The organism is Reichenbachiella sp., assembly GCF_039941815.1.
Lineage (GTDB): Bacteria > Bacteroidota > Bacteroidia > Cytophagales > Cyclobacteriaceae > Reichenbachiella.
Genome location: NZ_JBDVDW010000026.1, coordinates 230,686 through 276,741, shown reverse-complemented (window position 1 = coordinate 276,741; position 46,056 = coordinate 230,686). Strand labels below are relative to the sequence as shown.

At 40.4% G+C, this 46,056-nt stretch carries 34 protein-coding genes and 1 tRNA gene (1 of these 35 only partly in view); 21 read left to right on the top strand and 14 right to left on the bottom strand.

Annotated elements, in window-relative coordinates; translation table 11 throughout:
• Positions 1-181: 181 nt before the first annotated feature.
• Both ABJF11_RS05845 and ABJF11_RS05840 read right to left on the bottom strand, forming a co-directional pair.
• The gene (locus ABJF11_RS05845; RefSeq protein ID WP_348118729.1) at positions 182-874 is read right to left on the bottom strand and encodes a DUF2461 domain-containing protein; all 693 of its coding nucleotides are present in this window, start codon (positions 872-874) and stop codon (positions 182-184) included.
• A 75-nt stretch (positions 875-949) separates the two neighbouring features.
• The gene (locus ABJF11_RS05840) at positions 950-1,420 is read right to left on the bottom strand and encodes a YHS domain-containing (seleno)protein (protein WP_348118728.1); all 471 of its coding nucleotides are present in this window, start codon (positions 1,418-1,420) and stop codon (positions 950-952) included.
• Between the two features lie 508 nt (positions 1,421-1,928).
• Between ABJF11_RS05840 and ABJF11_RS05835 the strand changes: the two genes are divergently transcribed.
• The 7 genes from ABJF11_RS05835 to ABJF11_RS05805 all read left to right on the top strand — a co-directional run bounded on the left by ABJF11_RS05835 (position 1,929) and on the right by ABJF11_RS05805 (position 9,831).
• Positions 1,929-2,633, top strand: coding sequence for a LytTR family DNA-binding domain-containing protein (locus tag ABJF11_RS05835; RefSeq protein ID WP_348118726.1), 705 nt, complete (start codon positions 1,929-1,931; stop codon positions 2,631-2,633).
• A gap of 248 nt (positions 2,634-2,881) precedes the next feature.
• Positions 2,882-3,304, top strand: a complete 423-nt coding sequence (locus tag ABJF11_RS05830) for a SiaC family regulatory phosphoprotein (RefSeq protein WP_348118724.1) — start codon at positions 2,882-2,884, stop codon at positions 3,302-3,304.
• Between the two features lie 27 nt (positions 3,305-3,331).
• Entirely contained in the window at positions 3,332-4,471 is a 1,140-nt protein-coding gene (locus ABJF11_RS05825; RefSeq protein WP_348118722.1) for a hypothetical protein, read from the top strand.
• Positions 4,472-4,481: 10 nt separating this feature from the next.
• Positions 4,482-4,979 carry a YfiR family protein gene (locus ABJF11_RS05820; protein WP_348118721.1) on the top strand — a complete coding sequence of 166 codons (498 nt, stop codon included), beginning with the start codon at positions 4,482-4,484 and terminating at the stop codon, positions 4,977-4,979.
• A gap of 20 nt (positions 4,980-4,999) precedes the next feature.
• Positions 5,000-7,210, top strand: coding sequence for a methyl-accepting chemotaxis protein (locus tag ABJF11_RS05815; protein WP_348118719.1), 2,211 nt, complete (start codon positions 5,000-5,002; stop codon positions 7,208-7,210).
• Between the two features lie 346 nt (positions 7,211-7,556).
• On the top strand, positions 7,557-7,913 hold the full coding sequence (locus tag ABJF11_RS05810) for a hypothetical protein (protein WP_348118718.1): 357 nt from the start codon (positions 7,557-7,559) through the stop codon (positions 7,911-7,913).
• Positions 7,867-9,831, top strand: coding sequence for a tetratricopeptide repeat-containing sensor histidine kinase (locus tag ABJF11_RS05805; protein ID WP_348118717.1), 1,965 nt, complete (start codon positions 7,867-7,869; stop codon positions 9,829-9,831). Before ABJF11_RS05810 ends, ABJF11_RS05805 begins: the two co-directional genes overlap by 47 nt.
• A gap of 29 nt (positions 9,832-9,860) precedes the next feature.
• Here the strand turns inward: ABJF11_RS05805 and ABJF11_RS05800 are convergent.
• From ABJF11_RS05800 to ABJF11_RS05770, 7 genes are all read right to left on the bottom strand, one after another.
• Positions 9,861-9,934, bottom strand: a tRNA-Ala gene (locus tag ABJF11_RS05800).
• A 62-nt stretch (positions 9,935-9,996) separates the two neighbouring features.
• Positions 9,997-11,517 (bottom strand): 2,3-bisphosphoglycerate-independent phosphoglycerate mutase, encoded by a 1,521-nt coding sequence (gene gpmI / locus ABJF11_RS05795; RefSeq protein WP_348118716.1) that lies wholly within the window; start codon positions 11,515-11,517, stop codon positions 9,997-9,999.
• 148 nt (positions 11,518-11,665) lie between these two features.
• Positions 11,666-12,874 (bottom strand): peptidoglycan DD-metalloendopeptidase family protein, encoded by a 1,209-nt coding sequence (locus tag ABJF11_RS05790; protein ID WP_348118715.1) that lies wholly within the window; start codon positions 12,872-12,874, stop codon positions 11,666-11,668.
• A complete protein-coding gene (locus ABJF11_RS05785) occupies positions 12,861-13,610 on the bottom strand; it encodes a DUF4292 domain-containing protein (RefSeq protein WP_348118714.1) in 750 nt (249 codons plus the stop codon). The genes ABJF11_RS05790 and ABJF11_RS05785 overlap by 14 nt, the downstream gene beginning before the upstream one ends.
• Entirely contained in the window at positions 13,603-15,336 is a 1,734-nt protein-coding gene (locus ABJF11_RS05780) for a tetratricopeptide repeat protein (RefSeq protein WP_348118713.1), read from the bottom strand. Before ABJF11_RS05780 ends, ABJF11_RS05785 begins: the two co-directional genes overlap by 8 nt.
• A gap of 188 nt (positions 15,337-15,524) precedes the next feature.
• Positions 15,525-17,045 carry an oligosaccharide flippase family protein gene (locus ABJF11_RS05775; protein ID WP_348118711.1) on the bottom strand — a complete coding sequence of 507 codons (1,521 nt, stop codon included), beginning with the start codon at positions 17,043-17,045 and terminating at the stop codon, positions 15,525-15,527.
• A 39-nt stretch (positions 17,046-17,084) separates the two neighbouring features.
• Positions 17,085-17,870: an enoyl-CoA hydratase-related protein gene (locus ABJF11_RS05770; RefSeq protein ID WP_348118709.1), complete on the bottom strand. Its 786-nt coding sequence runs from the start codon at positions 17,868-17,870 to the stop codon at positions 17,085-17,087.
• 427 nt (positions 17,871-18,297) lie between these two features.
• On the opposite strand from ABJF11_RS05770, the gene kbl reads away from it, so the two are divergent.
• From kbl to ABJF11_RS05750, 4 genes are all read left to right on the top strand, one after another.
• Positions 18,298-19,485, top strand: a complete 1,188-nt coding sequence (kbl, locus tag ABJF11_RS05765; RefSeq protein WP_348118707.1) for a glycine C-acetyltransferase — start codon at positions 18,298-18,300, stop codon at positions 19,483-19,485.
• 7 nt (positions 19,486-19,492) lie between these two features.
• Positions 19,493-20,236, top strand: a complete 744-nt coding sequence (gene truA / locus ABJF11_RS05760; RefSeq protein WP_348118706.1) for a tRNA pseudouridine(38-40) synthase TruA — start codon at positions 19,493-19,495, stop codon at positions 20,234-20,236.
• A 100-nt stretch (positions 20,237-20,336) separates the two neighbouring features.
• Entirely contained in the window at positions 20,337-22,031 is a 1,695-nt protein-coding gene (locus tag ABJF11_RS05755; protein WP_348118705.1) for an ABC transporter ATP-binding protein, read from the top strand.
• Positions 22,028-22,543: a shikimate kinase gene (locus ABJF11_RS05750; RefSeq protein WP_348118703.1), complete on the top strand. Its 516-nt coding sequence runs from the start codon at positions 22,028-22,030 to the stop codon at positions 22,541-22,543. Before ABJF11_RS05755 ends, ABJF11_RS05750 begins: the two co-directional genes overlap by 4 nt.
• Here the strand turns inward: ABJF11_RS05750 and ABJF11_RS05745 are convergent.
• Both ABJF11_RS05745 and ABJF11_RS05740 read right to left on the bottom strand, forming a co-directional pair.
• Positions 22,533-24,071, bottom strand: coding sequence for a hypothetical protein (locus ABJF11_RS05745; protein WP_348118701.1), 1,539 nt, complete (start codon positions 24,069-24,071; stop codon positions 22,533-22,535). The two genes, ABJF11_RS05750 and ABJF11_RS05745, sit on opposite strands and share 11 nt — an antisense overlap.
• Positions 24,072-24,100: 29 nt before the next feature.
• Positions 24,101-25,591, bottom strand: a complete 1,491-nt coding sequence (locus ABJF11_RS05740) for a hypothetical protein (protein ID WP_348118700.1) — start codon at positions 25,589-25,591, stop codon at positions 24,101-24,103.
• Between the two features lie 122 nt (positions 25,592-25,713).
• On the opposite strand from ABJF11_RS05740, the gene proS reads away from it, so the two are divergent.
• The 4 genes from proS to ABJF11_RS05720 all read left to right on the top strand — a co-directional run bounded on the left by proS (position 25,714) and on the right by ABJF11_RS05720 (position 29,586).
• Positions 25,714-27,198, top strand: a complete 1,485-nt coding sequence (gene proS, locus ABJF11_RS05735; RefSeq protein ID WP_348118699.1) for a proline--tRNA ligase — start codon at positions 25,714-25,716, stop codon at positions 27,196-27,198.
• A gap of 12 nt (positions 27,199-27,210) precedes the next feature.
• Entirely contained in the window at positions 27,211-27,741 is a 531-nt protein-coding gene (locus ABJF11_RS05730; protein WP_348118698.1) for an NfeD family protein, read from the top strand.
• 5 nt (positions 27,742-27,746) lie between these two features.
• Positions 27,747-28,724, top strand: a complete 978-nt coding sequence (gene floA, locus ABJF11_RS05725; RefSeq protein WP_348118697.1) for a flotillin-like protein FloA — start codon at positions 27,747-27,749, stop codon at positions 28,722-28,724.
• Positions 28,725-28,788: 64 nt separating this feature from the next.
• On the top strand, positions 28,789-29,586 hold the full coding sequence (locus ABJF11_RS05720; RefSeq protein ID WP_348118696.1) for a carboxypeptidase-like regulatory domain-containing protein: 798 nt from the start codon (positions 28,789-28,791) through the stop codon (positions 29,584-29,586).
• Between the two features lie 341 nt (positions 29,587-29,927).
• Here the strand turns inward: ABJF11_RS05720 and ABJF11_RS05715 are convergent, their stop codons facing one another.
• Together ABJF11_RS05715 and ABJF11_RS05710 are read right to left on the bottom strand one after the other, a co-directional pair.
• Positions 29,928-35,258, bottom strand: a complete 5,331-nt coding sequence (locus tag ABJF11_RS05715) for a lamin tail domain-containing protein (protein WP_348118694.1) — start codon at positions 35,256-35,258, stop codon at positions 29,928-29,930.
• 81 nt (positions 35,259-35,339) lie between these two features.
• A complete protein-coding gene (locus ABJF11_RS05710; RefSeq protein ID WP_348118692.1) occupies positions 35,340-35,711 on the bottom strand; it encodes a DUF1801 domain-containing protein in 372 nt (123 codons plus the stop codon).
• A gap of 73 nt (positions 35,712-35,784) precedes the next feature.
• On the opposite strand from ABJF11_RS05710, the gene ABJF11_RS05705 reads away from it, so the two are divergent.
• The 3 genes from ABJF11_RS05705 (at position 35,785) to ABJF11_RS05695 (ending at position 40,674) form a co-directional block, all read left to right on the top strand.
• Positions 35,785-38,187: an ABC transporter permease gene (locus tag ABJF11_RS05705; protein WP_348118690.1), complete on the top strand. Its 2,403-nt coding sequence runs from the start codon at positions 35,785-35,787 to the stop codon at positions 38,185-38,187.
• 211 nt (positions 38,188-38,398) lie between these two features.
• Positions 38,399-39,391, top strand: coding sequence for an aspartate-semialdehyde dehydrogenase (locus ABJF11_RS05700; protein WP_348118688.1), 993 nt, complete (start codon positions 38,399-38,401; stop codon positions 39,389-39,391).
• 89 nt (positions 39,392-39,480) lie between these two features.
• A complete protein-coding gene (locus ABJF11_RS05695) occupies positions 39,481-40,674 on the top strand; it encodes a class I SAM-dependent methyltransferase (RefSeq protein WP_348118687.1) in 1,194 nt (397 codons plus the stop codon).
• Between the two features lie 12 nt (positions 40,675-40,686).
• Here the strand turns inward: ABJF11_RS05695 and ABJF11_RS05690 are convergent, their stop codons facing one another.
• A complete protein-coding gene (locus ABJF11_RS05690; protein ID WP_348118686.1) occupies positions 40,687-42,843 on the bottom strand; it encodes a winged helix-turn-helix domain-containing protein in 2,157 nt (718 codons plus the stop codon).
• A 201-nt stretch (positions 42,844-43,044) separates the two neighbouring features.
• Between ABJF11_RS05690 and ABJF11_RS05685 the strand changes: the two genes are divergently transcribed.
• The 3 genes in view from ABJF11_RS05685 to ABJF11_RS05675 are tightly spaced (at most 16 nt apart) and all read left to right on the top strand, a layout consistent with a single transcriptional unit that may run on beyond the window.
• A complete protein-coding gene (locus tag ABJF11_RS05685; RefSeq protein ID WP_348118684.1) occupies positions 43,045-44,466 on the top strand; it encodes a serine hydrolase in 1,422 nt (473 codons plus the stop codon).
• Positions 44,467-44,482: 16 nt separating this feature from the next.
• Positions 44,483-45,751, top strand: a complete 1,269-nt coding sequence (locus tag ABJF11_RS05680) for a hypothetical protein (protein ID WP_348118683.1) — start codon at positions 44,483-44,485, stop codon at positions 45,749-45,751.
• Between the two features lie 9 nt (positions 45,752-45,760).
• On the top strand, positions 45,761-46,056 hold the 5' end (the start) of the coding sequence (locus ABJF11_RS05675) for a hypothetical protein (RefSeq protein ID WP_348118681.1). The gene runs 1,018 nt beyond the window's last position; 296 of the gene's 1,314 nt are visible here — the first part of the coding sequence; it begins with the start codon at positions 45,761-45,763; its stop codon lies beyond the right edge, outside the window.

Genomic DNA, 46,056 nt, shown 5'->3' with positions numbered 1-46,056 from the left:
TTGAATCCTTGACCAGAGTTTAACCTGGATTATGCATTAGGAATCGTGATGAAAGCATAAAGAAAGAGGCACTTATATTGAAGAGGCATAGCACCGCTATGGTGATTCAATAAATATATGTTAAGTGTCTATTTCAAAGTGCTTTATGATTGGAATAGATTATCTAATGCATATTTCAGGTTTAACCTAAAACAGATTCTCCATTCAAATCAATTGTAAGGATTTCACTCATATAATCGAAAAATGGCCTCATGTTTTGAAACTGCCTTGTCAGTATTTTGTGAAAATCTGGCTTGAAAATATCGGTCTCATCAAACTCGTGCCTTATCCAATATTGCTTATATCGCAATAGATCAATGGCAGGGTCGTCCACTTCGAATCCTTTCGGCGCTCGCTTTAATTGTTCTCCATGTAGTACTCCAAAATTTTTCTTGAAGGCATTGCTGGATATTATTTCTCTTAACCTGTCTGGTTCTTGTTGAAAATGCTTTCTAATATGCATCATATCCTGGGAGTTGGGACCCCAAAATCCACCACCAACATAAGTATTGCCAGGTTCAAGGTGAAAATAATAGCCACCGCGTCTTTCTGCCGTCGCTCGGCGAAAACCACCACCAAAATATGTACTGTAAGGAGTTTTATCTTTTGAGAATCTTACATCGCGATAGATTCTGTATAGACTTTTTTTACCATTTGGTGTTTCGATGATGTCAGTTTTGTTAAGCTCTGTCAGCAACAATTCTGCAAATTCGATAATATCACTGTGAGCCTCAAGGTATTGATCCTTGTGTTTATTGAACCACTCTCGGTTGTTGTTTTTGCGAAGTAGTGAGAGAAAAGTAAAAGGTCGGATGAGTAGCGAAGATTGAGACATGAACTGTGCAAAATTTGATAGAAACACCCATCCTTACGAAAAACAAATTGGTGAGTCTAAAATAATCATGTTTTTCTATTTATTTCTCCATTTTAGGCTCGCTATTTCCCAAAACTGTTCGCCACTTTTTTCTACCTCTGCAAGAACCTCTGGCCCATTAAATAGATAGAGCTTCTCGTCTTTTATTTTGTAAGATGTGGGATCGGCACCCGCACTGAATCCGGTGCTCACGGCAAAACTGCAATAGCCTCCAAATTGCGGGGCATATTTTGATGGGTTGGCCGCAAAACTGTTTTTGTTGTCCTCAGAAGCAAACTGCCAAATAGCATCTTTCCATTGATACTGGTATGCCTCACTTCCTTTGGCTGGCTTATCTGACACAAAATAGCTGACAGCATCATACCCTTTGAGAGCTATACCTGAGTAGGTGTCATATGATTCGGAATCAACCATACTCAATGGTGCAACATGATTGATCTTAGCAAAGATTACTATTGCTGCTACTAGAATTCCTATAATAACTCCGCTTATTTTTAATGCTTTCATGGTAAGAATAATTTTCGTGTTTAGGGTAAGACGAATTTACCTTATCAATCAGGACATATAGGGTAGATATTAAAAAAACTCAGTGTTAGTTGAAAGCGCTTTCAATTTATCCACTGAGTTTTAGGAAATAAGGATTTTGGATTTTTTTAATAAGACCTTGTAGAGCAAGAAAGGTTGCATCTAGCGTATTAGAAATTGCTCCAATCAACTTATCTCAGACAATTCAAGAGCTTAATTTATATTCATTTCGTCTGCAGAATAAATATTTATTTTTTAATAAAAAAATAACATTGGTAGTAAAAGCTAAGGCAAAAAGGACACATAACTCGTTGAGAGATAAATCTTTTGAGACATCAATGAGAATGAAATTTTAAATTATATTGTAGTTGAAAGTATTACTATCATTTCTAATTAGACTGAGCAGCAGAGAGAGAGAAATTAATTATAAGCTCAAGCCAAGTAGAGATAGTTTACCTAATCGTACCAGTTATTAGTACCTAGAGAAAGTATGCCTGACAAACTATCTTGCATTGCGATTGATGATGAGCCTGTAGCGCTTAAAATCATCAAATCGCTTATCGAAAAAACAGAAGTCTTGGATTTGATTGCCACCTTTCAAAACCCGGAAGAAGGCTTGAATTTCATGGTTAAAGAGGAACCGGATATTGTTTTTCTAGACGTGCAAATGCCTAAGGTTTCAGGGATGGAAATCTTAAAATCGCTAAGAAAAAGACCAGAAATAATTATTGTTACTTCGAATAGCAAATACGCAATTGATGCATTCGATTTTCAGGTCGCAGATTTTCTACTGAAACCTATTAAGAATTATGCGCGATTTATGCAGGCCGTGCAGACGACCATTACGAATATTAAAAATACCACTTCGAACGCACCAACTGAAAATCAGTCGATTTTTTTAAAAATTGATTCAGAGCTAATCAGTGTTGCTTATGATCGAATAATGTTTATTGAAGCTTATGGAGATTATATTAAAGTACACACTCAGGCCAAAATACATGTAGTTTACTGCCCTCTGAGTAGTATAGAGAAGAAATTGCCATACCCTATGTTCGCAAGGATTCACAGATCCTACATTATTAACACATCACATATTCAAAAAATATCTAAGGGGGTTATCCAGATTGCAGAAAAAAGAGTTCCTGTGAGCCCAAAGTTCAAAGAAAATCTCCTTTTAAGTCTCAATACTCTTTGAGTCAAACGCCTAATAGCAAGTCTGTCATATTTTATTAGAAAAATGATGAACCAATTAACAGGCAAACTGCTATTTTGAATTCAAAATATTCAAAATATTTTGATAGCAATTAAAATGAGCCGTTAATTTCACCGTGCAAAAAAGGCATTTCGACCCTGCAAAATACGCCATCAACGAGAATTCCAATAACCTACTTTTAAAAATCCTTTTAGTGCTGATCTTTGATGATTATCAAACGGTGAAGCAGCATGTTAATCAGCCAAAACACCAACCTCTACTTCCTGAATCCTACCGGATCGACTCCCTCAATCAAAATTGATCCAAAACTGGGATTACTTGAAATCAATGGGGTTTCGGCTCCAGATGATCCACTTAGTTTTTACGGTCATTTGTATGCACTGCTTGTCAAGTTTGAAGATGAAGGGGTGCGGGTCATTAACGTGAAAATTGCACTAAAAAAAATTGTAGACTCTAAGTCATATGTATTCATTCTGGTCAAGAAACTAATCTCTTTTTCTAAGTTGGGAATTGAGGTAAACATTAGTTGGTACTACGAAAAAAATGCAAGTGAAATGCTATCTACAGGCAAAGAAATTAGCAATCAATACAACTACCCTTTTCAGTTTAGAGAAGTTTTCAAAATAAACTATGAGTTGCTCAAAGCTGGGTAAGGAGATTTCAAATTATAACAATTAAAAATGAAGCAAGTGAAAAATTATTTACTGAAACTAAGATTTCCATTCGGATGGATATTTATAATGTCAATTTTATTGTCGACAACGGCAAGGGCACAAGAAGACATAAGCCTGGAAGAACTTCTGGAGATGGACCTCGAAAAGATTGTTGAATTGCAATCAGGTGGACGAGGCGAGGTAGGCTCGTTCGGTTATAGGTTGGGTACCACTAATTCAGCTTTTCAAGTACATGGGTATGTCACTAACGAGTATATAGATCAACAAGGCTCAACAAGTACGTTTGACAATCATTACTACAATCTACTGCTAGGCTCGCAGATAGGAGGAAAGATTTTTGCCGAAATACAACTTGAGTATGAGCATGGAGGAAGTGAAATTCAAGCCAGATATGCGCAAATTGATTATAAGGTGTCTGAGGCGTTTATTATTCGTACAGGAAAGTTTCTTGTGCCCATAAATACCTTCAACGAATACCTATATCCAGAATACATCAACAAAACGATATCGAGATCATTTATGAATCGTAACATTACACCATCTGCCTGGGCAGAAGTCGGCCTTCAGTTTAGAGGAAATTTTGATATGAGCTCGTCCCTAAGAGGGTTTTATTCAGTATTTATTGTCAATGGTTTGGAAGGTGATGAAGGCGGTGATATCCGATCCATGCGTGGAAATGATCGTGACAAGAATAGTGATAATAAAGCCGTAGGCGGTCGATTTGGGGTAAACACAGATAAGTTTGAAGTGGGTGCAGGCCTCTACAATGGGAAGTATACTGCCGATGGTCAATATGGCCTTACTATTTTTTCTGCTGATGCAGGGTATGTTACGGATGGGTTGACTATACGTGCTGAAGTAAACGTAGCCAAGATGGAAACCTCCGTAGAAGATATCACACGAAACGGAGCGAGCGCAACAATTTCATATTTGATTGCCGAAAAATTTGAGCCGGTCGTGCGATATGATTTCATGAATTGGGACGATGCTACAGACCCTACTAAAGATAAGTCTAGAGTATATCTGGGTTTGAACTACCTCATCGCCAATACAATGAATGCAAAGGTAGGATATGAAATCATCAACAATGATGGAACAGATGTAGACGACAACGTCTTCGCAGTTCAACTGGCCCTAGGATTTTAAGAATACAGACATGAGAAAAACCGCACTCGTTATTTTGTTTGCCCTTATTTCCACCACGGCTTTTTCCCAGGGAGAAAAGTTAAAGGCAACCTATTTATATCAATTTGCAAAAATATTGCAATGGCCAAATTTGGGGAATGCATTTACGATTGGTGTCTGGGGTGACTCTGGAGTCTCCCCGATCCTAAACTCAATTGCATCTTCTAAGCAAATCGGCGCAAGAAGTCTGGTGATCAAAGAAATCACAGCAACTAGTGATTTGAGCAAGTGTCAAATTGTTTTCTTGTCCGCCAAATCGGCGAAAGAAATCTTGGTGGCACAGAAGGAACTCCAAGGCAAACATGTCTTATTGGTCACAGACCGGCCAGGAATGATAAAAGCAGGAGCCGGGATAAACTTTTTGATGGCTAATGGCAAGGTTCTGTATGAATTGAGTAAAGCCAATATTGCCAATCAAGGCTTGGTTTCAGTACAAGTACTGGAAAAACTCGCTCACAAAGTTTATTAGCCAAAATCTTATTCAGAAGTATGAATTTTAAGTCTATACTAAAATCGCGATTTAGCATCGGGAAGAAAATAGCTGCAGGATATATTGTAGTTATACTGTTGGCCATGGCTAATGGAATATATGCCATTGTTACCTTACGCCAAAGTAGAGTCATCGATAGTGAAATCTCACAGGTTCATATGCCTTTTCTCAAAGCACTTGAAAAACTGGAGAATTCTATTTCCAATACAAGAAAACTATCACGAAGTTGGATATATAGTCCCAATGATGAAGACAAAAATGAGCTCAAATTAATTCATGAAAACGAAGTAGAGCCATTGCTAAACCAAGTAAGGGTCTTGAACAGTTCTTGGAGAGAACCTATATATAGGGATAGTCTAGAATTAGTCTTGTCATCGTTTGAAGAAAATTTATTGCTTCAAAAGCAGCTAATGAATGCGTTGCAATCTGCTTTAGACTATGAGTCCATAGATGTGATTTTTCCGATGATTGAAATGTTTGACGAGCAAATAGTACCCGAACTCACGGTGATATCTCAGAATGTCAGAGCTGTGAAAGATCAACTCCAAATCGGAGCAGATGAGCTTGTGGAAAAGAAGTATGCCTCGTTTGATTCCCTTGAAATGGTTCTGATTTGGCTCAATGCTTTTGCTGTGTTGATTGGTATAGTAGCCTCTTTCTTGACTACCACGTCTATTGTTGGTCCGATCAGAAAGCTAACTCAGATGATACAACGGCTTGGACTTGGTGAATTGCCGGATTTCAAAATCAAAAAAGCACAGGACGAAGTAGGTGATATGATCATTTCGTTGCAAAATCTAAGAGACGGCCTTAGTGGGACTTCTGATTTTGCCTCCGAGCTAGGCAAAGGCAATCTGGCAGCAAACTATGTGTTGTTGAGCGATAGTGATGTCCTGGGTAAGTCTCTAATTATGATGCGTGACAAACTTAAGGATGTTATTTTTGAAACCAACCAGGTGATCGGAAAAGCAGAACATAATGGTGACCTAGCTGCCAGAATTAATGTTGATAATAAGACCGGCGCTTGGAGTGATTTGGCTAATTCTATCAATACACTGCTCGCCTCGGTAGCGATGCCAATTCTCAGGGTGAATGAGATTGTCAATGCCATGGCCGAAGGAGATCTTACTCAGCGCTATACAACAGAGGCAAAAGGGGACATACAATCCCTAGCAGAAAGTTTAAACAGCGCTTTAGATAGTTTGAACAACCTACTTCATCAGATTTCTACAAATGCTTCAATGGTGGATGAGTCCGCAGTAGAAATGCTGACTTCTAGCGAAGAGATGAATGGAAGCACAGGAGAAATAGCAACTTCGATAGGTGAGATGAGCAACGGCGCTCAAACTCAAGTGACAAAGGTAGATGAATCTTCTATTTTGGTAGAAGGGATTCTCAATTCCTCCAACGAAATGGGTGAAAGGGCAAAGAATATCAACGAAGGGGTAGACAACGTAGTAACAAGCAGTAAATCGGGTATGAAAATGCTTGATCAGGTTGTTGCTAATATGGCAGATCTTTCGGACTATTCAGTAAAGACTACGGACTCTATGAAAATTCTGACCACGAGGTCTAGCGAAATTACAAGAGTATTAAATGTAATCACTGAAATTGCTTCTCAGACTAATTTACTTGCTCTTAATGCCGCGATTGAGGCCGCTCAGGCAGGTGATGCTGGGAGAGGTTTTGCTGTGGTAGCAGAGGAGATTAGAAAATTGGCTGAAGATTCTAAAAGCTCAGCGCGAGAAATAGAAAACCTTATTCAGGATGTACAAAAGGACACGCAAGAGGCCTCCAAAGTCACTGAGGCTATGAGTCAAGGCGTGAAGATCGGTGAGACAGCATCAAAGGACGCTGCAGAAATGTTTAAAAAGATTGCGGAAAAAGCCGGGCATAATCTTACGCTTTCAGAAGCAATTGTCACTGCCACAGAAGCCCAACAAAAGGATATTAGACTAGTCGTGTCTAATACTGAAAATATTGTTGTAATAGCTGAAGAAACCGCAGCTGGAACTGAGGAGATTGCGAGTTCTGCGAGTGAGTTATCATCCGGCATGGAGTCATATACTCAAAAGTCTCTACGTCTGACTAAAATAGCGGAGGAGTTAAAGGCGGGAGTTAGTAAGTTTAAACTTAAAGCTCAAGAAAAAAAGGAGGATATTATGAACATGATTTTTGATAACCAAAATCCTCGAATAAACCCAAATTAGGTCAATCTAACTAGAGATGTAGCAATAGGTCTTTTCAGCAGGAAAAAAGAATAAAGGAGGTCGTATTGACCTCTTTTTATTTTCAATACACTTCATAATCCGTGCAGAGCACGATGACTTTCGCGTATGTTAAGTGTGAAGCACGAATATTTTTCGTCAAGTTAGAGTTAGACTGAAATAATGCTATTTGACTACAATAAAATCATATAATAAAAAGATTATTTGTCAATTAGCATTACTCCATTGAATGCCCATCGAATTGTTTTTCAAAATCCAATTGCTTTTATTAATATTAGCGCTCCACCTGTTTATAGTTATTTTTTTTAATAATCTTAAACATTGAATAATGAGCGTAAAAGATCCAGCCATCATATATTTAAAATATGAGGCAGAAGAGTTGGTATTGTCCGATAATGAAGGGCATCATAGTGAAAACGGTAAGCAAAAAGATTTCTGTACTTTTGTAGCGCCAAATGGCAAAGTAGCCTGGGAGATTGCTGATAAAAGCATCGCTAAGATTACAGCCATTACTATTGATTCTGGCAAACAAATATTTAAGAAGCTTCCTGCTGAAAAGAAAGGTATTTGGGAGGCTAAAATTGATGATCGAAGATCTGAAGAAGCCAAGTACAGTATTACATTTGTTCCGTCTGGAAGTGAAAAACCAATTACAGTCGACCCTATTTTACAAATTAGGCCTTGATGTCCTGATTCATAAAATTGCATATGCCTGTTGTCTTTCGACTGCAGGCATATTTTTAGCTTTTACAAGTAAGGCTCAAAATCAAAAAGTTGCAGATAGTCTGGAGCTCATTTATGAGCAGAAGCAGGCTGATGAATTTTTGGATTTAGAATTAATCGAAAATTTAGCCTTTCACCATACTTCAGCACACAAAAAGCACTATTATTCTAACCTGATTATTGAAATATCTTCTGAGCAGTCTGATCCTAAATGGCTCTATAGAGGATTGATTTTGAGAGGCCATTCTTACAGACTGATAGGGAATATCGATTTGGCCTTACAGGACTATTTCCAGGCAGCTACACTCGCAGATTCGATAGATTTCAAAAAAGGAATAGGTGGCGCAAATAGCGCCATAGGAGACGTGTACTCCGTAGAAGGTCAGCACAGCAAATCCATCCAACACTATCGCAAGGCAGCCTTAATTTTTAAAATTCTAGAAGACTCCGTGAATCTGGCCACTGTGCTTTTAAACACCGGTGAGCTTTATAGAAAAAGCGAGGAATTGGATTCTGCTTTGATCTTCTTTCAGCGATCAAAAGTTATCTTCAATAGAATCAACTATCCTATTGGCACAGCCTATAATCTGGGAAATATTGGTATTGTGCTGGCGAGCCGAGGACAATACGTACAGGCTGAGGACAACATGAATAACGCAATCTCAATCCTTCAGGAGTTAGGAGATAGATATGCTATTGCGGCTTACTACACCGAATTGGCTGATGTATACGCACAACAGGGAAAGTCAAAAAAAGCACTGGAATACGCCAGGAGAAGTCTAGCCATTGGAAAAGAAGAAGGATTGAAGGAGCAGATTCGGGATGCCAGTCTCAAGCTCTCAGAATTTTACATAGCGGCAGATGATAGCGACCAGGCTTATTATTTCTTAAAACAATATAATGCCTTTAGAGATAGTATTAATAATGAGGAAACGATCCGCAAAATGGCCGATTTGAGAACAGAATATGAAGTGGCTCAAAAGCAGGTTGAGCTCGACTTATTAGGCGAACAGGCACGATTAAACAGGATTGTAAGCTGGAGTGCTGTTTTTATTATTGCTCTATTGCTTGTGCTCTCTGTGACGCTACTCAAGGTAAACAGGATCAAAGGACGTGCAGTTAGGATCGTACGTCAGCGTAGAAGGGTCATCGCAGCTCAACGCAATAAGTTGGACGAAGTCAACAAAACTAAAGATCGATTTTTCTCGATTATATCTCACGATATCAGAGGGCCAGTTAGCAATTTTCAGGGAATATCCGGCCTCATAAATATCTTGGCTGATAGCAAGGATGAAGAAGGCTTAAAGCAACTTGGTAAAATGATGGAAAGTTCGGCAAAAGAAGTATCCGTGCTTTTGGATAATTTGCTCGAATGGGCACTGAGTCAAGAGGGTAAGATTCCCTATCTACCGGAAAACGTGAGTCTAAAGGAACTCTGTGAGTCTAATCTCAGCATCATGGCCAATCTGGCTGCGGCTAAAAAGATCAATCTTATCGGTGACAAGATTGAAGAGCTAACTGTAGTAGCAGATAAAAATAGTGTGTCTACCATTATTAGAAATCTTCTAAGTAATGCCATTAAGTTTACTCCTGAAGAGGGACAAGTAAATCTTGAAGTAACAGAACAGGACAAATACGGAGTAGTAATTGTCAGAGATACGGGCATTGGGATACCCAAAAACAAGATTGAAGATATTTTCTCATTCAAGGGGAAACGAAGCCGTGGAGGTACCAAGGGAGAAAAGGGCATAGGTCTCGGATTGTCTCTGGTACACGAGTTTGTTCATCTCAACAACGGTCGTGTCGAGGTCGACAGCGAAGAAGGTGTTGGCACAACTTTTAAGGTTTTCTTACCTAAGGAACCAAAAGAAGAAGCATAAAAAAAGGAAGCCTGATTTAGACTTCCTTGTGGAGCATATCGGAGTCGAACCGATGACCTCTACGCTGCCAGCGTAGCGCTCTAGCCAGCTGAGCTAATGCCCCTTCAAACTGGTTGGCAAATATATAAAAATAGCTTAGCGTTTAAACCTTAACCAAGCATAATTTTAAACCAGGATATCTCCTGTCATTTCTTCCGGGATATCCACACCCATCAGGGTCAAGATAGTAGGAGCCAAATCGCCCAACTTGCCGTCTTTTACCGGGTCTTTGATTTCGTTGTCAGCAAAAATGCAAGGCACCAAATTAGTGGTATGGGCAGTGTTTGGAGAGCCATCTGCATTAATCATTATATCTGAGTTGCCATGATCTGCAATTAGGATTGCGGTGTAGCCATTAGCCTCTGCTGCTTCTACTACAGACTGTGCACAATGATCCACGGTTTCACAGGCCTTGACTGCGGCTTCGAATACGCCGGTGTGGCCTACCATATCAGGGTTGGCAAAATTCAAACAAACAAAATCTACCTCTCCTTTGTTCAACTCTGGGATGATGGCGTCACGGATATCAGCGGCGCTCATCTCTGGCTGCAAGTCATAGGTGGCCACTTTGGGAGAAGGGCAAAGCAATCGCTTTTCTCCAACAAATTCTTTTTCTCGTCCTCCTGAGAAGAAAAAAGTAACGTGCGGGTACTTCTCTGTCTCAGCGATTCTGATTTGCTTTTTACCGGCAGCTTCCAGCACTTCACCGAGCGTGTTTTTCAAATTGTCCTTATCATACATGACCTTCACACCTTCAAAAGTGTTGTCATAATTGGTCATGGTGACATAGTTCAACTGCATTTTTTTCATTCCCTCCTCAGTAAAATCTTGTTGAGTCAGGGTCTCCGTGATCTGTCTGCCTCTATCAGTTCTGAAGTTGAAACAGATGACGACGTCATCTGGTTTGATTGTGCCAAGTGGTTCGCCAGCCGCATCTGTCTGTACGATTGGAAGTATAAACTCGTCTGTAACATTTTCAGCATAGGATGCATCAACGGCAGATAGGATGTCGGTAGTCTTTTTTCCCATCCCATGCACCATAGCGTCATAGGCCAGTTTTACCCGTGCCCACCTTTTATCTCTATCCATCGCATAGTACCGTCCTGTGATTGAGGCTATCTTGCCAGTAGTCTTTGACAGGTGCTTCTGGAGATCAGTTAAATAGGCCTTGCCACTTTTGGGGTCAGTATCCCGACCATCGGTAAATGCATGTATCATCACATCTTGCAAGCCATTGGCTGCAGCACCATCGCATAGTGCTTTTAAGTGATTTATGTGGGAATGGATACCTCCATCAGAAACCAACCCAATAAAATGTACCGTTTTAGCATTGGTTTTCGCATAGTCGAAAGCTTCGAGCAGAGTTTCGTTCTGAGCGAGGGTGCCATCAGCAGCAGCGTTGTTGAGTTTGACCAGATCTTGATATACGATTCTTCCGGCGCCTATATTCATATGGCCCACTTCAGAATTACCCATCTGTCCTTCAGGTAATCCAACAGCAAGCCCAGATGCTTCGAGTTTGCTATGTGCATACTTAGAATAGCATGCATCAATGAAAGGGGTCTTGGCTTTTTTAATTGCAGATACTGCTGGGTTGGTGCCGATTCCCCACCCGTCCAAAATCATTAGTATTACCTTTTTATTCATTTGGCAAATATAGTTTGACCAGAGCAGCGGATTAAATAAAATGACCAAAAAATGAACGAATGTTCAAAGAGATGCTTGAAAAAATGAATTTTATTCAATATTTCGTAATAAAATTACGAATACGATAATGATTCCTATTTAAGGAAGGCTACTTATTGGCGAGCCACTTTTCGGGATCCATTTTCACATTGTTTTTCCAAACCTGGAACTGCAACTCTGATATTCCGTCGCTGTTTGTAAAAACCTCTCCCAGACTTTCATTGGCTTTAATCACCTGTCCTTTTTTGACATCGACACTTTTGAGCTTAGCATACAAGGTATAATAGTCTCCATGTTGAACAATCACTACACGATTCATTCCAGGCACAAACGCTGTGGTCGCTATCTTGCCTTCGAAGACGGATTTGACTTGAGCATTTTTTTGTGTTTGGATATCCACCCCTTGGTTTTCAACCCAGATATTTTTTAATACAGGATGTGGGTGCTTGCCAAATTTCTCTGATACAAATCCTGATTGGACTGGCCATGGCAGACGATTGCGTTTACCCTCAAATGAGGAGGATATGCGAGCCATTTCTACGGTAAGATTTATGGTATTTGCGTTTTTACCTGCATTGGATTTTTCAATCTCGGCCTTTATGATTTTTGCTAGTAAGTTGTCCAATCGAGTGACGGCTTTCTTAGTTTCGGCCACTTCGGCTTTGAGTTCTTTTTCTCGTTTGCTCAATTCCTGTACTACTTTGCTCTGTTTTGTTTTTAAGGACAGGAGGCTTTTGTTCTCGTTGATCTTTGATTTTAATAAAGCGTCTTGCTCCTCTTTTTTAACCACTAGCTGGCTTCTTTGATGGTCGAGTGCATCTCGTACTTTCTCAATCTGCTCTACTTGGATTTCTCTTGCTTTGGTATATTGTTCTAAATATTTGAGTCTGAGAAAAAGTTGGTTGAATGTCTCAGCTGAAAATAGGAAGGTCAGCTTGCCATAGCCTTGATTCGCTTTATACGCATCATAAATCATTTGGCCGTACTCTTCTTTGAGATGTTCGAGATCAGATTGAAGCGAATTTACCACAATGGAGAGATCACCTATTTCACTTGTAATCAGGTTTATTTCCTGAGTGATCGATCCGATAAGGGCACGTCTGGCTTCGATTTGTCTATTGAGCGCTTGTAGTTGACCAATAGAGGCTTTTTTCTCTTGTTCAGTTTCTTTCAGTATTTTTTGTACTTCAGAAATTTTGGCCAGAGATTCTTTCTTCTCTTTTTCTATTTGAGCTTTGCTCTTTTGTGCCAGGCCTTGAGAAGTACAAAATAGGATAGTGGCAAAAAACAACCACTTGAGTATTCTACATGGGGTCATACTTCTCAGGAATACTAAAGCCGAAATTCAAATTGTCATTATTGATACTGATTTTTGAATGTCGAATCTGAACCTTGGATTCTTTTTTAGCTCTGTTTCGTTTCGAACGATAATTGATGAGCATATTTATTTCTGATGGGACTACTTTGCCATCTACTTTTAAGAAATCCACATATTCAATTTTCATTGCATTTTTGCTGGTGTCACTTACAGCTTGCATTCTCTCAAGTTTCATAGAATTAGAACCGATAAAATTCATGACTGTAAGATCACCCTCTGACTTTTGAACCTTGAAATACCCTTCTTCTTTACTAATTTCATCGTCACTTTCTATAGGCCAAATGAGATTACCAATTATAATGGATTCAATTAGTTTCAGGTCGAAGTCGAAGTGATATTTGTCCGACAATTCAGACACTCTTAACACTTGGTATTCTTTGTGAATTTTATCTAGAATTATAATAGAGTCTTTGGTTACAATACCCCTTGCCGCTTCGATTCCAAGACCAGGCGTCAATGAAAACCATATGATGCTGTCTCTTCTTACCCGAATATTAGCGGTAGCTTTCAAGTCTCGGTTTTCATCTTTGTATTTGATTTTGGACTTGATTGTGAGATTTTCGTATTCCAAGTTATTCAGATTGAGTTGTTCTGATTTGGAGGAGAATATGGCCAGTTTTTTGCTGCAAGCTGATAGTATTAACAAGCCTGTCAGGCATAGGATAAATCTATTCATAGAGTTGCTTATCTGCGATTTTTTTGTCGAGTGTAGTCGTGTCCTCAGCCATATCTCGGGCCGTTTTCCACTGAATAATGGCCTCATCAACTTTTCCAAGCTGAAATAGCGCATCGCCGTAATGTTCAATTATCGTAGCACTTGGATCATAAAGCAGTGCTTGTTTTAGATTTCTTTCTGCGCCTTCAAAATCTCCCATCATATACAATACCCATGCATGGGTATCCAGATAAGTTGGGTTTTCTGGATAGGCTTTTACCAGCTTAGATGACATTTCGAAGGCCTTGTCTAGATCTTTTTTTCGCAGTGACAGAAAGTAACTATAATTATTCAGCACATGATCATTGTCGGGTTTGGCATCTAGCGCAATCTCATAGGCTTCGTCCGATTTGCTATGATCTCCAAGACTATTGTATGCGTCGCCAAGCTGTCCATGAAATAGGCTTTTCATATTTGAATCTCTTGCAGTATATGATTTGCCCGCATTGAATACTTTTAGTGCGCTTTCATAATCTTTTTTGATCAAGTAAGCAGTACCACCGAAATAATACAATGTAGCTTGATTTGGAAATATCTGTAGGGCTTGTTCTGTATGTTTGATCACGTCGTCATACGCCTCCAGCTCCAGATCAAGAGATAGAATATTCTGCCAGATATTGAAATTAGAACCATCTATTTCTACTGCCTTCAAATAGTATTCCCTACCCTTGCGGCGGTTATTCATATTATAGTGTAAATCCCCGGTCATAGCAAGCGCTTGATAGGAGTTGGGATGAGTCTGTACCAAGGTCTCAGCAAGCTTTAATAATGGCGCATTGAGCTCTTCATTAGGCAGCTTGGCCAAATACCCAGCCATCGTCCTTATTTTTCTGGTGAGATCTAGCGTACTGCTCGAAAAAGGAACCTCGAGAACTTCTACTGCTTTGGCATCCTTATTTTGTTTGCTATAAGCTTCGGATAGGAAGATATAAAGTCGCTCATTGTTTTGATACTGTTCAATTTTTGAAAGAATAAATGACTCAGCCTCCACAAATTTGTCATTAGAGAGCATCATTTGTGCGAGCGTGACGGCGTGAGAAGGCTCGTTGGGATAAAGTGCTATTAGTTTTTTGCCTTCAGCAATGGCCATGTCTAGCCGATTGGTATTGAGGTAGATCTGCTGTCTTTGAATGATGATTTGCTCCATTTCACCAAAGTGATCTTCGGCTTTTTGATACGTATTGAGCGCCTCCTCGTATTTTTTCTGATAAAACTGCACTGCAGCCAGATCGAAAAGATAGTTTTCTGTTCCTTCTACATTTGCCAACATTTCGAGATAAGTTTTCTCCGTGGCCGTAAGGTCTCCAAGGCTGGTTTGAATGTGAGTGACCAGCAGGTAGTAATATTTATTTTTGCTGTTGTAGTTTTTTGCGAAGATGGCATGCGGTAGTGCCGAATGCATATCATTATTCTCACTGTAAATTTGAGCTATTTTGTAATGAGCTGCTGCGTTTTTAGAATCTAGCTCCAAAACTTTCTTAAAAGCACTCATGGCCTTGGACTGATCTTGGAGTATAAAGTACTTTTCGCCTTCTAAAAAGTAGTGATCTACCTCGGCTCGCTCTTCTTCTGTGAGAAAATCTACCTTATCAATCTTGACTTGCCCTTTATCCTTCTTTTTTCTTTTCTGTGAATAACTATCAAGACTGCCTATTAGCAGTAGCAAACAAATTAATATGGTACGCATTATTGTCATCATTGTAACGATCAAACGACCGTGAAATAAAATATGTTTGGGGCTGGCAAAATTAATGAAAAACAACAGTACCCTATTAGCATTGTTTTCATTCATTTGATAAATCAGTCCCTAAATAAAGACTTTTAGTCTATTCATCGCTGAATATGCACTAAATGGATGCCAAACTACCTCTTAATTTAAGGAATTTTTAATCCGAAAACTACTCGTCCCTTCAGATGTCTGCGTTCGGCCAAATATGCAGCTATCAGGAAGAGTAAGACTCCCAGGTTCCTAATCAGAAAATTCGAGATCCAATGACCTGTGTCGATCTGATAAAAAGCGTAAACCTGTAGCGATGATAAAACGACATAAGAAAGAATCCTCAAGACATTGTAAGGTACCGGATAGTACTTTTTTCCAAGCAGGTAACTTACGACCACCATGCTAAAAAATGAGGCAAAAGTCACAAGTGAGCTGCCGAAATATCCCATCAGGGGAATCAATACAAAATTTAATCCAATAGTGATTAACGCCCCGAAGATGGTAATAAGTGCTCCAAAGATGGTACGGTCCGTAAGCTTGTACCATACGGATAGGTTGTAATAAATACCATTAAACAGATATCCCATAAGAAGAATTGGCACTATGAAAAGCCCTTCTCTGTAAATTGGATTGCGGAGAAAAAGCATACCTATTACTTCCAGATTGAGCGAAATGGCCACAAAGATAAAAGTATTGAAAATTGTGAATCCGGTCATCACTTTGGCAAATAATGCTGGTGATTCTTTGTTGTCCGCATTAGAAAAGAAGAAGGGTTCGGCAGCATATCTAAATGCTTGTATGCCTAGCATCATAAAGACAGAAAGTTTGTAACATGCCCCGAAAATCCCTAAAGCATCCATACTGGTAAGGTTAGGGTAATAGCCATCCGGAAGCCAGAATTTGAGGAGGGCACGAGAAAGCATTTCATTGGTAACTCCCGCTAATCCCATGAATAGCAGGGGTGCCGCATAGAGAAGAACTGGAACGATTTTTTTTAAGTTGAATGTCAACTTGAAGCCATCATATTCTTTAATTAATAGGAGAATTAATAAAGAATTCGAAATTAAATTAGACAAGAACACATATTTGGCCTTGAAGGCAAAGTCGAAGTGCTCGAGCATGAAGGATTGTAATTGCGGGAACCACACTCCATTATAAATGTTTAGACAGAATACTAGAAAGAACAAGTTTAGAAACACTGCAAAGCTGATATTGAAGAATCGGATCAGGGCAAATTTTTTGGCCTTTTTCCGAAAACGAAGCCTGGCAAATGGGACAGAGGTGACCGCATCTACAGCGAGTACCGTTGCCAACCAATAAAATACCATTTCCTTGCCAGGGTACTCCAGCCAAATGGCTAAATCCTTACCAAACAAATAGAGTAAACTGGCTAGGAGACTGCTGGTCAAAATCATCAGCGTGGTTGCTAGATTGAATAGCTCTGGTTCACGATCTGGATCCTTGTTGGCGTATCTGAAGTAGGCGGTCTCTATTCCATAGGTAAAAATCGGATATAGAAATGCAGTGTAAGCATATAGTTCTGTGACGATTCCATACTCACCCGGATGAAACACTTCAGTGTAGAGTGGAACCAATAAATAGGAAATAAGTCGGCCGACAATACTACTCAGGCCGTACCAAATGGTATCTCCGGCTAATCCCTTGACTGCACTCATGTCTTAGCCAGATTTCTGATATTCATAAAATTCTTCTGATTATTCTCCCTTGAAATTGGGCTTTCTTTTTTCTAAAAACGCGGCAGTTCCTTCTTTAAAATCTTCAGTACCGCAACATCTACCAAATGAGTTGGCTTCAGTTTGATAACCATTCTCCCCTGCGGTAAAAACTGCTTTCACACAATCTATAACCATTCCTACGGCCAATGGGGCTTTAGTTTTGATTTTGCCAAGAATTTGCCTGGCCTTATCCATCATTTCTTCGCGACTTGCGACTTGATAATTGATCAATCCGAGGTTGAGCGCCTCATCTGCTCCAATCATATCTCCAGTAAGCATCAACTCTACGGCTTTTCCTTTACCTACGAGCTGAGTCAGCCGCTGAGTACCTCCATATCCGGGGATTACTCCGAGATTTACCTCTGGTTGGCCAAACTTGGCATTCGAAGTTGCTACTCTCATATGACAGGCCATAGCCAGTTCACAACCACCACCAAGTGCAAAACCATTGACTGCAGCAATCACCGGCTTCATGGAGCTTTCAATCAGGTCAAATATTTCCTGCCCTTTTTCTGCAAAACTTCTGCCGTTGACATCGGTGAGCTCAGTCAATTCGGTGATATCTGCACCAGCTACAAAAGCCTTCTCTCCTGCTCCTGTGAGTATTATTCCAGAAACATCCTTACTGTCTATGGCCATTTCAAATGTGCTTTTTAATTCGTTAAGCGTTTTCTGATTTAAGGCGTTGAGTGCAGATTCTCTGTTGATAGTGATGGTCAGAATATTATCTGAATTTTCCAGGACTAGCGTTTCCAATTGATCCATAGTGGCAATTAATGGTTTTTTCAAATCTATTTAATGCTACGAATTAATACTACGATTGACTGTGTTTTTTCCATTCATATGGAAATGTCCTAAATGATTTTTTTAATGAAAATATCATTTTTATAGCCTCTAAAGTGATCACTAACTTTATCAACAAAACGTATATTTGCCAAGTGATGGAAAATAATCTTGATTTTAATTCATATCTGGCTTCAAAAAAAATTGATTCGACGCGATTCAAGAGCAACGAACGAGAATTGTATGAAAAGTTAACTAAACTATTCACTCAAATGCACCCAGATAGCTTTACTGCACAAAAACTTTTCCTTATTAATCCGATTAGAAGGAAGTTTGGGTTAGAAGAAGATATCCAGCAGACATCACCGAAATCAAAAACAATATTTAAACCTAAAATAAGGTAGCACAGATGTATAAGTCTTTAGAGAGCAAACTCAAAATCCAACTAGAAGAAATAAAAAAAGCGGGGCTTTTTAAAACGGAAAGAGTAATCACCACTCCTCAAGGTGCTGAAATTAAAACAAGTGAAGGAAAGGAGGTATTGAATTTTTGTGCCAATAACTATCTCGGACTTTCTTCCCACCCTAAGGTAATAGAGGCAGCAAAAGAGACGATCGATACACACGGCTTCGGGATGTCTTCGGTCAGATTTATTTGTGGCACACAAGATATTCATAAGGAGCTGGAGCAGAAAATATCTGATTTTCTTGGTATGGAGGATACCATACTTTATGCGGCAGCATTTGATGCGAATGGCGGAGTATTTGAACCGCTGTTTGGTCCAGAAGATGCAATCATATCAGATTCTCTCAATCACGCCTCTATTATAGATGGGGTGAGGCTTTGCAAAGCTCAGCGATATAGATATCAAAACAATGACATGGCCGATCTGGAATCACAACTGATAGCCGCCAAAGATGCCAAATGCAAAATCATCGTAACTGACGGTGCCTTTTCTATGGATGGTACCGTAGCTCAATTAGATAAGATATGCGATCTGGCGGACAAATATGACGCTCTAGTGATGACTGACGAATGTCACTCCACAGGATTTATGGGAAAAACAGGCAGGGGCGTTCATGAATTATGCGGTGTGATGGACAGGGTAGATATTATTACAGGTACGTTGGGTAAGGCATTAGGTGGTGCCTCAGGTGGATTCACCTCTGGCAAAAAGGAAATCATTGAGATGCTAAGGCAAAAGTCCAGACCCTATTTGTTTTCTAATACGCTGGCACCATCCATTGTTGGCGCTTCTATCGCTGTTATTGACATGTTGAGTGAAACCACCGAACTGCGCGACAAACTGGAAGACAACACTAAATATTTTCGCGAAAAAATGACTGAAGCTGGTTTTGATATCAAACCAGGGCATCACCCCATCGTACCGATCATGTTATATGACGCAGTGCTTTCACAACAATTCGCCGCAAAGCTTTTAGATGAAGGAGTATATGTGATAGGCTTTTACTTCCCTGTAGTCCCTAAAGGACAGGCGCGAATCAGGGTGCAGTTGTCTGCGGTGCACGACAGAAATCATTTGGATAAGGCTATTGCTGCATTTACCAAAATCGGGAAAGAACTAAAAGTGATCTGATTATCAGATGCGCTATTTCATTGAAATCACATATGATGGATCCAATTATCATGGTTGGCAAATTCAAAATAATGCCAATACGGTTCAAGGGATTCTAAATGAAGCTCTTTCCAAAATTTTACGAACAGAAATATCAACCATAGGTAGTGGACGAACTGATACAGGTGTCCACGCGCAAATGCAGGTGGTTCATTTAGATCATGAAGAAGAACTAAACGAAGAACGCTTATCAGCAAAACTGAATAGCCTATTGCCACAGGATATAGCGGTCAATAAAATCATGCCAGTAAACTCGGAGGCGAGTGCCAGATTTGATGCCATATCAAGAGCTTATACCTACAAGATGCATAGGCATAAGAACCCATTTCTGTACGGCAAGTCTTATTATTTTAGCCAGTCCCTAGATCTCGAAGCTATGAATCATTGCTGTGAGCTGATTCTGAAGTGGACTGATTTTGAGGCGATGAGTAAAGTTAAGACTGAGGTTAACAATTTTAATTGTGAAATATTCGAGGCTCTATGGCAAAAGCATAACGATGATATAGAGTTTAACGTAAGTGCCAATAGATTTCTGAGAGGGATGGTTAGGGCATTGGTAGGTACCATGATAGAAGTAGGTCAAGGCCGTATGACTCTTGAAGAGTTCAAGAAGGTATTGGAAAGTAATGATAGAACAAAAGCAGGTCGATCAGTTCCGGCACATGGCCTGTACTTAAGAGATATTATCTACCCCAAAGACATTTATCTATAAAAGAAATTACTATACATTCATTTTGGAGAAAGAAACAACTGACGGCAAAATATTAGATTTAAAGGTCCTGAAAAGGATTTTTGTTTTTGCCAAACCTTATATGAATCAATTTTGGCTCTTGGTGGCTCTTACAATAGCCCTGGCCATATTGGTGCCGATACGACCATATCTCATTCAGGTCACGATAGATCAGGAGGTAGCCAACGGCGATTTTGAAGGGTTGATTTTTATGATAGGCCTGCTTATCTCCCTCCTTGTGGTGCAAGCGTTTGTTCAATATGGGCATACCTACCTGTCCAGCTGGCTAGGCCAATATATCATTAGAGATATTCGGACCAATCTTTATAAGCACATCCAGCAGTTACGATTAAAGTTTTTTGATAAGACTCCGATAGGACGATTGGTCACCAGAAACATCTCCGACATCGAGACTTTGGCAGACGTATTTAGCCAGGGAATAGCCATGATGATTGGTGATCTGCTTCAATTAGTCGTGATATTAGTATTTATGTTTTATACTGATTGGAGACTTACGTTGGTGAGCTTATCTACCTTGCCTGTACTTATTTTTGCTACCTACATTTTCAAGGAAAAAATAAAACTTTCTTTCAATAGCGTTAGAACGGCAGTCTCCAATTTGAACTCCTTCGTTCAGGAGCACATCACGGGAATGAGTATTGTTCAAATATTTAATAGTGAAGAACGAGAATTTGAGAAATTTAGAGAAATCAATAAAGAGCACAAGAAAGCAAATATAAAATCTGTGTTATACTACTCTGTCTACTTTCCAGTGGCTGAAGTTATTCAAGCGATAGGAATTGGATTGGTCGTTTGGTACGGCGCGGTCAAGATGATAGATGCTCAATATCAGCCTGGAGTTCTCATTGCCTTCATCATGTATATCCAAATGTTTTTTAGGCCCATCAGGATGATTGCCGATCGATTTAATACGCTACAAATGGGAATAGTGAGCTCCAATAGGTTGATTAATTTATTGGAAAACAAAGAGCACATTCCCAACGAAGGAGCGCTTAATCCAGCAGCCCTTGAAGGAAGAGTCAAGTTTTCTGATGTCTGGTTTGCTTATAACGAGGAGGACTATGTTCTTAAAAACATCAATTTTGAAGTCCAGCAGGGAGAAACTGTGGCACTTGTAGGCGCGACAGGGGCAGGCAAATCGTCGATTATCAATTTGCTAAGCCGATTCTATGATATCAATAAAGGCACGATAGAAGTAGATGGTTCAAATATCCAAGCTTATGAGTTGAGTGCACTGAGAAGAAATATTGGAGTAGTACTCCAAGACGTATTTCTGTTTTCAGACTCTATAGAGAAAAACATTTCACTTGGCAATGATGATATTACCAGGGAGCAGATCATCGAGGCTGCTGAACTGGTCGGGGCTAGGGAATTTATTGAAAGATTGCCTGGAGGATTAGACTATAATGTAATGGAGCGAGGAGCGACACTCTCGGTAGGACAGAGGCAGTTGATCTCATTTGTACGAGCTATGGTTTACAATCCGAAAATAATTGTACTGGATGAAGCCACCTCGAGTGTAGATACTGAAACGGAAGAATTGATACAGCACGCTATCGATCGGATGATGAAAGGCAGAACATCGATTGTCATAGCTCATAGACTTTCGACAATTCAGCATGCGGATAAAATTCTTGTATTGGAGCAAGGGGAAATAAAAGAAATGGGTTCGCACGACGAATTACTTGCAAAAGATGGTTATTATGCACAACTTCATAGCATGCAATACAAGGAGTTAACAAATAGAACCGCTTGAAATACCCCGAGAAAATATTTTTGACAGGAATGCCTGGTTCTGGAAAAACCACTTTGGGCAAAGAATTAGCAAAGAAATTAGATAGAAATTTCTTTGACCTTGACGCAGAAATTGAAAGAATGGCTGGGTGGGTCATCCCAGATATATTTGCCCAAGTGGGAGAGGACTACTTCCGGGAATTGGAAAAGAGTGTTTTATATATGCTCATCAGGCTCAATGAGCCAGCTGTAATTGCTACTGGTGGAGGCACTCCTTGTTTCTATGACAATATGAATTTGATGAACATGTCTGGAACCACCATTTTTCTGGAGACTGCAATTGATACTTTGATTGAGCGAGTAAAGCAGGATAAAAATAGCAGGCCATTGGTTGGACAAATGAACAATGATACGCTGGATGCTGAAATGAAGGCCTTATATGAAAAAAGACTTTCTCATTACAAGAAAGCCTCTTTTACTACCAATTCTAATCTTAAGGATATTATTAGCACTCTAGAGTCAATCAAAAATTGATTCCAAGAGTAACTGATACATTCAGATTCTTATTTTCAGTAAATGCCGTAGGACTTATGTCTAAGTCTGGATCATTAAAAGAGTAAATGCTGTAGGGACTTCTGGCTGTGTCCCATTTTGAATGGACAGCAGATACATCGATAAAAAATTCTTGTACTCTATACCCAAGTCCAGCCGATATTCTTCTAATACTATTGTCAATGGAGCTGTTAGCATATGGATCACCTTCATAGCTATATCCAGCACGCAGTCTGAATTCATCTAACCTGACTTCAGATCCAATTCGGAAATTTATGGTGTTGTCATAGAGTTGTTTTATACTTTGATTATCTTCTGACACATTAAAATCGCTAGATTTTAACTTTGCAGATGAATAATCTATGAAGTCTACATCAGCTGATATAAATCCGTATTTCCCTAGAAAAAAAGCCGCTCCTGTGGTGAGTTTGAAAGGTGTGGTGATATTGTAAGTTGACTCTGAGAAGTATTCATCCTGAAAGTTTTCAAGTACAATCGAAGAATCCTCAGTGATCGCAAACTCCCAATTATTATAAGAGGTAAAAAGGTCTTCAGAGCTTTCTTCTCTCATACTATAGTAGGTCGGTGTAGTGGCAGATATTCCCAGTCTTAAAAAATCTGTTGGGCGAGCGATTAACCCGAAAGTACCACTTACCCCGGTTCCACGTACGTCAAGCGTAGTTCGAGTACTCACTTCGTTGATCGCATTGTCTGGTTGATTATTATATAAAAACTCAGATTCGGTGAAAGTATTTTCTTTGCTATATCTGACCGAATTAATGCTCAAGGCTCCACCAAAGTATAGTATATCGTCATAGTTTCCTCCCGCAGCAAAATCCCATTGGTATTGGCTCCCTTTACTTGTCAACACTTCTATCTGACGAGGAAAGTCACCGATGAATTTGTCATATCTGGTGAAATTTGGATCGCCATCTTCAGTATAATCATTAATTAAATAGTGGTTATATGCGTCATATACAATGCCAAGGTTTTCTAGTTGGTTCACCGGTGTGCCCCAGGCCTGATCTAACCAAGAATCAACAATCGAAGACTTATCAATTTGCTGATCATTGTAACCATCATATCTCACGTCGCTGTGAAAATTGTTTTCTCTGGTCATGGTAATGGCAAAGGAGCCTCCTTTGAATTTACTATTCTCAATATCACTATTGGAAAAATTAAAAATCACACCCATGTTGGCGATATTGAAATTAGCCTTGTAGTCGTCTGTGATCTGTCCAAAATATTCGGAAGAGCTATTATAAAAATTAACTGATGGAGTAAATGTAACCACCGAACTTCTATTGAATCCCAGCCCTGCTGGATTTGCATAAGCCGCATTGATATCTCCTCCAAGTGCTACCTGTGCCCCTCCTATCGCTTGAGTTCTAGCTGTACCCGTTGATTGGGTTCTACTAAACTGAAGAGCGTCGTTGTAGTATCCGAATTGTGCCTGTGCTGCGAATGAGCACACCATGAGCGTTAAACCTAATAGAATTAGCCTTTTCATACTTTATTATTTAAAATCTGATTTCTTGTTTATCTCCTTCCTCTGGACGATGAACCTGATGACCCAGAAGATCGACCGGACGAACCTGAGCTTCTAGATGAGCTAGATCGACCCGAACTACTCCTGGTACTGCTACTTCTGCTCGATCTCGATGGAGCAGAATAGGATCTGCTTTGAGATGAAGATCGGCCATTGGAATATGAACCGGAGTTTCTACTTGAACTTCCCGATGATCGCTGAGTACTATACCTTCTAACATTACCTGAAGAACTACCTGAAGACCTTGGAGATGAAGTTCTAACCGATCTCGAAGGAGAACTTACATTTCTGTCGGGCTCGTAGCTTCTTTGGGTTCTTGTATTTGATGAGTTTCTAGTACTAGAACTGCTCCTTGAGTTTTCAGAAGAATAGGAGGACCTATTTGAATATGGCTCTCTCGTTCTAGTAGAACTACGCGAGTTTGTTCTGTTAGACACTTCAGAGAGCCTGGATCTTGAGGTGCTCACATTTGCTCGTCTCAAGTATTCGTTTTGCGAGCGACTGTAGTTTCTCGTGTCTCTGGTTGCATCAGATCTACTTCTACTGCTATTACCAACTCTGGACTGACTTGCATTTGAAGCCACCCTGGCCGAACTGTTGGAGCGACCATTATTTGTGGCAAGATTTGCTCTGCCGGTAGCTCTCGTAGGTCTGGTCGAGGACATTCTGGAAATGTTTTCATTTCTTGCCACATTGGACCCTCTGCTATATCTCGCACCACGAGTCACATTTTTGTAGTACCGTTCTGACTGATAGCCATTGCCAGCATAGTATCCATTTCTATATCCTCGATAGAAGCCCCTGTCATAAGCATAGTACGGGCTGTACCATCTATATCTATTGAAACTATATACAGGACAGAAAAACGGATCATAAAAAAATGGATCATAAAAGGCGTTGCCCCAGCCAAATCCAATATTGATTCCTGAATACCAGCCGCCAAAACTATTGTAACCAAACCCGAAAGAAGGGCCCCATGCATTAAATCTATTGAAGTATGGGTCGGCATAATATCCGCCTCCACCTCCACCGCCGTAGTAATTATTGACGACAGATGGTTGATCCGATTGGCGATTATACTTGCTGTCATTGTAGAAGGACTGATCATCGTAGTCCGCAGCGGGCTCTTCTACATAGTAATCCTGACTACTGTAAGTGGGGTTCTGGTAGTCACCACTGCCAGCGTTTTGGTCATAGTTAACACCATTGGCTGACTGTCTAGCCTGTTGTTTATATTTCTCTATATATTCTGGATTCACCTCTTTGGCAGAATAGGAAGAATTGCCATAGGTATTATTCGAATAGGACTCATATGTAGTACTTGCATCCGTAGAGGATTGTTCGGTGTATTTTACCTTCTTCCGATCTTTGGATGTAAAATACATGTCGTCATATTCATTTTGTGCGATGGTTTGACCACTGAATACAATCATCAGGGTAAACACCGACAGAGTAGCGAGTTTGAATTTTTTCTGTATCATAACGACCTCCGATTTTAATTGGTAAAACATTGATTTTAATTACTGGACAACCTGTTATATTTGTGTCCAAATTTTCTCTGAACGAGGAAAAGCAATATCCATACCAAAATTAAACAATAGCGATGAGTAAAGGATTACCAAAGCGGAAAGATGACTATTCTTTATGGTATAATGAACTAGTTAAAAAGGCGGATTTAGCTGAAAATTCGGCTGTGAGAGGTTGTATGGTAATTAAACCTTATGGATATGCCATATGGGAGAAAATGCAAGCCACATTGGACGAAATGTTTAAGGACACCGGCCATTCCAATGCTTACTTTCCTCTATTTATACCTAAGTCCTATCTTAGTAAAGAAGCAGCTCATGTGGAGGGCTTTGCAAAAGAGTGTGCTGTTGTCACTCATTATCGACTTAAAAATGATGAGAACGGAAAAGGAGTTGTTGTAGACCCTGAGGCCAAATTGGAAGAAGAATTGATTGTTAGGCCGACATCAGAGACTGTAATTTGGAATTCATATAAGAATTGGATCCAGTCCTATAGAGACCTTCCGATTCTTGTGAATCAATGGGCTAATGTGGTGCGATGGGAAATGAGAACCAGATTATTTCTCAGAACTGCTGAATTTCTTTGGCAGGAGGGACATACAGCTCATGCGACAAAGCAAGAAGCTATTGATGAAACCGTTCAGATGATGAATGTTTATGCAACGTTTGCTGAGAGTCACATGGCATTGCCAGTTTTGAAAGGTGTGAAGAGTGAGAGTGAGCGTTTTGCCGGAGCGGAGGATACCTACTGTATTGAGGCTTTGATGCAAGATGGAAAAGCACTTCAGGCAGGTACTTCGCATTTCCTCGGTCAAAATTTTGCTAAAGCCTTCGATGTGAAATTTGCTAATGCCGAAGGAGGGGCAATGGAATATGTATGGGGTACGTCTTGGGGAGTAAGCACACGGTTGATGGGTGCTTTGATTATGGCGCATTCTGATGATCAGGGTCTTGTTTTGCCACCTAAGCTTGCGCCGTTCCAAGTAGTGATTGTCCCAATATTTAAGAGCGATGAGCAACTTTCGGAAATCTCAGAAGTGGCCATAAAAATTAAAGAGGATTTAAAGAAAATTGGAGTTAGTGTAAAATTCGACAATCGAAAGACGCATAAACCAGGATGGAAATTTGCGGAATATGAGCTAAAAGGGACACCTCTTAGAATAGCCATAGGTCCGAAAGATTTGGAAAATGGAACTGTCGAAGTGGCAAGGAGAGATTTGTTGGAGAAAAGTGTGATGCCGTTAGATGGCGATTTTCCACAGAAAATATCTGAACTGCTCGACAACATTCAAGAAACCATATACAATAAAGCTCTTGAGTATCGTAAATCGCATTCCTTTGAAGTTGATACCTACGATGAATTCAAGAAAATCATTGAAAGTGAAGAAGGCGGGTTTGTCTACGCCCACTGGGATGGCACTGCCGAGACCGAAGAGAAAATCAAAAATGAGACGAAGGCCACCATCCGATGCATTCCAATTGATCAGAAGCAAGAAGATGGTAAGTGTGTGTATTCAGGGCAACCTTCCAAAGGCAGAGTAGTATTTGCTAAGGCTTACTAATAAAACATAGGCATGGAATATTACCATGCCTATTTTGTATATTTAAACTTCAATTTTGAACCAACTGATTTGCTTGATTATTTTCTTATAGCGTTTCTTATAATATCTGGCATTGGACTAATTATCGCAGAGATTATTTTTGTCCCAGGGACCACTTTTGTGGGAATTCTAGGATTTGCAATAGGTGCTTTTGGAGTGTATAGGAGCTATGAGTTATATGGGACAAGTGTTGGCCACATAGTGCTCACAGCTACGCTGATCTCAATGGGCATTGCCGTTGTACTTAGTTTTAAATCAGGTGCATGGAAGAAATTTGCACTCAAAGGATCGATAGATGCAATAGTAAATAAAGACCTGACTTCTGGTTTGACCGTTAGCATGAAGGGAATGACAGTGTCTTCCTTGAAGCCAGTAGGAAAAGCCGAATTTGACAATAAAGAATTTGAAGTGACATCGCTTGGGCATTTTATCGAAGAAAACCAGGCTATTAAAATTGTCAAGTTGGAGCGAAATAAAATTTTTGTAGAACCAATTAAAGATTAATGAATATGATGATATACGCGATTTATGCAATGCTGGGTATAATTGCAGTTTTTACTTTTCTCTACTTTGTCCCTGTTGGTCTTTGGATTACAGCACAGTTTTCTGACGTTAAGGTTGGTTTGTTCGAACTCGTTTTTATGAGAATCCGAAAGGTGCCTCCAAGTTTGATCGTCAATTCTTTGATTACGGCAACCAAAGCCGGGCTAAAGGTGACTTCTGGAGAGCTTGAAACACATTATTTGGCAGGAGGTAATGTGCCCAATGTTATTAAAGCATTGATTTCTGCTGATAAAGCAAACATTGCTTTAGAATTTAATCAAGCAGCTGCCATTGACTTAGCTGGAAGAGATGTATTTGAAGCAGTTCAAATTTCAGTAAATCCTAAAGTGATTACGACTCCAAGAGTGGCTGCTGTAGCCTCTGATGGTATTCAGCTCATAGCAGTGGCTAGAGTTACCGTAAGAGCAAACCTGGCTCAACTCGTAGGTGGTGCTGGAGAAGATACTATTTTGGCTAGAGTGGGAGAAGGTATTGTGACTTCAATTGGATCGGCTGTCACGCACAAAGAAGTACTCGAAAACCCTGACAAGATATCGAAATTAGTACTTACAAGAGGATTAGATGCAGGTACGGCTTTCGAAATATTGTCAATTGACATCGCGGATGTTGATGTTGGAAAAAATATCGGAGCTGATCTACAAATTGATCAGGCAGCAGCAGACTTGAAAGTTGCTGAAGCTAAGGCAGAAGAAAGAAGAGCTATGGCTGTTGCGGTAGAGCAAGAAATGAAAGCTAAGGCACAGGAAGCTAAAGCAAAGGTAATCGTGGCAGAAGCCGAAATACCTAAAGCCATGGCACAAGCTTTTATCGATGGTAATTTGGGAATCATGGATTATTATAAAATGGACAATATCAAAGCTGATACCGATATGAGAGAATCCATTTCAAAACCAAAGGGCTCAGGCAGAAAACCAAGTAAATAATATTTTGTCCGCAAAATTTAGCTTCACGGGCATCTTCAAAGACAGCAGGCGCATTAGTTTCATAATGAGAATCTTGAGTCTGATTTTGAAGATGCCCGTTTTTTTTGTTAAAATATCTGTTTTCACAATAACCCTGGCACTATGCTTTGGCAGTTCGACAGCCATTGCTCAAAAGATTACTATTCATGGGCAAATACTTGATGGAAGAAGCCTGGAGGAGCTTGCCAATGTTCACGTCTATTTGGAAAGGCATCTAGGAACCACCACTACCACGGAAGGGCGGTTTCAGTTTGAGGTTAATCATTTGGATACACTACATTTCACCTTGGTCGGCTATGATTCATTGTCGATGGTGGTTACAAATGTGGAGGAGGTGCAAAAGGTGATTCTAGCTATGCATCGAAGCACCATAATTTTGGAGAGTGTCGAGATCGCTTCTGATTTTCAAGCAGAAACCATCCTCAAAAAACCCAAACCAAAGACTTTTCAAATACCGGGAGTGAAATACTCAAATAAACCTCCTCAAAAAAATTATAAACTTGGACTTGGAGCCATCGGTAGCCCAATGACAGCACTGTATAGAACATTTAGCAAAAAGTACAAAGAGGAGAAAAAAAACTATTTGTATCTAAAACAAAAGCAAGCTGAAGATTTGGTTTATAATAAAGCTAAAGCAAATTTGGATAATGCATTTGATCATATTAATGAATATTTTGATGAATACTACTACAGAGATTTTATCCGATATTCAGGGCTAACGGTTCAGTATGTGGCAGACTGCTCTGAGTACACACTGATCAAAATCTTACCCGAGGCTATCAACAAGTACTATGAGCATCTCGACAAGCAAAGGCAAGAGTAGTAAAAATAAAAAGCACGAGATTTTCATCCCGTGCTCTTTCTAAACAAACAGTCCTGTCGGCTTTTAGGCCTTAAGTCTCATTAGAAACTTCTGACATTCCTGCTCATCGCCAAGATATTTTTTTCGCTCTCCTATAACGGCATACCAAATCTGCTCTTCATTGCTGAAAAGTAACCTAATTCCCATTGATACTAGTGATTGCGAAATACTCATAGCTGGTGAGTCTTTAACTGATCTTGTGAATAGCAAAAGTGCCATAAACTTATTGGATGTGTAATAGAGTAAAGACTTAAATCGTCTAGGAGAATCTCCTAAAAATGAAACTTAGTACGGCTAAAATCCTAAAATCTTGCGCCCAGTACGACTGTTTCCTTTTGAATCGACTTGTTTCCTTGTCCATCGAAGATTTCAAAAAACACAACGTAGTAGCCTACTGATGCTCTGCCTCCTTGGTTGTTGATACCATCCCAGGTAAAAAACCCATTAATTGATAACAACTCACCTTCTGCTAGTGTTTTAACCAAGTCTCCCGAGGTGGAATAGATATTAACATTGGCAAAGTTACCTGTCTGGTCAAGCTGATAGCTGATTGTTGTATAATCATTAGACCCAGTATTGTCAGGAACAAAAACTTTAGGGTCTATGGAAATCGTGGCACGTGATTCGTTGAGAGTTCGATATTGAGAATTTTGTAGGCCTGGTGTAGCAAACCCTTCGGTACTCGCTGCGGATTTCCAACTGTCAGAATTAAAACTCTCCGTATCAAAAGAGACCCTTTCCAGAGAGACACCATCATCGTCATCCAGTAGATTAAAATGGTAGTCATCTTCATAGTACATCTGGTCGATAATCGAATTAAACTCATCCCGAAGGATTACCGAATCTTCGGTGTCTGAAAGGGTCGGAAAGCTGCTCATGGACAAGTATGCAGTAGGCTCTCCTTTCGGGTACTCGATAGCCAAGATTTCAGGGTCTGGAGTCAAAACAAGATACTCGGCTGGGTTGAGTACGAAATTTTCTGTGGTAATTGATTTAGGATTGTTCTTCTCTGCACTTAAGGTCCAATTTTTCAAATTGATCGCCTTTTCGGAATTGTTATAGATTTCAACAAAGTCCACTCCTCCTACATTTGGATTGAAGAGTACCTCATTGACAATGATGTCTTCAACAGCGGCCAGTTCGGGCAGTCTGAAAGTAGCAGTATTTCGATCGGTTTGAATAGTATTCGATTTGCAGTCTGTAATATTGGAAACTGCTATTTCGTACAATTCTCCCGTTTCAAGGTTTTCTTGTAGATCAATTTCAAGATTCATATTTTCTGGAGAGGCTAGGGCAACTGAGGCTATTGCCACATGAGGTGAAATGGAAACAGAGGCATTGGTAAATTGCTCAGGGTGTATCTTTTCGTCCATTATTATGACCAACGAGTCTTCGTCTATGGCAAGGGCACCTATTACCTGAGGGCCAAAGTTATCAGGGTTAGATACAGCGGTCGAATTAGAAAAACCGGGAGTCCCGCCAGATTCATCTACTGATGCCGTCCAGTTGTTCAGTTCACCACATGGATTATTCAAATCTATCATTTCCAATGACCATCCTCCATCTTCCTTTTCGCTATTCTTGTACCATGCCGTACGGTAAGAAGTAGTAAAAATCTGTTTCTCTCCCACAAATAGGGAGAGGGTCTCTCCAGAGTTATTTAACGAAGGAAAACTTGATACAGTGATTACATTGCTTATCGTAAATGAATTGATTCCTGAAGTACTTGTCAGAATGAGATAATTACCAGCTTCTATTTCGCCTGACACAATCGTCGTGCTTCCACCTTCATCCACAATGCTCACTCCACTCAGGGAAATGGTATTGGAGGATGTATTATAGATTTCGAGGTATTCAACATCAGGCAGCCCTACTTCCGGGGTAGGGTCAGCCATGATTTCAGAAATAATCAGCTCTCCAAAGTCTGGTGTTTCTTGAGCCTCATAGCTGAACTCAGCAGAATACCCAAATAGGGCATTATCTGATAGGTCCTCAATATTGTCTGTTGACAGCGTATAGGTAATGGATTCCATAAATTCCGATGAAAACTCCAACAACACAGTAGAGTCCTCCTCTTCATATGTTGCATCTATTGGGTAGCCAAAATCAGGTGTAATTTGATAATTAGTCAAGAATTCTGCAGATACCTCATTTAGTGCCTCCGAGAATTTTAGCCACATTGCATTTGTTCCCACGGCTAAATATTCTGTAATAGAAGGAGGGGTTTGATCATCAACAACGGTGATGAAAAAATTGATAATATCGTTACCATAAATGTTCTCCAAGTTCGCCCAAGAGATTTGATAGGGCTGATCCGCCACTAGCGGCTCTTCGAAAGTCAATCGTAGAATATTGTTGTCGTCTTCGTCTATTATAGCTGCTATGCATTCACCTAGGGATGGGGACGAATCAAAGTCTGCCAGATTGAGGGTTTGATCAAAGTCAAGCGCCTGATCAAACTCAAGTGCAACAGATCGATCCCCTAAAAGCGAAGCAGAGCTAATGTGGCTTATCACCTTAAATGGATAGATATTGACGTGTAAATCCGAAAATTTGGTATCCGCTACGCCGCTAACAGACAAGGTGTCGCTACTATTGTCTAAGAAATTGTCTTCAAACGATACACTCGCGATTCTTGTCGTGGCAAAAGTGATTTCCGAGGCCTCTTTACCATTTGTGCTATAATTTGACAAAACCTCCTTGGTATTTGGATCTGGTGTTTTGTTGAATTCAATGCTCAACGTATTGCGATTTACTACCTGTATTCTGGAGATATAGAATACGTCATAGTCAAATGTCGTATTAATGGTGGTAGCTAATGTATTGCCCCTTTGGTCGGATAAATTTGACAAGCTCATTTCAATGGCTTTTGACTCGGGTAGGACGGAGGGTAAATCGAGATAAACGATGTGTGGGTATTCTAAATCGATTGTTGCTGTAGATGGCTGACCTACACCTGACCCGATAGTATAATTGTCAGTGGATTGAGCAGTAGTTTGATCCAGGTTTTCATTAAACCAAAGAATCAACTCATTGGCTGATCGAACTATTATGCTATCCAGTTGTGGTTCAAATATATCATATACAAACTCCTGTTTTAATTTCGTCTTTATGCCGTTGCCATATAGATCTTTTACCTCATCTATTGATAATTCAAAAACGGTCTCTTGATTAAAATCTTGACCAAAATCGAGCGTGACTGTCAGTTCGTCTGTAGCCAGGGTGGCTTGTATTGGAAATATATCTTCGTATTCGTAGTTTTCTTTAGACTCTGCTGATTGTTCGTCTACTTTTTCTAAAAATACCACCTCCAGCTCAGAAGAAGAGATCACTATGACTGTATCTAGTTTGGGAGGTGAGGTGTCGTAGACAAATATCATATCTGGCGTGCTGATATAATCCAAAGACTTATTCTCAAGGTCTGAGATGGATAATGTCAAATCCTGATTGTCATCAAAATTATTAGAAAATGCTAAATGAACCAGTTTACTGTTGCTATTATCAAGGGATGCCGAGACTGGATGGCCTACCTCATCGTCCACCAGATAGTTGGTTACGGTCTCTGCGCTTGACTGATCTAATTTCTGATTGAAATATACGTCGAGCAGGTTTATACCTAAAACCCTAACCGTATCTACATCTTGAGAAAAGGTGAAATTTGATGTTAAGTCTGAACTGAGTGCATTGCCCTGTATGTCTTGTAGGCTTGTGATGGTCAGCGTGTGTTCTACATCCAATTCAAATTCATCTTCGAAGGAGAGAGTGATTTGACTGGCATCTGTTTCATTCAATTCAGCCGATTCTGGATTAGAGGCAGAATGATCGGAAGTATAATTGGACTCATCTTCCGCAAGCGTTTCATTTAGCTCTTCATTAAAAAATAGTACTATCTGACTTTCATTTCTAACAACTATCCGGTCGAGCGAAGGAGGATTGGTGTCATAGTCAAAGGACAAGCTGTTGATTAGAATAGCATTGCCAGCGCAGTCAGTAGCTCCTGATACGGAGAGTGTATACGTGGTGCCACTGGTCAAATCAGGAGTAACATCTACTGCTACCTGAAGAAAACCTGGGCTAACAGGCGAGACTCCATTTTCGCTAACCCCATTGTCGAAAATGTAGGTGGAAGTATTCAGAGAGGTTTCATCCATGGGCTCATCGAAGGTCAGCAGAAAGGTATTTGCATCGGTTGCGATAAAATCAATCAGATTCGGACCAGTCTGGTCTAGGCTATTATCATACACACTATTTTCAGTGCCGGGAGTACCACCATCGGTGTTGTTTGATGCGATCCAATTGCTTTCATAGCTACAAGCTAGCTCAGGGTTGATTTGTTCGAGGGTATAACCTCCGTCATCTTTATCACTATCTTGATACCAGGTAGAAGTATACGATACGCTATCTACTAGATTTCCTAGATTATCAGTGAGCTCCAGGTCTTCACCAGCATTAGACAAGGATAGCCCTGACAGACCGATTACATTCCCTGTGAAATCGCCAGCATTAGCTGTGGTAGTGAGTGTGACATAGTCATGGGCTTCCAGGGTATAATCATCAAGTGTCCTGGCATCAATCATAAAATCTCCAATGTTGATGGCTTGATCAGTAGCGTTGTATAATTCTATGAACTCTGCGTTGGGCAAGCCAACTTGTGGACTTGGATCCGCCATGATCTCATTGATAACGATATTTCTAAAAGGCGTCTGTATCTCGACATCAAGTGTCTGATCGATGTCGTCTATGGTTTCGTCCAGAGCCTCGTTCTGCACCTGATCAATATTGAGCGTATAGGAGTTGTTTACAAAATCATCTCCGAATACAAGCAGTACCTCATCTAAATTTGAAACATCTCGAGAAGCAGAATTGGGATTGTCAAAACCATAGTTGAGCGTGTAGTTAGAAACGGTTTCTGCAGTGGTAGCATCTACATTCTGATTGAAGGTGATCCTTATAGACTCATCCCCTTCTTTTTCAACCGATGTAATCGCAAACCCAGCCGCTGCTGTAGTCACACTGATGTCATCAAAACCAATTTTGTCTTTGCGTGTACTGGTGTAGACACAGCGCACGCCGGTATAGGCACTTGCACTGTGATTGTTATCTGTTGCAGACCCTTCCAGTGAAAAAGTACTGCCGCCACTGGTATCATGATAAACTGACCAATTGGCTGATGCATCTCTAGTCACTCTTATTCGCACTTGTACGGGATCACCAGCAAGTACATCGTTGGTGCCATCTACTATTTTCGTTTTTGTGGTTCCGGTTTGCCTATAAAGGCTAATGTCGTCATTGGTGCTGCCGAGAGAGACGTAGTAGCCATTGAGTGAGCCTGATAGGTCGGCCTGATCTGATACAAGATAAAAAAAAGCGTGGTTGGAAACTGTGAGATTAAAATCAAAATCTGCTAAAAATTCCCATGTAGTTTCTCCTAATTCAGTTTGAGCTGTGGCTAAATATGATTCGCCAGCTGCGGCCGCATCTAGATGCAAATCAAAACCGCTGGCATCGAAATCTGCGGTCTCACCGCTCCAGACCGGATTGCTTGTAAAATCACCATCTGCAAAGTTATCATTAACCTGAGCTTGAGAAAATTGTAAAAAGAACAGACCAAGAAGGGTAATAAAATATCTCATTGAAGTTGGTTTTCGCTTACTAAAATAAGGATAAATCAGGAGTTCATCGAGATGTATGAGAGGGTAGACATTAATGTTGTGTTATTTTTTTCTTTTGGCAGCGTACTTCACCGATTCATCAAGAATGATAGCTTCATGCAGGATTTGATCTAAGGCTTGCTTATCAATTTGATCCATGGAATAATAGCTGATGCCAGCCACCTGCTTACGATCTTTGAAGTCCAATAGGTTCTGCTCGTTTGACAGTTCATTGGCACGCAAAAAGCAGAGTTCCACGCCATTATTCTTTAGAGGATTGAGGTAGCAAATCCAGCTTTTTTGAAAGTAAAAAGGGATTTTGAATCTCAATTTACAAGTGATCCTTTCATCTACCAAAATCCTTTGATGAAGTACCTCCATGAGCTCCCGCTGAGGGCTCTCTAGATTTGAAAAAAAATCTAAAATGTCTGTCATTGTAAATGATAAATGGGTTTTGTTCTACAAATTTAGTAATTTGGTTTAGGGAGAACTTACTAAAATTGTAGCCATGATAAAATTCTTCCTTCGCAATGCACGTCGAAACAAGCTGTACTATAGCATAAATCTTATTGGTTTAGTGCTGGGCACTACTTCAACAATTTTCATCTATCTCTATCTTCAGAATGAGGTGACTTATGATAAGCATTTTAGCGAATCAGAGCGAGTCTATCGAGTAGCATTGAATAGAGTATATCCAAACAATGAAGTAGGGTGGGCATCTATACCAGCACCAATCTCCGGAGCATTGAAATCCAATTTCCCAGAAATCCAAGAAGTCACAAGGCTAACAGATGCGGATTTTATGGTCAAAGTCAATAATGAACTATTTAGCGAGAAGCATGGGCTTTATGCAGATCCCAATTTTTTCAAAATCTTTGATTTTGAATTTATTGAAGGAGATCCGAATACGGCATTGTCTCAACCTAGGCAGGTGGTGCTGACCGAATCACTTGCACTCAAATATTTTAAAACTGCACACGCAGTTGGAAAGCAATTGATCATCCGAGATAGCCTCAACTATCAGGTGAGTGCAGTCATCAAGGACATGCCTCAGAATTCACATTTCATGGGTGATTTGATTGCTCCAATGGAAGACTCGTTTGAGTCCAGATATCGAAATGTATGGGGCACAGCATTTTTCTATTATACTTATATCAAGCTAGACGACAAGACGGTTGTTGACTCCTTCGATAGTAAGGCCCGACAATTTTTGTTAGAACAAATGGCTGCTAATACCACAGGGATGGATTTCCAAAAATGGTTAGACGACGGCAACAGTTATGATTATTTTCTGCAACCGCTGGCTGACATTCATCTGACCTCAAATCTCCGATGGGAATTTATGCCCAATGGCAAGAAAAGTAATGTGCAACTGTTTTTGGCTGTTGGCATCTTTATTCTGATTATTTCAAGTATCAACTATGTAAACCTCTCTACAGCAAAGGCAGGTAAACGGATGAGAGAATTAGGATTGAAAAAAATTATGGGAGCTTCCAGGGTACAGCTCATTTGGCAACTCCTGGGAGAGTCTGTAGTACTTACTACTGTTTCAGCATTACTTGCTACGCTATTGGCAATTCAACTGCTTCCGTCTTTTAGTGAGCTCACCGCCATCAAATGGACCTATGGGGCACTATTGGAGCCGTATTTTTTATTGCTTTTTGGCACTTTTTCAGTCCTACTTGGGATTATTTCGGGCGTGTACCCTGCACTAAAACTCTCTAATGTATACCCCACTAAAATAATAGCTACTAATTCTAAATCGGGAGGCGAGTCAGCTCAAGAACGCTGGATTAGAAATATCCTGGTAGGACTTCAATTTGGAGTGTCCTTGGTGGTCATTGTATCTACAATGGTGGTATACGAACAAAACCAGTATTTGCAGACTGTAGACCTGGGATATGACAAAGAAAACCTGCTGATCATCAACAATGCAGGGGAACTCAGAAATCAACTAGCTACCTACCGTGATAAACTTGTTGAATCTCCAAACATCTTACAAGGATCTGGTATGTCATCGGTGCCAGGATTTGTCAATGGAGCGACTACCTATACGACTCCACAGAGCGATGGAAATCCCGTTAATGTGTCGTTCTTTTTTGCTGGAGACGAACACAGCGCAGAGATATTCGGTCTGGAATTGTTGGCTGGGCGCAATTACCGGCCAGGAGATTTTATTGATACCACAAGATATGCACTGATCAATAGGGAGGCTGCAAATCAACTTGGGTTGACTATAAATGAAGCCGCCAACTCTTTTATCAACAATACTTCAGGTACAAGACGACTTAAAGTCATCGGTGTAGTTGAGGATTTTCATATCCATTCACTCCATGAAGAAATCCGACCTTTAGTGATTTCTACAGGCATGAGATCTCCCAATATGCTTGTTTTCAAAATAAAAGAAAGTAAAAATCAGCAGGCCATACAAGAAATTGAATCTCAGTGGGCTGAATTTATACCTGCCAAACCGATAGAGTATTCGTTTCTTGGCAACAATCTGGAGTCTCTCTATGAGAGCGAAAAACATACGCAGGAACTATTCTCGATTTTCACCTTGCTTGCCATGTTCTTGGCAGGTTTCGGTATGTATGGTCTTTCAGCTTATCTGACAGAACTCAAAAGAAAAGAAGTAGCTATACGCAAAACATTAGGTGCCTCAGAAATATGGATTCTCAAATATTTCACCGTCAAACAGCTCTCAGTGATAGGATTGGCAATAGTTATTGGATTGCCAATAGCATACTATTTAGGCAACGAATGGCTTAGCAACTTTGCATATAGAATTGAGATTGGCTTCGGGCTGATGTTGCTCTCCGTAGCCACCATATTGGTAATAGGACTGTTGGCGATAGGCTGGTATTCTGTAAAGGCCGCACTGGAAAATCCAGTGAATATGCTTAGAGAATAATTTAGATTAGGACGACTTTGCTCCATACGTATATTGAATTGATAGCGACTGCTGAAAGAATGTGTTAGAAATCGATAGAGCTTATTCTAATTAGTTAATTTATTAACAAAACCCGTATTTGATTAACGATTTTCGAAGAAATCAACGTTTTCCCCTTACAATTCTCAATGGATTTATTGTAATTTTGAATTCTAAATAAAAAGTACACAAAGTGAAATTAGCAGTAGTAGGAGCCACAGGCCTCGTAGGATCGGAAATCCTGGAAGTAATAAAGGAAAGAAATTTTGAATATGATGAGCTCTTATTGGTCGCTTCTCAGCGATCTGTTGGCAAGGTCATAGAATACAAGGGAAAGCCGCATACAGTAATCGGACTGGACGATGCGGTGGCTGCGCGACCCGATATTGCTATATTCTCAGCAGGAGGTAGTACTTCTCTTGAGTGGGCCCCAAAATTTGCTGAAGCGGGTACTATTGTGATTGACAATTCTTCTGCATGGAGAATGGACCCGTCCAAGAAGTTGATAGTTCCAGAAATCAACGGATCAGTCATCATGATTGATGATAGAATCATTGCCAACCCCAATTGTTCTACAATTCAAATGGTGCTCGTATTAGGACCATTGCACAAAAAATATGGAATCAATAGAGTTATAGTTTCTACCTATCAGTCTGTAACGGGTTCTGGGAAAGGGGCTGTAGATCAGATGATGGCTGAGCGTAATGGAGAGACTCCCGATATGGTTTATCCGCATAAAATCGATATGAACGTGCTACCCCATATTGATGTATTTCAGGAGAACGGATACACAAAGGAAGAAATGAAAATGACCAACGAGACTGTAAAAATTCTTGGTGATGAAAATGTAAAAGTATCTGCGACATGTGTGAGAATCCCAACTATGGGGGGTCATTCCGAGTCCGTCAATATTGAGTTTGACAATCCGTACGATCTAGAGGAGGTAAAAGAAATTCTAGCCGAAGTACCTGGACTTATTCTACAAGATGATGTGGCCAACAATATCTATCCAATGCCATTGACTGCACATAAAAAGGATGAAGTCTTTGTTGGCAGAATCAGGAAAGACGAGACCAAGGAAAACGCATTGAACTTATGGATCGTGGCAGACAATTTAAGAAAAGGAGCAGCTACTAATGCCATACAGATTGCACAGTATGTGACCGAGAAGAATCTGGTATTCTAATAAGAAACCTATTTTAGTTATTAGTGCGAAAACCTATTCGCACAAATAAAAGGCTGGTTTGAATGTTCTACATTTGAGCCAGTTTTTTTATGTCCAAAGCTCTCATAGATAATCTCAGTCAGCCGGAAGCACGGCGCTTTCTTCTGGATCATTTAGACGATGATCCAGCTGCTCTGATGCTTCAAAAGGCAAAACATCCTAATCTACCCTTGCAAGACATAGTGGGTCAAATTCAATCCAGAAAAAAAGCTCAAATAAAATTGCCGGAGTGGCACGCCAAAGAAGACATAATATTCCCGGTAGGTGTCTCAATGGAGCAATGCTCGTCAGAACCTACGGCCAGGTACAAAGCCTCATTAGTTAGTGGACAATCTGTGACAGACCTCACTGGCGGATTCGGAATCGATCTTTATTACCTTTCAAAGTCTTTCGAACAGGCCAACTATGTAGAGCAATCAAATGATCTTACCGCACTGGCTGCTTACAATTTTCAAAAGTTAAAAGTTAAGAATATTACGGTGATCAATGACGTGGCAGAAGAATATCTGAATCAGGAAAAATCTCCTTCCGATTTATATTACCTGGATCCGGCCAGAAGAGACGACTCAAATCAGAAGGTATTTCAAATAGAAGACTGCACGCCGGATCTCAGTGCAATACTTCCAGTGATAGCCAAACGACGATCCACTATACTTATCAAAATGTCACCGCTTCTTGACATACATCAGTCGCTCGATGTACTACCTCAGGTCAGCGAAGTTCATGTAGTTGCCGTCAGGAACGAATGCAAGGAGTTGCTTTTCAAAATAGAACCGAAATCCAGCCAAACGGCAGTACGAACAGCAGTGAACATCACTCCGCAGGGAATGGATCGGTTTGTGTTTACCCCTGAGCAGGAAGAAAAACTACCAATATTTAGCGAGCCGCTGAATTATCTATACGAACCGAATGCCGCGATAATGAAGGCTGGGGGGTTCAACGCGGTAGCGAATGCATTTGACCTTCAAAAGCTACACAGAAATTCACACCTATATACTTCCAAGACACAGGTGGAAAATTTTCCCGGAAGAGCCTTTGAGATCTTAGCGATCACCGTATTGAACAAGAAGAAATTAAAGAAGTTTTTGTCCAATAATCAGGCTAACATCACAGTGAGAAACTATCCAATGTCTGTAAAGGAGATTCGTAAGAAAACAGGAATTCAGGAGGGAGGTGATATTTATCTTTTTGCAACCACTCTAATGGATCAAAGCTTCAAGGTGGTAGTTTGCAAAAAAGTGTAGCCAGTTTTTTGCTTATTGATAGAACGCATACCCAGAAGCTCTAGACTTGATTGCGGGATTGAAAATGGTAGGATCTATTGTGATCATTTTTATATCAGATCTAACCCTATCCATGAGTGTGACTAGCCAGGAATTGCTTGCAGTGTCATAGGTCAAACCGTCGAAAGTATAAGAGACCTGGTAGCTGAAAGATTGATAATGGTGCTGCGTACCATTCTCGATATCGAGATAATACAACTCCGGCTTAGCATACCGGCTGCGTGATATATAGAAGATACGATCATTTACTATTTCCCAATTTCCAATGTCATTGGGGATAAAGCTCTCCACGACTTGCTCCTCCTTTTCTCCCTCCAATTTCCAAATACCCATACTATAAGGCAAACTATAATACAGGACGTCTTGGTAGGGTATCGCTCGAATGCCACCGTTGGTGGTGAGCTGTACATCCAAACTGTCCTTTAGCGTCATTTTTCTGATCTGGAATTCTCCCGATTCATTTGACCCATAATAGATAGCTAGGCCATCTTGAGACCAAATGGGGTAAGTTTCTTCCGCCCTATCCTCAACGATCCTATCTGCCGTTTTGGATTTAATATCAAGTAGATAGACATCGTCATTGCGATCATTATTTATTTCAAATACCAGTTGCTTACCATCAGGAGACCATTGCGGGTGCCGGATGATAGGCCCGTTGAAATCAGTGACTTGTATGCTAGATTCACTGGTAAGGTCTCGAATCCAAATTTCTGCAAAACCAGTTTCCTTTGAGACGTAAGCCAGCTGATTTGTTTTTTCGTGATATGATGGGTTCCAACTGGTATGATTATTCATCAATCGACTACTAAAATTTGTGCTTTGAGGAAGATCCGAAAACTTCCATAGGTTGTAGGACTCATTCCAGGTTTCGAAAATCAAGCGATTGGTTGGGAGGTGATAGTCCAAATTTCGAATAATATCTGAAGACTCATGGAGTGTGGTTTTTTGACCGGATTTAATATGCAGACTTGCCATCCTGAAAGCATAATTTTTGTGCACGTACGAATAGATCAAATGATCGCTGTCTGCCCAGCACACGCCTGTAATCTGCTCTGGCTCCTTGGTAAGATTTATTGAGGAATCACTGTCCATAGTTTTGATCATCAGCCGCCCATAACCCGGAATCAGATGGTAATAAAGCGCATTGTATCTATGAGATCTTATATAGGCTAACGTTTTACCATCTGGCGATATTCTGGGCGAACTGTCACCGATCATTCTAGCTTCAGGTGTCGTAAGTTGAGTTATTTTTTTTGTTTTGATATCGACCTGATGCAAGGCAAAAACTCGCTGTCCAACCAAGCGGTCAGAGTAGATGATCGATGCTCCATCCGGTGTCCATACCATAGCCGAAAGGTTTACTATTGCATGGACAGTGATCAGTTTTTTTTCTGTGCTGTCTACCATACTTTTTAGGATGATCCAGACCTGCTTACCATCGTTTCGAAAGTAGGCTATTTTCTCACCTGATGGAGACCAAACCGGGTCTGTTTCTATATTGTGAGGATTATCTATTTGATTTACCTCTTCGCTGATCAAATTTTTAATATAGATATCCATATTGTTATTGCCGCCGGCTCCAGCAGCAAACATGACCTGTCTTCCGTCAGGAGAAAACCTGGGGACTCGTTCTTGCCCCCAATCGTCTGTTACATTTACCAATCCACCAGTGTCTATTGTACCGCTGGACTTTATGATGTAGAATCCAAAGATGACTAAGCCTGCTAATACTATAAGTAAAGCTATTTTTTTTGGCTTTCTTCTTTTCAATTCTTCGACTAGGCGATGAGTTTGAGTGTATTCTATGGGAGAGAGTAAGATATAGCCAACCGACCTGATGGTATCGATCTTAGGGCCATCTTCGCCGGGCAGCTCAAAGATTTTTCTCAGTACCGAGATGGATTTCATCAACGAGTCTTCCGTGACTACTACATCTTTCCATACGGTTTCCATTAGTGTTTCTTTGGTCACCACCTGACCCTGGTTTTGTGCCAAACAGACCAATACTTTCATGGTTCTCGACCCTATATTATGTTTCCCACTCGAATGAATAATCCTATTTATTTCTGGTAGGATGAGCCAATCACCGATTCGAAAAGGCCTCAATTTCAAGTCAGAACTGCTAATCATGGCGTGGAAATGTCAAAATTCAGTTTTTGGGTTGCTTTTCAGAAAACATTCAGGATTCTTCTTACAGTGTATCATAGCATAATGTCAATATTGTAATGGACATCAAGGCTATAACATTCCAGCCATATAAAAACCTGATATCTATAGACCTTGTTCAGAATAAAATTTACTCAAAAACATTAAGTGTAAAATAATATTTTTATGAAATCCAGTATTCTCTATTTGAGCCTAATCTTATCTGTTTTGAGTGGCTGCGAAGATGACGCCGAAACAGTCGAAAGCCCGCAAATCACATCCTTCAGCCCGGAACTTGGATATGAAAATGATGAGGTCACAATTGTAGGAAAGAATTTCTCCAATACAGCCAGCGAAAACATTGTAAGATTTGGTAGCATTCAGGCGGAGGTTCTATCTGCTACTGCAAGTCAATTGGTGGTGCTCGTACCTGGCGGAGCCTCAGATGGAAGTATCTCAGTCCGAGTGGGATCAGCTTCAGGATCAAGTGAACAAGAATTTATTGTCTTAGTAGATCTGGAGAAGGAAATCAAGACAGCCATGACTAGCACTGATATTCCGTCTTTGGCTATAGCTGTGCTTGATAATGGAGAGGTGATTTATTCAAAGGGATTTGGCCATTATGATGCAGCGCAGACCAAAAATACAGATGAGAATACGTTGTACCTGACTTCGTCTATTTCCAAATTAATCGTCTCTATAGCAGTCATGCAACAGGTAGAGTTGGGCAAATTAAGCCTTGATGAAGACATTGGTGAGCTTGTCGGCTTTGATGTACGAAACCCTAATTTTCCAGACAAGATCATTACTGTTCAGATGGTGATGGAGCACGGAAGCTCGTTGTCCAATCCAGTAGGAGGAGAAATCATTGATGAAGCCTTTTTCGCTCATAAGGCGGATTCTGCCATAGCACTCCATCCCATAATAGAAGATGCTATTACTGCTGAAAGCGAAATCTACAATTCGGGTATTTGGATGAATGTGGAGCCTGGAACATTTCACAAAAATTCTAATTACGGTATCACTCTGCTCGCTTATATGGTTGAGAAACTGTCTGGCCAACATTTTAATGACTATTCCAAAGATCACATTTTGAATCCAATGGGAATGTCATCCTCTAGCTATTATTTTCCTGATATTGATCAGTCCAGATATGCGGCCATTTATGATGGCAACGGGATACCATTTGAACCCTTCTCGCTGTACTTCTATCCAGCCGGAATGCTAGTAACCTCTACGGCAGATTGGCTGAAAGTACTCCAAATGATGATGAATAACGGATCGCTCGAAGGAGTGAAAATTTTGGAAAGCTCATCGGTAGACGCACTGCTAGCTATAAAATATCCTCCAGGGAATAATCTCGCCTATGATTCAAGCATCGGATTGGTATGGAGACAAGCCGCAGGCAGCGACGGCTGGTTGGGTCACACGGGTGCTGGTATTGGCATCACACATGTGACAGAATTTAATCGCGATAAGAACCTTGGTTATGTGATTTTTTCTAACAAATCAGCAAATGGCGGAGTGATCGGCCCAGGGGGTTCTTTGTATGTTAAGGTTCACAAGTGGCTGGGACAGATCGGACTTACCGAATTAAACAACAACTAATCTAAAATCTAGCAATATGAAAAATTACCATTTTCTTCTTCTTTTATTTTTAGCCGCATGCGGTGATTCAGATTCATCCCCGCTTCCAGATTTGAAAGCACCTTCCGGTTTAGAGGTAAGGGATATTTCCAATTTTGGCGATGGCCGTGATTTGCAACTTGGGTTTACTCCTCCCACAGATCTGACATTGATCAAGTCCTTTAGAGCGTATGTTGTGAAAAGTGAAAATGCCGTTGATTTTGATTCCTTGTCTGCTGCTAGTGTTAGTCAGCATTTTCTTGCCATAGACACAGCTGTTGGTTTCACTACAGTCATATTTACTGCCAAGTCCAAGGACGTCGATGGAGATCTTTTGACCGAAGGTCAGGCTTACAATTTATTTGTAAGTTCTGTAGGTACAGAGAACAACGGTTCCCCGCTGTCCAGCACTTCGGTAAATATCACCCTGGAGCAGGTAAGTGCAGTACGGACCATCACCGAAGTAATCAATGCGGGCTCGGGCGGGATGGATATAGACGCTGATGGCAATATCTATATGGGAGATTTTGGTGCTACTCTGGATGCTGGCGGAACAAGTATTTATAAAATCACTCCATCTGGAGAAGTATCAGTTTTCAATAATGCAATGAATGGAGCATCTGGAAACGATTTTGACAAGGAAGGTAACCTGTACCAATCCAGTACGGCGGGCTATATGAGTAAGATTACTCCAGCTGGCGTTGCCAGCACATTTGCTAGCGGTTTTACAGGTGGACTTATTGGAGTATCCGTGCAGGACGATGGACGGTTGTACACCTGCAACTGCGGAGGCAATCTTATCAACGAAGTTTCGGCTGAGGGAGTGATCTCTATCTACGTCGCGAACGACCTATTCAATTGCCCTAACGGAATCGATGTCGATGAAGAAGGTAATCTCTACGTGGCCAATTTTGGCAACGGTGACGTGGTCAAAGTTACACCGGATAAGGAAGTTAGCGTATTCGCTACTATTCCCGGTGGGAACAATGGGCATCTGCTGATTCACAAGGATTTTATCTACGTCGTAGCGCGCAGAGGCAACGCCATCTATAAAGTTGATTTTAACGGAACAGTTGTGCGATTTGCTGGTAGTGGCACCAGAGGCACGGCTAACGGCGGTTTGAGCCAGGCAACATTTTCGTTGCCCAATGACATCGCTATTAGCGCTGATGGCAAAAAAATGTATGTAAATGATGTCGAAGGTAGTAACCCCGATGAGCGGATTATCAGCCCTGTGGTGATTAGAGAAATTGATATAATAGAATAAACAAATCTGATGATGAGACTACTAATCCTCCGAACCATATTATTTCTGATACTTCTAGTCTCTCTTGCTAATTGTGGCAGTGATGAAGACAGCATTGAAGTATTGGACACGACACCAGTAGTTACTGACCTTGTATTGATAGACACCGGCAACAACAATAATGCAGGTGATTTCGAAGTGACGCTCACCTTGCCATCAAATCTGAGTTCGATAGAAGAGCTACGGGTCATTGTTGGCCCAGTGTCCAAAATCAGTGCATTGAGCTTGGCAGAAGCAGAATCATTGGGTAAAGATCAATATGCCAG

Bases quoted from the DNA above. Each gene is read 5' to 3' on its own strand.
- ABJF11_RS05825 (WP_348118722.1), top strand. From the start codon at position 3,332: ATGAAGCAAGTGAAAAATTATTTACTGAAACTAAGATTTCCATTCGGA.
- ABJF11_RS05690 (WP_348118686.1), bottom strand. From the start codon at position 42,843: ATGATTAGCAGTTCTGACTTGAAATTGAGGCCTTTTCGAATCGGTGAT.
- ABJF11_RS05830 (WP_348118724.1), top strand. From the start codon at position 2,882: ATGTTAATCAGCCAAAACACCAACCTCTACTTCCTGAATCCTACCGGA.
- ABJF11_RS05720 (WP_348118696.1), top strand. From the start codon at position 28,789: ATGAGAATCTTGAGTCTGATTTTGAAGATGCCCGTTTTTTTTGTTAAA.
- ABJF11_RS05815 (WP_348118719.1), top strand. From the start codon at position 5,000: ATGAATTTTAAGTCTATACTAAAATCGCGATTTAGCATCGGGAAGAAA.
- ABJF11_RS05775 (WP_348118711.1), bottom strand. From the start codon at position 17,045: ATGAGTGCAGTCAAGGGATTAGCCGGAGATACCATTTGGTACGGCCTG.
- gpmI (WP_348118716.1), bottom strand. From the start codon at position 11,517: ATGAATAAAAAGGTAATACTAATGATTTTGGACGGGTGGGGAATCGGC.
- truA (WP_348118706.1), top strand. From the start codon at position 19,493: ATGCGCTATTTCATTGAAATCACATATGATGGATCCAATTATCATGGT.
- ABJF11_RS05715 (WP_348118694.1), bottom strand. From the start codon at position 35,258: ATGAGATATTTTATTACCCTTCTTGGTCTGTTCTTTTTACAATTTTCT.
- ABJF11_RS05770 (WP_348118709.1), bottom strand. From the start codon at position 17,870: ATGGATCAATTGGAAACGCTAGTCCTGGAAAATTCAGATAATATTCTG.
- ABJF11_RS05790 (WP_348118715.1), bottom strand. From the start codon at position 12,874: ATGACCCCATGTAGAATACTCAAGTGGTTGTTTTTTGCCACTATCCTA.
- ABJF11_RS05685 (WP_348118684.1), top strand. From the start codon at position 43,045: ATGAAATCCAGTATTCTCTATTTGAGCCTAATCTTATCTGTTTTGAGT.
- kbl (WP_348118707.1), top strand. From the start codon at position 18,298: ATGTATAAGTCTTTAGAGAGCAAACTCAAAATCCAACTAGAAGAAATA.
- ABJF11_RS05740 (WP_348118700.1), bottom strand. From the start codon at position 25,591: ATGATACAGAAAAAATTCAAACTCGCTACTCTGTCGGTGTTTACCCTG.
- ABJF11_RS05730 (WP_348118698.1), top strand. From the start codon at position 27,211: ATGGAATATTACCATGCCTATTTTGTATATTTAAACTTCAATTTTGAA.
- floA (WP_348118697.1), top strand. From the start codon at position 27,747: ATGATGATATACGCGATTTATGCAATGCTGGGTATAATTGCAGTTTTT.
- ABJF11_RS05845 (WP_348118729.1), bottom strand. From the start codon at position 874: ATGTCTCAATCTTCGCTACTCATCCGACCTTTTACTTTTCTCTCACTA.
- ABJF11_RS05835 (WP_348118726.1), top strand. From the start codon at position 1,929: ATGCCTGACAAACTATCTTGCATTGCGATTGATGATGAGCCTGTAGCG.
- ABJF11_RS05785 (WP_348118714.1), bottom strand. From the start codon at position 13,610: ATGAATAGATTTATCCTATGCCTGACAGGCTTGTTAATACTATCAGCT.
- ABJF11_RS05820 (WP_348118721.1), top strand. From the start codon at position 4,482: ATGAGAAAAACCGCACTCGTTATTTTGTTTGCCCTTATTTCCACCACG.
- proS (WP_348118699.1), top strand. From the start codon at position 25,714: ATGAGTAAAGGATTACCAAAGCGGAAAGATGACTATTCTTTATGGTAT.
- ABJF11_RS05710 (WP_348118692.1), bottom strand. From the start codon at position 35,711: ATGACAGACATTTTAGATTTTTTTTCAAATCTAGAGAGCCCTCAGCGG.
- ABJF11_RS05810 (WP_348118718.1), top strand. From the start codon at position 7,557: ATGAGCGTAAAAGATCCAGCCATCATATATTTAAAATATGAGGCAGAA.
- ABJF11_RS05745 (WP_348118701.1), bottom strand. From the start codon at position 24,071: ATGAAAAGGCTAATTCTATTAGGTTTAACGCTCATGGTGTGCTCATTC.
- ABJF11_RS05695 (WP_348118687.1), top strand. From the start codon at position 39,481: ATGTCCAAAGCTCTCATAGATAATCTCAGTCAGCCGGAAGCACGGCGC.
- ABJF11_RS05755 (WP_348118705.1), top strand. From the start codon at position 20,337: ATGAATCAATTTTGGCTCTTGGTGGCTCTTACAATAGCCCTGGCCATA.
- ABJF11_RS05840 (WP_348118728.1), bottom strand. From the start codon at position 1,420: ATGAAAGCATTAAAAATAAGCGGAGTTATTATAGGAATTCTAGTAGCA.
- ABJF11_RS05680 (WP_348118683.1), top strand. From the start codon at position 44,483: ATGAAAAATTACCATTTTCTTCTTCTTTTATTTTTAGCCGCATGCGGT.
- ABJF11_RS05705 (WP_348118690.1), top strand. From the start codon at position 35,785: ATGATAAAATTCTTCCTTCGCAATGCACGTCGAAACAAGCTGTACTAT.
- ABJF11_RS05780 (WP_348118713.1), bottom strand. From the start codon at position 15,336: ATGCGTACCATATTAATTTGTTTGCTACTGCTAATAGGCAGTCTTGAT.